The 51,573-nt window shown below is 70.5% G+C and carries 47 protein-coding genes (1 of these 47 only partly in view); 18 read left to right on the top strand and 29 right to left on the bottom strand.

Annotated elements, in window-relative coordinates; all coding sequences use genetic code 11:
* A protein-coding gene (locus OIU81_RS41525; protein ID WP_329156217.1) for an ATP/GTP-binding protein crosses the window boundary here: on the bottom strand, window positions 1-2,236 show its 5' portion. Its footprint begins 134 nt before the window's first position; the window shows 2,236 of its 2,370 coding nt (coding positions 1-2,236); it begins with the start codon at window positions 2,234-2,236; the stop codon falls past the left edge of the window.
* 20 nt (window positions 2,237-2,256) lie between these two features.
* Window positions 2,257-2,784, bottom strand: coding sequence for a hypothetical protein (locus tag OIU81_RS41530; RefSeq protein ID WP_329156218.1), 528 nt, complete (start codon window positions 2,782-2,784; stop codon window positions 2,257-2,259).
* Window positions 2,785-3,185: 401 nt separating this feature from the next.
* Here OIU81_RS41530 and OIU81_RS41535 point away from each other — a divergent pair, with 401 nt between their 5' ends.
* A complete protein-coding gene (locus OIU81_RS41535; RefSeq protein WP_329156219.1) occupies window positions 3,186-3,611 on the top strand; it encodes a hypothetical protein in 426 nt (141 codons plus the stop codon).
* A 99-nt stretch (window positions 3,612-3,710) separates the two neighbouring features.
* Here the strand turns inward: OIU81_RS41535 and OIU81_RS41540 are convergent, their stop codons facing one another.
* The 11 genes from OIU81_RS41540 to OIU81_RS41590 all read right to left on the bottom strand — a co-directional run bounded on the left by OIU81_RS41540 (window position 3,711) and on the right by OIU81_RS41590 (window position 18,708).
* Window positions 3,711-4,754: a bifunctional lytic transglycosylase/C40 family peptidase gene (locus OIU81_RS41540; protein WP_329156221.1), complete on the bottom strand. Its 1,044-nt coding sequence runs from the start codon at window positions 4,752-4,754 to the stop codon at window positions 3,711-3,713.
* 10 nt (window positions 4,755-4,764) lie between these two features.
* Entirely contained in the window at window positions 4,765-5,424 is a 660-nt protein-coding gene (locus tag OIU81_RS41545; protein WP_329156223.1) for a hypothetical protein, read from the bottom strand.
* An 85-nt stretch (window positions 5,425-5,509) separates the two neighbouring features.
* Window positions 5,510-8,137 (bottom strand): hypothetical protein, encoded by a 2,628-nt coding sequence (locus OIU81_RS41550; RefSeq protein WP_329156225.1) that lies wholly within the window; start codon window positions 8,135-8,137, stop codon window positions 5,510-5,512.
* The gene (locus tag OIU81_RS41555) at window positions 8,134-10,731 is read right to left on the bottom strand and encodes an ATP-binding protein (protein WP_329156227.1); all 2,598 of its coding nucleotides are present in this window, start codon (window positions 10,729-10,731) and stop codon (window positions 8,134-8,136) included. The genes OIU81_RS41550 and OIU81_RS41555 overlap by 4 nt, the downstream gene beginning before the upstream one ends.
* A gap of 36 nt (window positions 10,732-10,767) precedes the next feature.
* The gene (locus tag OIU81_RS41560; protein WP_329156229.1) at window positions 10,768-11,385 is read right to left on the bottom strand and encodes a hypothetical protein; all 618 of its coding nucleotides are present in this window, start codon (window positions 11,383-11,385) and stop codon (window positions 10,768-10,770) included.
* A complete protein-coding gene (locus tag OIU81_RS41565) occupies window positions 11,382-11,708 on the bottom strand; it encodes a hypothetical protein (protein ID WP_329156231.1) in 327 nt (108 codons plus the stop codon). Before OIU81_RS41565 ends, OIU81_RS41560 begins: the two co-directional genes overlap by 4 nt.
* A gap of 34 nt (window positions 11,709-11,742) precedes the next feature.
* Window positions 11,743-12,834, bottom strand: a complete 1,092-nt coding sequence (locus OIU81_RS41570) for a conjugal transfer protein (RefSeq protein ID WP_329156233.1) — start codon at window positions 12,832-12,834, stop codon at window positions 11,743-11,745.
* Window positions 12,831-13,115 carry a hypothetical protein gene (locus OIU81_RS41575; protein ID WP_329156235.1) on the bottom strand — a complete coding sequence of 95 codons (285 nt, stop codon included), beginning with the start codon at window positions 13,113-13,115 and terminating at the stop codon, window positions 12,831-12,833. The genes OIU81_RS41570 and OIU81_RS41575 overlap by 4 nt, the downstream gene beginning before the upstream one ends.
* 109 nt (window positions 13,116-13,224) lie before the next feature.
* A complete protein-coding gene (locus tag OIU81_RS41580) occupies window positions 13,225-14,148 on the bottom strand; it encodes a hypothetical protein (protein WP_329156237.1) in 924 nt (307 codons plus the stop codon).
* Between the two features lie 1,029 nt (window positions 14,149-15,177).
* Window positions 15,178-16,776 carry a hypothetical protein gene (locus OIU81_RS41585; protein WP_329156240.1) on the bottom strand — a complete coding sequence of 533 codons (1,599 nt, stop codon included), beginning with the start codon at window positions 16,774-16,776 and terminating at the stop codon, window positions 15,178-15,180.
* Between the two features lie 1,188 nt (window positions 16,777-17,964).
* Window positions 17,965-18,708, bottom strand: a complete 744-nt coding sequence (locus tag OIU81_RS41590) for a GntR family transcriptional regulator (protein WP_329156242.1) — start codon at window positions 18,706-18,708, stop codon at window positions 17,965-17,967.
* Between the two features lie 225 nt (window positions 18,709-18,933).
* Between OIU81_RS41590 and OIU81_RS41595 the strand changes: the two genes are divergently transcribed.
* The 13 genes from OIU81_RS41595 (at window position 18,934) to OIU81_RS41655 (ending at window position 30,807) form a co-directional block, all read left to right on the top strand.
* A complete protein-coding gene (locus OIU81_RS41595; RefSeq protein WP_329156244.1) occupies window positions 18,934-19,560 on the top strand; it encodes a WhiB family transcriptional regulator in 627 nt (208 codons plus the stop codon).
* On the top strand, window positions 19,557-19,943 hold the full coding sequence (locus OIU81_RS41600) for a hypothetical protein (RefSeq protein ID WP_329156246.1): 387 nt from the start codon (window positions 19,557-19,559) through the stop codon (window positions 19,941-19,943). Before OIU81_RS41595 ends, OIU81_RS41600 begins: the two co-directional genes overlap by 4 nt.
* 144 nt (window positions 19,944-20,087) lie before the next feature.
* Window positions 20,088-20,285: a hypothetical protein gene (locus tag OIU81_RS41605; protein WP_329156247.1), complete on the top strand. Its 198-nt coding sequence runs from the start codon at window positions 20,088-20,090 to the stop codon at window positions 20,283-20,285.
* A 260-nt stretch (window positions 20,286-20,545) separates the two neighbouring features.
* On the top strand, window positions 20,546-22,780 hold the full coding sequence (locus tag OIU81_RS41610) for a hypothetical protein (protein ID WP_329156249.1): 2,235 nt from the start codon (window positions 20,546-20,548) through the stop codon (window positions 22,778-22,780).
* Window positions 22,781-22,889: 109 nt separating this feature from the next.
* On the top strand, window positions 22,890-23,561 hold the full coding sequence (locus OIU81_RS41615) for a hypothetical protein (protein WP_329156251.1): 672 nt from the start codon (window positions 22,890-22,892) through the stop codon (window positions 23,559-23,561).
* Complete coding sequence (locus OIU81_RS41620; RefSeq protein ID WP_329156253.1) at window positions 23,558-24,265, top strand: hypothetical protein; 708 nt, start codon at window positions 23,558-23,560, stop codon at window positions 24,263-24,265. Before OIU81_RS41615 ends, OIU81_RS41620 begins: the two co-directional genes overlap by 4 nt.
* A gap of 2 nt (window positions 24,266-24,267) precedes the next feature.
* Complete coding sequence (locus tag OIU81_RS41625) at window positions 24,268-24,786, top strand: hypothetical protein (RefSeq protein ID WP_329156255.1); 519 nt, start codon at window positions 24,268-24,270, stop codon at window positions 24,784-24,786.
* Between the two features lie 91 nt (window positions 24,787-24,877).
* A complete protein-coding gene (locus OIU81_RS41630; protein ID WP_329156257.1) occupies window positions 24,878-27,190 on the top strand; it encodes a hypothetical protein in 2,313 nt (770 codons plus the stop codon).
* Between the two features lie 378 nt (window positions 27,191-27,568).
* A complete protein-coding gene (locus OIU81_RS41635) occupies window positions 27,569-27,949 on the top strand; it encodes an SsgA family sporulation/cell division regulator (RefSeq protein ID WP_329156259.1) in 381 nt (126 codons plus the stop codon).
* A gap of 135 nt (window positions 27,950-28,084) precedes the next feature.
* On the top strand, window positions 28,085-28,807 hold the full coding sequence (locus tag OIU81_RS41640) for a VWA domain-containing protein (protein WP_329156261.1): 723 nt from the start codon (window positions 28,085-28,087) through the stop codon (window positions 28,805-28,807).
* A 127-nt stretch (window positions 28,808-28,934) separates the two neighbouring features.
* Window positions 28,935-29,426, top strand: coding sequence for a hypothetical protein (locus OIU81_RS41645; RefSeq protein ID WP_329156263.1), 492 nt, complete (start codon window positions 28,935-28,937; stop codon window positions 29,424-29,426).
* 75 nt (window positions 29,427-29,501) lie between these two features.
* A complete protein-coding gene (locus OIU81_RS41650; RefSeq protein ID WP_329156265.1) occupies window positions 29,502-29,852 on the top strand; it encodes a hypothetical protein in 351 nt (116 codons plus the stop codon).
* The gene (locus OIU81_RS41655) at window positions 29,824-30,807 is read left to right on the top strand and encodes a hypothetical protein (protein ID WP_329156267.1); all 984 of its coding nucleotides are present in this window, start codon (window positions 29,824-29,826) and stop codon (window positions 30,805-30,807) included. The genes OIU81_RS41650 and OIU81_RS41655 overlap by 29 nt, the downstream gene beginning before the upstream one ends.
* 984 nt (window positions 30,808-31,791) lie before the next feature.
* On the opposite strand, the gene OIU81_RS41660 is transcribed toward OIU81_RS41655, so the two are convergent.
* From OIU81_RS41660 to OIU81_RS41680, 5 genes are all read right to left on the bottom strand, one after another.
* Window positions 31,792-32,013, bottom strand: a complete 222-nt coding sequence (locus OIU81_RS41660; protein ID WP_329156269.1) for a hypothetical protein — start codon at window positions 32,011-32,013, stop codon at window positions 31,792-31,794.
* A gap of 177 nt (window positions 32,014-32,190) precedes the next feature.
* Complete coding sequence (locus tag OIU81_RS41665; protein WP_329156270.1) at window positions 32,191-32,331, bottom strand: hypothetical protein; 141 nt, start codon at window positions 32,329-32,331, stop codon at window positions 32,191-32,193.
* Window positions 32,332-32,598: 267 nt separating this feature from the next.
* Window positions 32,599-33,294 (bottom strand): hypothetical protein, encoded by a 696-nt coding sequence (locus tag OIU81_RS41670; RefSeq protein WP_329156271.1) that lies wholly within the window; start codon window positions 33,292-33,294, stop codon window positions 32,599-32,601.
* On the bottom strand, window positions 33,291-33,725 hold the full coding sequence (locus OIU81_RS41675) for a hypothetical protein (protein WP_329156272.1): 435 nt from the start codon (window positions 33,723-33,725) through the stop codon (window positions 33,291-33,293). The genes OIU81_RS41670 and OIU81_RS41675 overlap by 4 nt, the downstream gene beginning before the upstream one ends.
* A gap of 107 nt (window positions 33,726-33,832) precedes the next feature.
* Window positions 33,833-34,048, bottom strand: coding sequence for a hypothetical protein (locus OIU81_RS41680; protein ID WP_329156275.1), 216 nt, complete (start codon window positions 34,046-34,048; stop codon window positions 33,833-33,835).
* 225 nt (window positions 34,049-34,273) lie between these two features.
* Here OIU81_RS41680 and OIU81_RS41685 point away from each other — a divergent pair, with 225 nt between their 5' ends.
* Window positions 34,274-36,256: a DnaB-like helicase C-terminal domain-containing protein gene (locus OIU81_RS41685; RefSeq protein WP_329156277.1), complete on the top strand. Its 1,983-nt coding sequence runs from the start codon at window positions 34,274-34,276 to the stop codon at window positions 36,254-36,256.
* A 274-nt stretch (window positions 36,257-36,530) separates the two neighbouring features.
* Here OIU81_RS41685 and OIU81_RS41690 read toward each other — a convergent pair whose 3' ends face one another.
* The 11 genes from OIU81_RS41690 to OIU81_RS41740 all read right to left on the bottom strand — a co-directional run bounded on the left by OIU81_RS41690 (window position 36,531) and on the right by OIU81_RS41740 (window position 43,226).
* The gene (locus tag OIU81_RS41690; protein WP_329156279.1) at window positions 36,531-36,950 is read right to left on the bottom strand and encodes a hypothetical protein; all 420 of its coding nucleotides are present in this window, start codon (window positions 36,948-36,950) and stop codon (window positions 36,531-36,533) included.
* 250 nt (window positions 36,951-37,200) lie between these two features.
* A complete protein-coding gene (locus OIU81_RS41695) occupies window positions 37,201-37,380 on the bottom strand; it encodes a hypothetical protein (RefSeq protein ID WP_329156280.1) in 180 nt (59 codons plus the stop codon).
* An 87-nt stretch (window positions 37,381-37,467) separates the two neighbouring features.
* A complete protein-coding gene (locus OIU81_RS41700) occupies window positions 37,468-37,815 on the bottom strand; it encodes a hypothetical protein (protein ID WP_329156281.1) in 348 nt (115 codons plus the stop codon).
* A gap of 80 nt (window positions 37,816-37,895) precedes the next feature.
* Window positions 37,896-38,669 carry a hypothetical protein gene (locus tag OIU81_RS41705; RefSeq protein WP_329156283.1) on the bottom strand — a complete coding sequence of 258 codons (774 nt, stop codon included), beginning with the start codon at window positions 38,667-38,669 and terminating at the stop codon, window positions 37,896-37,898.
* Window positions 38,670-38,716: 47 nt separating this feature from the next.
* The gene (locus OIU81_RS41710) at window positions 38,717-39,358 is read right to left on the bottom strand and encodes a hypothetical protein (RefSeq protein ID WP_329156285.1); all 642 of its coding nucleotides are present in this window, start codon (window positions 39,356-39,358) and stop codon (window positions 38,717-38,719) included.
* 98 nt (window positions 39,359-39,456) lie between these two features.
* The gene (locus OIU81_RS41715; protein WP_329156286.1) at window positions 39,457-39,786 is read right to left on the bottom strand and encodes a hypothetical protein; all 330 of its coding nucleotides are present in this window, start codon (window positions 39,784-39,786) and stop codon (window positions 39,457-39,459) included.
* 75 nt (window positions 39,787-39,861) lie between these two features.
* Window positions 39,862-40,284: a hypothetical protein gene (locus OIU81_RS41720; protein WP_329156288.1), complete on the bottom strand. Its 423-nt coding sequence runs from the start codon at window positions 40,282-40,284 to the stop codon at window positions 39,862-39,864.
* Between the two features lie 385 nt (window positions 40,285-40,669).
* Window positions 40,670-41,080 carry a hypothetical protein gene (locus OIU81_RS41725; RefSeq protein WP_329156290.1) on the bottom strand — a complete coding sequence of 137 codons (411 nt, stop codon included), beginning with the start codon at window positions 41,078-41,080 and terminating at the stop codon, window positions 40,670-40,672.
* Window positions 41,081-41,145: 65 nt separating this feature from the next.
* Complete coding sequence (locus OIU81_RS41730) at window positions 41,146-41,478, bottom strand: hypothetical protein (RefSeq protein WP_329156291.1); 333 nt, start codon at window positions 41,476-41,478, stop codon at window positions 41,146-41,148.
* A 149-nt stretch (window positions 41,479-41,627) separates the two neighbouring features.
* Complete coding sequence (locus tag OIU81_RS41735) at window positions 41,628-42,401, bottom strand: RNA ligase family protein (RefSeq protein WP_329156292.1); 774 nt, start codon at window positions 42,399-42,401, stop codon at window positions 41,628-41,630.
* A 423-nt stretch (window positions 42,402-42,824) separates the two neighbouring features.
* Window positions 42,825-43,226 carry a hypothetical protein gene (locus tag OIU81_RS41740; RefSeq protein WP_329156293.1) on the bottom strand — a complete coding sequence of 134 codons (402 nt, stop codon included), beginning with the start codon at window positions 43,224-43,226 and terminating at the stop codon, window positions 42,825-42,827.
* 439 nt (window positions 43,227-43,665) lie between these two features.
* On the opposite strand from OIU81_RS41740, the gene OIU81_RS41745 reads away from it, so the two are divergent.
* The 3 genes from OIU81_RS41745 (at window position 43,666) to OIU81_RS41755 (ending at window position 51,171) form a co-directional block, all read left to right on the top strand.
* Window positions 43,666-43,869, top strand: coding sequence for a hypothetical protein (locus OIU81_RS41745; protein WP_329156294.1), 204 nt, complete (start codon window positions 43,666-43,668; stop codon window positions 43,867-43,869).
* A gap of 1,876 nt (window positions 43,870-45,745) precedes the next feature.
* Window positions 45,746-50,551 carry a type II toxin-antitoxin system prevent-host-death family antitoxin gene (locus tag OIU81_RS41750; RefSeq protein ID WP_329332064.1) on the top strand — a complete coding sequence of 1,602 codons (4,806 nt, stop codon included), beginning with the start codon at window positions 45,746-45,748 and terminating at the stop codon, window positions 50,549-50,551.
* Window positions 50,551-51,171: a hypothetical protein gene (locus tag OIU81_RS41755; protein WP_329332062.1), complete on the top strand. Its 621-nt coding sequence runs from the start codon at window positions 50,551-50,553 to the stop codon at window positions 51,169-51,171. Before OIU81_RS41750 ends, OIU81_RS41755 begins: the two co-directional genes overlap by 1 nt.
* The last annotated feature ends 402 nt before the right edge of the window (window positions 51,172-51,573 follow it).

Consider the following 51,573-nt stretch of genomic DNA (forward strand, 5'->3'; position numbering starts at 1 on the left):
GGTCGTCGTCCGGCGGCGGGGGCGGCAGCGTGGCCAGGAACAGGCGCAGACGGGTATCGAGCTTGCCGAGGTCGTCGAGGATGTCCCGCACCCGGCGACGACGCAGGTTCGCGTTGACCGCGGTGTCCAGGTGGTGCACGTCGTCCTCGCGCAGGTAGTCGCCGTACAGCTCCTCGACGCTCGCGCCACGCACCCGGAAGGGATCGGACTGCCCGCCGTCGAGCGTGACGGACATGACGTAGTGGTAGCGCTGCAACTGCGAGATCGTGTCCGGCGCGACCTTCTTGCCCCACCTGCGCGTGACCAGCTGCGCCTCGTCGATGTCGCTGGCCGTCGTCGACAGGATCGACAGGTTCTGCAGGAGACCCTGCCTGGTCGTCGGCGAAAGGCGCTGCGACATCTGGGTCATCGCGAGGAGCTTGACCTTGTACTTACGGAGCTGTTCGGCGATCGCGGCGAGGGTGCCCTTGCTGGCGCCGTCCACCGCGGTGAGCTCGTCGATGAACGCGTAGAAGTCCTTGCGGTCGGCAACGGGCATGGTGCGCCGAGACAGGCCGGCCCGGAACAGGTCGTAGATCAGCAGGCACGAGACAATGCGGTCGGTGTCGCCGGTGCCCGACGGGCACACGAACACAATCCGCCCGGTGTCCATGGCGTGCCGGATGTCGTACGTGCTCAGCGACGAACCGAGGAAGCCCTTCAGGCTGTTGGAGCTGTCGAGTCGCTCGATGATGTTCGTGACGACAGGGGTGGCCTCGTTCGAGTACTTCGGGTAGGTCTGCACCCAGAAGTCGCGCAGCGTCTTGGGCAGGTATGGCACGATCGCGTCGCGCCACACCTCGTCATTGAGCAGGGTGCGGATCTGGAAGATCGTCGGTGCCAGATCGGGCCGGCCGGCCTGCGAGAGGATCCACGACAGGCGGGCGAGCGTCTCGACCGACCGCGTGAGGATCGTCTTGGCGCGGCCCGCGCTGTCGGACCAGTTCAGCGCACTCGCGAAGCCGGTGACGATCGCATTGACGATGTCGGGGATCTCCGACTCGCCGCGGTTCTCCATGGACAGCGGATTCCACGAACCGACCATCGCGTCCAGGTCCGGCGAGGTCAGGTCGATCTCCCACAGCCGCGGGGCGATCTGTGGATGCGCGAGGTACGGACGTGCGCGTTGCCAGCCGTCGCCGTGCGGGTCCAAGAACAGGATTCCGTGGCCGTTGTGGGCGAGCGCGATCGCCTGCACCAAGCTCATCTCGGTCTTGCCGTAACCGGCCTTTCCGAGGAAGAGCCCGAACAGGAGGTAGATCAAGGGCAGACCGGCGAGCCGTTCGCCGCCACCCGGCTTGGCCACCCATCCCAGCGGCAGCAGGTCCGGCTGCCCAGTCCAGGTCGGCAGACTCGGGGGCGGCGGGGGGACCACGCCACCGGATCGGGCCACGTTCGCCGCCATGTTGTGCTTTGTGGCGGGCTTGAGCAGGCCGGCGAGCTCCGCGCCCGTCACCCAGCTGGCTCGCCGCGGGGCGAACTCGCCCGTGGCGAAACGGCGGTCGAAGCTGCGCCGGTACAGCCGCGAGTCCGCGCGGAGCCGCGTGACGAGCAGGTTGAGGCCGACCGGGCGCAGGTGGTTGTCGCCGGCCCAACCTTCGAGCGTCGCCATGATCTGTTCGAGCAGCATGCGCGGTCGCGTCGGGTCGGAGGAGCAGGTCCGGATCAGCAGCTGCAGAGCGAACACCGGATCGGCCCCGGGCCCGAACTTGCCCATGGCCGCCTTGACGTCGGAGACGCTGGGCATGCGCTGCCTCTGCGCCGGCCGTTGGCCGCCGCGGCCCTGCTGGCCGCGCATCTCCGCGGCGATCTCGTTGCCCAGGGAGGCCAGGCCGCCGAAGTTGAGGCCGCCCGTGGCCTGCCTCGGAAGACCGGGGATCGCCGGCATGCTGCTCGGGTTGCGGCGCGCCTGCGCCAGCAGGCGGCTGCGCCGGCGACTGACCTTGGACGGTGATATCGGCACCAGATCCAGCACGATGTCCGCCCGCTCGCCCAGGTCCTCGCGCACGTCGGCGACGGCGGCCGCGAGCGCCTCCAACGGGTCGGGCTTGAGCGGCACCTCCCGCAAAGACAGGTAGTCGGGCAGGGCCAGAGCCAGTTCGGCGCGGGCGACGTGCTGCGTCGGCTTGTCCTTACGGGGCTTGGGCCGGCTCGGTCCGCGCCGCTTCGCGCCAGGGGACTTCGAGTTCTTGCTCACCACTGCCTCCTTTCGTTTCGTCACGCCGCGAGCGCGGTCTGGGAGTTGCTGTCGAGGTCTGCGCCGAGCCGGATCTCAGGACGGTCGGCGTCTATCGCGGCGGCGCCGACCGCGCGCATCTCGCACTGGCTGTAGCCCTGGTGGCGCAGGACTGCCGCCGCCCGAGCCGGACCCTCGACGCGCATCGTCAGAAGCCCGCCTTGGGACAGCAGCCGCACGCGCACCGCCGTCCCGCGCACCGGGGTAAAGGCCCAGCGCGACACGCTCCGCTGCGCCTGAGCCAGCTGCTTGGCGAAGCGCAGAACGTCCTCGAGTACGGGGTCGAAGCCGGTGGTCGGCAGGACCTCGAAGGCCTGCCGGTCCTTCAGTGGGCCCCGGCCGAAGCGCCGGCGCGCCACGGACACGGCCAGGACGAAGGGGGCGACCGCCACGGGCACGACGGCCAGCAGCCACACGTTGTCGGCCACCCAGGCGTAGACGGCCTCGCCGTACGCCGGCAGGTCCTGTCCGATGTCGATCAGACGGTCGATGACATCGTTCGTGGTCATCGGGTGGCTCCGGGACGCGAACCGGCGGGGAACAAGGTGAGAGACGGCATGTCGAAACTCCGGGGGCGAGGGGGAGTGCGGATGCCCATAGAGGTGTCGAAAGCGGTGACCGTGTGACATGGCTCCGCGGACTTTTTGATCGCGGAGCGGGAGCCGCTGACCTCCGATGTGCGCGGAAACGCAACTCAGCCCGCGCGCGTCCTTGCCATCCAGCCCAGTCTCCGCAGGTCAGCGCACCTAAGGCCCGACGCGCGGCCGCTGCTGGCCCTGGAACGTTGCCCAGCGGCGAACGGCGGTCGTTCCGCTACATGGCGGCCGGGATGTCTCACCGGCGTTGCGCTTCCTACAGCGCCTCGGCCTGTCAGAACGGGGTGCGGGCCTCTGAACGGTAGACATGGAGCGTGAGCGGAATCGACGAGGAGGGCGCGGCCGAGGCCCTGCCGGAGCTGTGCGACCTGTGCGGTGCCACAGTCGCCGACGACAGCGAGTGGTACGCGTCGGTCCGAGACTCGTCGGTGGTCCACGCTTTCGACCCGAAAGGCGACGGCAGGCGCCTGCTGGTGGGGTGCACCAGCGAACACCTCAAGCAGCTGATCGAGCAGTACAAACGTCGGCCGTTCGTCGACGCTGAGCTGTGGGCAGGCCAGATCGGCCGGGCGATCGGGCATCATCCCCAGGGGATCAGCGCCGACGAGCTGGCGGAGGAGACCGGCCTGAACCCGGCCCAGATCGAACTCGGCGTGCTGTGGCAGAACCTCGGCGCCCTGCGCTGGCAGCAACAGTTCGGAAGAGGTGAAGGGCCGACCCCCGACACGACCGACGAATGAGCGGATCGGGGCTATCCCACCGGCCTTGTGCCGTCGGGGGACATGAGCTCAAGGCCAGCGGGCGTCGCGAAGCGCAACGAGGAACGACAAAGACGCAGGTCAGCCGACACGCTTCATGACCAGAATCTGGGGCTTCCAGTACGAGAGCGGCTTCAGGCGCACCTTGAGGCCGGTCTTGGGGGCTTCGATGACCTGGCCGTTGCCCACGAACATGCCGACGTGCTCGGGGCGAGAGGCGCTGCCGCGGGCGAAGAGCAGATCACCAGGCTGGAGATCGTCAGTGGATCGCACCACGGTCCCTTGATTCACCTGGTCGTACGTGGTCCGCGGCAGGTTCACACCCACGCTGGCCCACGCCATTTTCACGAGGCTTGAGCAGTCACAGCCGTTGCCCTCGGTGTACGGCGCGCGGCAGTCCCCTCCGAACACGTAGTCGGTGTCCAGCGCCTTCTGCGCCGCGGCGACGACTTGTCCGGTCCGTCCGCTACCCGCAGGCACCGGGCCGCTCTGGGCCAGGGCGTCGGTCCACTTCTTGGCAAGGCTACGGATGATCTTGACGTAGTTCTGGGTCTCCGGATACGGCGGGATCCCCCCGTACTTCTTCACCGCGTACGGCCCGGCGTTGTAGGCGGCCAACATGTTGTCTGCCTTGTCACCGGGGACATTGCGGACGTCCTTGGCAATGTCGCAGTCGTAGTCGACGGCGGCCGGTACCGCGTCGGCAGGGTCGAAGACGTCCTTGTCGCCGTCACCGTCGCCGTCCTTGCCGTGCGTCGTCCACGTCCCGGGGATGAACTGCGCGATGCCACTGGCGACCGGCACCTTGACCTTCTTCCCGTCCTTCTCGACGGTCTTGAAGGACTGGATCTTCGGGTCGAATCCACTCTCCTGATACAGCTGAGCCGCCAGCAGGGCGGGCGTGACCTCGGGGCACCCGTACTGGCTGATGGCCTTGTCGATCAGTGTCCGCAGCCAATCCGGAACGTCAGCGCCTTGGGATATCCCACCGCCGAAGCCGGCGTTCTCGATGTCGTTGCCCGTGTTGTCGCTTCCGACCTTCGTTGCGACAGCCATCACGGCTGCGACGATGAGGGCGCAGCAGCACAGCCAGGTGATGCCGAGGCCGATGAGGATCTTCTTCACCGTGGTCTCCTCACGCGTTCACGAGCGCGCCGACCCGCCATGCGCCTGCGGAAGCGAGGTGCATCTCGAGCGCGAGCTGATCGGGGGAGCGGGTGGGCTGGTGGCCGGCTGAGTAGGTCGTGCAGGTGTAGAGGACTCGTACGAAGGCCCGGGTCGTGGTCGGCGCCGGCGCTCCGTCGGGTGCGGCTACGCGGTCGATGGCGCAGGTAACGCGGGTCTTGTCGGCAACCCACTGCTGCCACAGCCGCGTGGATCGGTCGCCCGGGTCCCGCAGTTGAGTAGCGAGGTCCGCGGTGGCGTAGGCCGCGGCACGTCGCCCGGCGTCGCTGAAGGAGGTGTCGTGTCCCGGGCTCGCATCGTGCGACGCCCAGGCGATGGCGAACTGGCGAGCCGTCTCCGCAGCCTTCGGCGGCACGGATGCCGACGCGGGCGCCTCATCCGGCGCTGCGGTGCCCTGCATGGAGGGAGCCGCGGAGCCGGCCGGCTCGGGCTGAGTCGGCTGCGCCTCGGAGGTGTCTGTCGAAGAGGCCGCCGGCGTGGGCGAAGCCGCGCGCGAGGCCGGACGGCCGCGGTCGACGACGAGAAGCAGGATCCCGCTGATCGCCAGGAGGGCGGCCGCGGCGAAGAGCGCGACAACCTTCACGGTGCTGGTGTTCACGGACTCGGGCATGGGGCACCTCCTGAGGGCAGAAAGACGGGTCAGGGATTTCGGGGCGCGGGGGTGAGCAGCAGGTGTCGCTCACCCCCGCAGCCAGTCAGGGGCGCCGGGGCGGGCCCGCCGGCCGCGTCGCCCGGCGGATGGGGCGGGGCGGCGGTGGTGATGCGGGTGGGGCGCCGCCGCTGGGCGAAGGCACGGGCAGCACCGGTGCGGGGATGGAGGCCGGTCCCGCCGCCGAGCGGCCGGACGGAGCGGTAGCCCCCGAGGACGGCGCAGGCCCTGGCACTGGCGGCGAACTGGCGGCCACGCGCACACCAGGAGGACTCGACGGGCGCGTTGGTCCGGAGATCGGTTGGGCCATGCCGAGCTGGGCATTGGCCGCGTGACGTCCCACGAACCGCCCTGCGGTCTGCACGTTGCGCCGGTACTCGTCGCCGAAGGCGCGGGCGCCGTCGACCTTTGCCGTGACCCGCGCGCCGGCCCGGTTCTTTGCTGCGGTCAGCTGCCCCTTGACGGCGTTGGCCCGGGCGGCTGCGGCCGTCCCGCCCCGCTTGGCAGCTGCGATGCCCCGGGGGACGCCGACCGGGGCACCCACTGTCGCGAGGGTGGCGAACTTCGTGGCCTTCCAGCCGAACCGCGCTGTCGCGGCGGCGCCCTTGCCGGCCGCCAGGGTGGCCCGGCCCCCGCGGGACTGCGCCATCTTGTTCGAAGCGGCAGTGGCGAGTCGGCGGCGCAGTGCCTGCTTGGCGGCTCCTTGCGCGGCGACCTTCGCGGCTGTCGCGGCGCCACCGGTGCCCACGGCGGCCGCGGCATTGGTGGCGAGGCGTGCGGCCGAGCGCAGGCGGCCACCGCGTTTGCCGCGCTGGGGCGGTCCCATCCACATCTGCTTGGCTGTGCGCCCAGCCTTGCCGATCGGCCTGCTGACCTTGCGGGCTTCACCGCGGGCCTCGCCGAACAGCTGCTTGATGCCCGGGGCGGTCTCGGCGTACCGGCCGAAGGAGTTGAAGACGCTCTGACGGCTGCCGCCGACGCGGGCGTTGGCCAGGCGCCGGTTCAAGTTGACGCTGACCTGCCGCGCGGTCTCCTTGATCTTCTTCTGGCCGACGATTCCCGCGACAGCGGCGAGGTCCAGGCAGATGAACTTGACGGCGAGGATCTCACCGGTGTCCGCGTCGATCAGCGCGACGATGATCACGATGAATACCGCGAGGAACAGGATCGCGAGGATGACGCCGAGGACGGCCTTGACGATGGCCGAGACCCAGCGCCACAGAACTCCGCGGCCGCCGCCGGGCAGGATGCCGGCGGCCAGGGCCCAGTGCCCCTTGATGCCTTCGAAGGCGAGCCAGCCCTGCGCGACCAGGAAGGTGCCGGTGACCAGGACCATGAGCACCGAGACGATGATCGCCGCGAGCGCGACGAAGGCCGCAGAGAACGTCATGTCGGCCGACGCCTTCTTCGCGTCGCCCTCTTTGACCTTGCACACCTTGGTGAAATGCTCGCCCGCGTTGGTGAGCTGAGCCGCGTACGTGGCCTCACCGGTGGGGTTGATCCTGTTGGCCTCGAAGAAGTCGATGCCCATCTGCTCGAAGTTGTACTTGACCAGCGACGCCTCGGCGAACGCCTTCGAGCACGCAGGGTCCTTGAACGTCTTGCCGTAGAGCATCAACTGGGTCGGCTTCACGATGAACGCGTCGACCAGAGCGTCGGTGATCGGTCTGGAGACGTTCTCCGGCTTGGCGTCACCCTCCGGGTTCTGGGACAGGACGACCGCACTGACCTCCAGCGAGAGGTCTTTCGCCTTCCCGATCAGGCCGTCGTCGCTCAGCAGCATCGTCGAACCGCCCGGCGAAGGCTGGTCGTGTGTGCCCAGCAGCACCTGCGCCGGTGAGAGCAGGACCGTGGTGGCGATGGCGGCGACGACCAGGGACGTGCCGGCTTCGGCGAAGCCCTTGCTGCGGTTCTTGAAGAGGATCTGCCAAGCCGCGTACAGGCCTGCGAACAGAAGGAACAGCCCGGGCAGACCGAGGCGGTTGATGACTTGGTCGCGCAAACTGGTGGCGATGTCATCGGCGGGCTTGACCAGGATCTTCGCCAGCCCGAAGTTGAGCGCCCAGTCGATCAGCCAGCACGCGAACCCCACGAACCACTTCGCGATCCCGAAGAAGAACTGCGCCAGCAGGTTCCAAATTTTCAAGTCGATGTCGGTCCAGCCGCCCGTGTCCGAGTCGACGCTGTACGCCGAGATCGGGACGCCGTCCTTGTCCTTGACGTTGAACGGCTGCAGTAGGCCGTCGGAGCCGTTCTTGGGCGATTTGCTCAGGTCCTCGACCGGCTTGTCCTCGTCCCCCGGCTGAGGCGCAGGCGGTGTCACCCCGGGGCGGGGCTCCATCGGGTTGTAGGTGTCCTCCGGCTTGGGCTTCGTCGTCGGCTTGTCGTCCTTGCCGTCGGCACCCCCGCCGCTGCCGCCCTCCTTGCAGTACTTGTACTGGGCACTGTCGTGGGGCAGTTGGTCGCAGGGATCGGGCTTGTCCTTGTCGTCGCCCGGCTTCGGAGTGGGCTTGGCGTCCGGAGCGGTGGGGGCCGGGCCGGGGCTGGGGGTGGGGACCGTGTCCGCGAAGGCGACCGCGGCGGTCAGACCCAGCAGCAGTGCCAGGGGCACGGCGATGAGCCAGATACGCAGGGCGCGGCGCCGGCGGGGTGCGGCACGGGAGGCGGATTTCATGCCAGCGCGCCTTCGAGGGGCACCGCGACGGCCGGCTCGTCCTCGCCCATCTGGCCCGGCGTCGTGTGAATGGCGTCCGCGGCGCCGTCGTCGGCGGGAATGAGGACCTTCATTCCCGCGATCCGCTTGCGCAGGTCCCGGTAGAGGCATTCGCCGGCGCGCAGTCCGCGCTCGGCGTCGGAGACGTTGAGCGGGCTCAGGTTCTCCGTGATCAGCTTGATCATTTCCTCGTCGTGGGGGTCGAGGTCGATGAACTCGAGGCACCGGGCGGCGAGGGTCTTGGAACGGTGGCGGAAAACGAAGATGTGGGAGAGCAGCGCCCTGATCTTGTCGCCAAGCTCGTTCTTAGGTCCGATGTCGTACGGGTCGTGGCTGCCCGCGAAGGCACCCGCACCGTGCTTGCGCCCGTCGGCGATGATCTCGAGCAGCAAGTTGGAACCCTCGGCGGACGAGGTCAGCCACCAGCACTCGTCCAGGAAAACGCCGGTGAACTCCGAGGAGTTGGCGAACGCGACCTCCCGGCACAGCGCGGTGATGAGGTACATCAGGCGCCAGCCGAACCGCTTCTCAACCTCCAGGCTGCGCAGGCGGTGCTCGCTGAGCTCCTCCTTGGTCGGCAGGCCGAGCCGGTCGACGGCGAAGACGATGGAGTCGGCGTTCGTGATGCGGACGACCGGCAGGGCCGGGTCGAAAATCGTGCGGCCGAGGTCCTTCTTCGACAAGGCCCGCATCTTGCGGACGAGCTCGGAGGCCGCGGCGCGCACGGCGGCGTCGTTCGGCTCCTCCGCGTCCGGCGTCTTCGCGCGTGCAGCGAGGTTGGCGATGAGCGCGTTCATGGACGGGGCCGGGCCACGCCGGGTGGCCTCGATGCTCTCGGCGAGCGTGACGCCCTCGATCGACATGCTGGCGATGTCCAGCAGGGGCGTGAGGAACGACTCGCAGTACCGCGCCGCGCGCGGTCCGCGGAAGATCCGCAGCGGGTCGAGCGAAACGCCGGCGGTCTCGTCGACCCGGATGATCTGCGTCTCGCCCGGGCAGGCCAGGGCGAACCTGGTCCATTCCTGCTGCGGCGTACGGTCGATGACAAGGGCGCGGCCGCGGCTGCGGGACTCACCGGAGCGGTGGCCGGTGGACAGAATCGAGTACATCGCCGTCTTGAGTGCGACGCTCTTGCCGGAGCCCAGCTCCCCCACGAAGGCCGCGCTCGCCGAGGCGTTGACCCGGGGCCCGTGACTGAAGTCGATCAGGACGGGACGGACACCGCCGCCGGACAACTGCAGGCCGTACAGAGAGCCGGTGTCGTCTCCGAGACTGGCGCCGCTGAACGGCATCGCCATGGCGAAGTCACGGGCGAGCAGGTACTGGTTGAAGTCGAGAAGGGGCCGCGGGGTCTTGGTGCCGGGCAGCATGGCGTGGAAGAGGGGGACCTGGTCGCCGACCGGCCTCACCAGGGTGTAGTCGTTGCCGCCGAAGTGGTGCTTGAGGGAGTTGGCCCGCTCGTTGGCCTCTTCCGAGGTGGCGCCCCACACGCACGTGACGACGGATGCGCGGATCTCGACCTCGGTGGAGGAGGAGGTCAGCCGGTCCCGGTATTCGTCCAGTGAGAACGATGCCTTGTCCAGGGAGGCCGGAACGCCGGCGGTCTCTCCGTCGTACTCACCGCGCTGGTGCGCGAGCTCGCGCTGCTGCCTGCGGGACTTGGGCTCGGCCTTCGAGCCGGCCTCGATGTTCAACCGGACCGCCCAGTCGACCGGGAAGCCGAAGTCATCCAAAGCGGCCAAGTACTCGGAGCCGGGGAAGCGGAAGGAGTCGGGCATCTCCGCCAGCACGCTGAAGGCCTGATAGCTGCTGCCGAACTCGGTGGTCACCTTGGCGAAGCGGCGGCCGAACGGGTTCGAGGGCCCCTTGCGGCTCTGCCCTGCGCGGCCGCCCTCGTCCATGACGACCTGGGTGTGAGCGGCGACGGTGCGCCCGCGGCCGCGCAGGCCGCGCGGTGCACCCTCTTCCGGGAGCAGCGGCTCGTCGAGACCTCGGCGCGCGGCGTGTCCGTAGATCCACAGGATTTCCGCCTCGGTGGCGGCCTTGAGCTGGATCCCGGCCGGCCAGGATGCGGCGATCCGGTTCGCCTGGAGAAGCCGCTCGGCCTCCTCGTCTGCGGTGATGGGCGGCACCGGCAGCCCGAGCGCGGACATCAACTCGGCCTGCGCCGAGGAGGCGACGGCCCTGGCGGTCTGCTTGAGGTCCAGGTGCGGCAGGGGTATCGCCAGGAAGTCGAGGCGGCCGGTCAGTTCGAGACCTTCCAGCTGGTCGAGGACCCTCAGCGACAGGTCGACGTATTCGGGACTCTTGTCCCAGTCCACCCCGGCCGTCATCCGCTGGACCACAGAGGCGGCGTCGACCTGCGGGCACAGGCTCAGCAGCAGGACCTCACCGCGAAGGCTCTTGAACAGCGCCTCCAGGGCGTCGAGCCTCTCCCTCTTCGTTGCCTTGGACGCGTGGGTGTAGTTCTCGGTGTCGACCTTCCATACGCCCCACGTGGCGGCGTTGGTCGTCCAGATGAGGTTGCCGCTGATGTGCCGGACGGGGAGACGCATGGCTGAAGTCCTTCGTGGATGAGGCGCAGGGCGCCGCTACGAGCGGGGGTGCTGGTCCTCGAGCGAGGCGAGGAGGCTCTGCAACTGGCTCCGGCCGCTCGAGCGGGGCGGCGTCGTCTGAGCGGGACCGGCGGGGCCGGCCGGCCGGGCGGAGGAGACGGCGGCCGAAGTCGGGCGGCGTGCCGGGCGTGACTGGGGCGCCGCGGCCACCTGCCGCCGTTGCGGCGCCGGGGCGAGCCCGTCGGAGTCAGGGCCCCCGACGGTCCGGACGGTTGCGGTCGTCCGCGACAGCTGGGGGCGCGGGTGCCGCTGGGGGCGGCCGGCAAGCCGGCCGCCTGCGGGCGCCGAGGCGTAGATGAGCAGGGAGCGCAGCGCGCGTGCCGGATCCCGGCCGTCGATGCGCGCGTAGCGCAGCACCCAGGCCAGCCCCCAGGGGAGCGCGATCATGATGAGGATGTTCGCGAGGCCGAAGTGCGCCCAGAGGGCCTGTGTGATGGCCAGAAGCCCGAAGACGACGACCATGGTGACGATCTGGGTGATCGTGTACGGGCCTCCCGGGAGCCGTCCGGCTCCCGGGAGTTTGCCGATGACGAGGGGATGCTTCCGGGCCCGGGTGTAGGAGTGCCCGACGAGGTCTTCCTCGGACGCGCTCACAGCAGCGCCTTGGAGTTGCCGGCGTCCGGCCCGGGCACCTGCGGGGCGACGCTGGAGGCCTGGTCGTCGATCTCCGAGCCGACCTTCGACTGCAGGGAAGGCAGGTTGGCGATGCCCCACAGGACGAGCGCGCCCAGGAGGAACGCGACGAGGGTGGCGACCCAGGACTTGGTCTTCCAGTACGCCATCGCGACGGCGGCCAGGACCATGACGCCGACGACCAGCTTGATGAGAGTGCCGATCTGGTTGGTCTTGAGCGTGGCCCAGTCGAGCAGGTCGCCGGCGAGGACGACGGTGTTCGGGTCTGCGGTCAGCGGGTGCATGAACGTTTCCTCTTTCGGTGGTGGGCGACGGTGATCAGCTGCCGGACGGTGATGCGGCGCCGCTGGGTGCGACCGGGGCCTGGGCGTTCGGGGCGCTGGACGGCTTGCTCTGGGCAGCGGTGGCCGGGGCGTCGTCGAGGGAGGAGATCTCCCACCGCCCGGCGCGCGCGGTCAGGCCGAGCGCGTACGTGAGCGGGAAGGTGTTGCCGTCCGCGTCGGTGGCGTCGACCGAGACCAGCAGGCGCCTGCGGACGCCGTCGCCGGGGACCTTGTTGTCGGCGCTGTCGGGGGAGTCGTCCTGAACGGCGGTGAGCTTGATGGAGGAGTAGGGGGTCGGCGTCACGGGAGAGATGTGGACGCCGGGAGCGGTGTAACGGTCCAACTCGCCCTGGCCGGCCACGTACGCCTTCAGAAATGAGGCGGCGGTGTCCGATGCGGGGTCGGCGGTCCCGCTGCCGCGAGAGGTCGGGTAGCCGAGGTCACCGGGCTTGAGTGAGCGCGGCGCGGCGACCTGCGCCGGCAGGGAGACGGCTGTGTATCCGGAGGTGGCATCGGCGGCGGAGCCGGTCGACTGCACGGCGACGCGGAAGTACTGGACCCCGGCGTCGGTGTAGCCGCCCTTCTTGGACTTCGCCGCAACGTTGACCGCGACAGTGACGGACCAGTAGCCGGAGGAGACCTCGCGGGCGTCCATCACCTGAGTGCGCAGGGCGCTGCGGGTGCCGGCAGGGTGCGTGAGCGCGATGCTGCCCGAGTAGTACGGCGCCAGGTTCTTCTCGGTGCCCTCCCCGGCTTCCAGGTAGGAGCCGACAAACAGCTGCGCGAAGCCCGCCGGCCCGGTCGCGGCGGTCGACTTGACCGCGGCCTGCGGCTTGGGCGCGCTCTGGGCCGGTGCGGAGGAGCTGAGCAGAGCCAGGACTCCGATGACCGGACCGGAGGCGATCAGCGCCCATGCCCCGACGCGCGCCAGGCGCGCGAGTCCGGTCAGGCCGGCCGTGCTCGTCTTCCAGCCGGCGGCCTCCTCCGTCTCGTTCTGTTCGGCCGGCCCCGGTTCGACGGTCTCGACAGCCGCGTCCTCGGGCCACGCCTCGTTCTCCCGACGAGCCTTTCGGCGTGAGCGCTTCACGACGCGCTCCGCTGGGCCTGCGCCGTCAGGAGTGCGGCGATGCGGGACTTCAGCTGCTCGGGGGTACGGGACTTCAGCGTCTCCCAGGACATGAGCGCGGGCTCGGAGTCGTGGTCGAGGAAGTGGCGCATCTGCTCGTGCACGGTGCGGTCGAGCGGGTCGCGCACCAGGGCGGTGCCCAGGCGGGTGGCGGTGATGCGGGCGGTGGCCACGCGGGTCTCGTCCTCGTCGGCCAGCGGGCCTGCAGCACGAGTGGGGCCGGAGGTGTGGGCGGCAGTCATGAAGGTGCTCCCGTGAAGTCGATGGTCAGAGCGGGGAAGGGGGCCGTGCGCGGATCACCCGTAGAGGTGTGGTTTTGGTCCGCCGTGTGACAGCCGGAGGGCAAAAAGTTCAGGCGGCGGTGCGGACGGCCTGGCGCAGCGGCCGGACCGCCCGACTGGCGCGCTGGCGCAGGCGCGCGCCTTCGTTGCCCATCGACCGGCGGGTGCGCGGGGCGCGGCCGGGGAGGGTGGAGGCTTCCAGGTAGTAGCTCGCGATCCGCTGGGCGTCGGAGATCGTGAGCGCCTGGATGTCGACGGCCCACATCACGAGGGAGAGAAGTTCGGCGCGGGGGTCATCGGCGCAGAGCTCGGGTTCGTCGCTGCTGACGATCTCGAGTTCGACGGCCCGCACGAGGCAGTCGGCCAGCTGCACCTGCGTCGCCGGGTCGGGGTCGCCGGCCGGCAGCAGTGCCGCGGACCGGTCGCCGGCGAGCGGCAGCAGCGAGTCCCCTATGTCGCGCAGGGCCGAGCGGTCGTCGTAGTCGGCCGCCATGGTCTTCTGCGCGAGGACGAGGGTGTCCATCGAGATGTTCGCGAAGACGCCCCGGGGGCGGCGCTCCAGCGGGTAGGTGCCCACGACCTCGAACAGCGCGCTGAACATCGCCGAGACGATGTCGTCCCAGCGGATTCCCTCGCGCTGCTGCGACTTGGCCATCGAGACGGTCTTCGGCAGCATGACGCGAGCCGCCGTCCGCCAGGCCAGATCCTGATCGGCGCCGGTGCCCTTGGCGCGCCGCAGCAGGATGGACATCGCCTGGTCGTGGTCCTCCCAGGCGCCGCGGCGGAACAGAGCGCTGATCTTGTCGACCACACCCTGCGGGTTCTGGGCGCCGGCGAACAGCGGGTGCTCGGCTGCCCAGTCGGCGACCAGGGCGCAGGCGCGGTGGTCGTTGGAGAGTGCCGCCCAGTCGCGGTTCAGGCTCCGAAGGGTGCTGGAGCCCTCGTCGGTGGCCGAGGCGGAAGAGGTGCTGAGGTGGCTTGTGCGGTGCGACATCCGAGACCGTCCTTAGTCATCCGGTGGGGATGCCGCTGACGATCTTTTGACCCCCCTTGTCCGCGGTCTGACCGCACAGGCCGAGGCAGGCGGCCAAGGAAGAACGCGCGTCGCACCGCGGTGGCGCGCGCACCGGACAAGGGGTGCGGTGGACGTGCGCGCACTGGTGCGCGAGCTGGACAAGGGGTGCGCGCACGGTGCGCATCGCGCGCGCGGGCCGGCGCACCAGCGCGGATCTGGTGCGGTGCGCGGTGCGCGCGGCCGGGCGCACCGGTGCGCGCCTTCGCTGGCAGGTTCGCAACGCGCGGCGCGCCATCGGGACCTTCGCCGGGCGCACCGTGCGCACCTCGCCCGGCGACAGTGCGCACCTGCCGATCGGAAGGCCGGCGCGCGCGGCGCGCCAGTCCCCTGTCTCCCGCCCCGCAGCGGCGGTGCGTCCACCGTCCTCTTCTGACACAGCGTGATGAACGTGAAGGGCGGAACCCTGAGCGATGTTTCCCCCGAGGCCCACCGCGGTCCGGCCGCGCCCTACCCGGACAAGGGCGCCAGCCAGCCGGTAGCGAACCTGGTCAAGGAAAGACGCGCCAGGCCGCAGCGGTGGACAAGGGGCGGAAGGAAGGCTTCCGCAAGCTGGACAAGGGGCGGCCGCCGAGCGGTCCTCAACCTGGACAAGGGGTAATCCGCTATGGGCACACCGGGATTGGGGAGTCCATCCGCATCACTGATGACTACAGCACGTCACAAGCCGGGCAGCTCCGTGAAGCCGCCGACCCGCCCCTTGGAGCCGCGTCCGATCAGTTGACCGACCGGTGCGCCTGGCACCGCGCGCGGGAGCCTGGTCGCCGCCGACCGGCTTGGCGGTGCGCCGTGTGGGTCGACCGCGTACGCGCCGCGCGCCTGCCGCAAGCGCACGTCGGTGAGCGCCACGCGCGCCGCGCGCGACGACGTCACCCGGCGGCGCACCGAGGAGGCAGGCCCGAACTCCAACGCGCGCTTCGGCGCGCGCACGAGTGCGGACGCGGCGGCTGGTCATCGTCCGGCCACCTCGGCGAGAAGTTCCTTCGTCCGATGCCGCGCGCACACCGGCCGGGTCGGCAGCGCCAACCGATCACAGGTCTCCCCGGGCCACCCGACGCACCGCGCCGAGGCGGGCTGGCGCTCCGGCGCCGTGGAGGCGGCCGGCGCACGCAGTTGCTCCCGGCACGGCTTGCAGAGCTGATCACCGAGCGCGGGGCCGAGCAGGTTGATCCGGCAGCCACAGTCCCGGCATACCGAGCGGGGCGGAGCCGGGAGCACATGTTCAGGAGCCGGACGGGACGGCGCCGACGGAACGCACTGCGTGCACGGTGTCCCTGGTCCGCCGAGGCCATGGTCGGGGCACTGGCCGAGCTCGATCTGGTGGAGCCGCAGGCGTTCCCAGCGTCGTGTGGCCACGACGTCGGAGCATGCCGCGCAGGCCTCGCCGCTCGGCCACATCACACCGGACTCACAGGTCTGGTGGCCACAGCCCCACCGGGGCAGCGCGACCCCCATCAGCCAGCGGGCGGGGTCCTTGATGTCCGACATCAGCACGCTCGCGAATCGCGTCGTCAGCCGCTGGCGGAGCCGGAGGACGTCGCAGCCGTGATCGAGCTGCCGGCCGACCTCGCGGGCAATTCGCCGTTGCATGAACGTGTTCGCCTGCCGGTACAGCGGCTGCACGGGCTCAAGGACCTCGACGATCCGCGGGTGCAGCGTCAGCGCAGGGCCGTCGTAGCGGGCCCGAGAGGCCTGGCCGTCCTGGGAGAGCGCTCGTTTGGCACCCGCGCGGAGCGCGAGATCTCCCTCGATCCCACCATCTCCCGCAGGGCGTGAGCCGGAGTTATCCACAGGCGAAGCGCCCTTCACCACCTGTACCTCGCCTACGGCGGGTGAGTCAGGGCGGCGCTCGTCATCAGGTCGGTCAGTTCTCTGGTCTTCCCTAGTCGCGAGCGAACCTTCACCGGGCGCCACACCCGATCCCTCATCAGGTTGCGAAGACGCCGAGTCGGCTTCCGCCGCCGTGGAGGGCGGCGATGTCTGCGGTGCCGGGGGGACATCGTGCGCGATGAACTGGTGCCGGCCCCGTACCCCGGCCCGCCGCAGCACCGTGATCCACCCGGTTGATTCGAGCGCGTCAACGACCTTTCCCGCGGCCGCCACCGACAGCGCTGTGCCCGCGCGCGCACCGGAGTGGTGGTGCAGGTGGCCGGCCAGCTCCCCCTCGGTGAGCGGGATGCGCTGGGCCTGGGCGAAGCAGAGCACCGCGAACGCACGAAGCTCCCGCGGACTGAGGTCTTCGCAGGCGGCGACGGGCAGCCAGATGAAGCGCTCGTCCCGCCGCATCGGACGCACGCGACGCCGGGCCGTGGTGCCGGATCCTCCCGGCAGAGACCGGCGCTGATTGAACGGCAGTTCGATGACGCCATCCGGACCCGGCCTGCGCAGCTGGGCGATGCCGCGTTCGACGGACGAGCGCGACAGCCCGAGGTATGAGGCGAGGACCACCGTCCCTGCGGTGCAGCCCTCCGGGCGCTGGCCGAGCGCCTTGATCTTCATGTAGACGGTCAGGGCGACGTCGGCGTAGTGCGCGGACTCCACCAGGCGCATCGGCACCTTGACGCGCTGGCGCCGTACGGGTCCCGGGTCACGGGATACGCGGGAAAAACCCGACGCCTGCTGTGGCAGGACCGGACTGGGCGGGTCGGTGGTAGCGAGGAGTACAGAACTGGACACACTTCTCCCGCACGCCGTCGGCGGGGTGACGAACCGTCGACGAGGTGCTCGAGTCGCCGTCCTCCCGGCTGTGCGGAGAGGACGGCCTTGCAGATGGGACCAGGCGCCCGGCTGCGGTCAGAGGGTGTCAACCCTGCGGCTGCATCCGTGCACAGTGATGTGCCGGACGCTCGCCTGCTGACGCACGGCGTGCCGTGCAGCTGAGCGCGGAAAGCCCTTGGCCAAGGTGTGGAGCGAGGGGCGGAGCCCCTTGTCCGGACCCTTGGCCGCGGGGGCGGATTCAGCGCGCGGTGCCTGGTGGACATGGCGCGGAAGACGCCGCCAGCAGGTCGCGTGAGCAGGCCGTCCCGGGGCCGCGCACAGAAGTGGATGACACTCCCGAAGCGGCCACATGGGGAGAAATTGCCATCACGTCATGTGACCTTGACGTGACAGTTGAGGGACGAATGGCTGAGAAGGCTGGTCCCGGACGGCTGCTGAGCTGACAAAAGCCATGGTGGTGCTGCAAGATGTACTCCGGTTCCTCCCTGGTGCTATCCAGGGACGACTGAGGCCCCTCGGGGCCGATGCTGCTGGGAGGCAGTGATCATCCAGACCTAGCGGTCTGGCTCTTCGCTCGACGGAGCTGGTAACTCCGTAGGAGCGGTGACGGCCGGCAGAGGAGCTGCTAACTCCGATCCGGCGCGGAAGGGCGAGGAGCGTTCCCTGCTAGGGGACGCCCGCCCGGCATCTCTACGACATCCCGCCCTCCTCGGTCAGGGCGATGAGCGATGAGCGGTGTCCGCACAGCAAAAAGCCCCGGTCCGTCGGCGTCTTGGACGCAGCGACGAGGCCGGGCTGACTGTGCATTTGTGTGTGGGTGCGGGTACGCTCCACCACGAGACACCGCCTTATTCGGTTTCTCGAACTCGATATACGCCCTCGGACTTGCTCAAGGTCCGGGGGCATCGTGTTGTCAGGGCTAGCAGTAGATCAATCGAGGGTCACCCTATCCCCAACGACAACGGAAGTGCACAGCCTGTCGATGGACCGGTACACGCTGCGCGTCGCGCTGATCAGGGATCATTTCGCGTCAGGTTCACCATAGTTAGGCACATTTCCAGACCAATCGGTCAAGCTGACTCTATCGGCACGGATGATCATAAACTCACAACTCCGCGCCTGTTCGCCGCTGTAGCTCACGCGCTGGACCGAAAGCGCCACGGCGGTCCGTGACTTGAGCAGCGCAGTCTCCTGGTCCGTCGCCGGCCGCGCCGAGATGGTGTGCAGGTGCCCGGTCTCCTTCAGGCCGGCCGCGTCCAGGATTCCGGCCTCGTCGACGAGGCCCGGATCCAGGAGCCGGGGGGCGGCGTCGGCGATGCCCCGCGGCACGTAAATCTCCCGCACTGCCCAGGGGGCGCCGGTTCGGCCGAGGACGCTCTGGCGCAGGACGACGCTCATCTCCGGCGGGCCGCCCAGCGCTGCCGCGACACCGTCGGGCGCCTTGCGCACCGCGGTGGTGACCGGCTCGGCCGTATCGCCGGTCTGCGCGACGGCAGGGCGGACGTGGCCGTGTTCGTCGACGCGTGCCTCGAAGGCGGCAGCAGGCGAAAGAATCATGTAGCCGACCTTGGGGACTGCCCTGATCAGGCCCTCCTGCTCAAGGATCTGCATGGCCCCGATCAGCGTCTTGCGCGCACATCCGAGATGCTCGGCGAGTTGGCGCCCGGACACGATGGCGCCGGGCGCACGGTCGGGTTCGCCGTTGAGGATCTCAGTACGCAGCTGGTCGGCGAGGCTGCGCCTGCTGGTCGGGGTCGTGGCCATGTGGCACATACTGCCGCACGCGCAAGGGCCGGGGCGTGCAGGGCCGCTGTCGCCGTAAGTGCTCTTGACGAGATCGGCAAACCGTTGCACCATCTGGACTACCTGGAGTACTCCAGGTAGTCCAGATGGTTTTGCGCTCATGCAAACGGCCCCCGAGGGATTGGAGCCCTCGGAGGCCGTGGTGACGCAAGCCGCCCCCTCCCGTCACGAAGGACAGACGACGCAATGACCAGCATGACAGCCGACTTCCCCGCGCAGTGCGCCACCGAGATCGGCCGCGCGCTCGCCGACACCTACTCGGTCGCCGTCCTCGCCGACGGCGGTTACCTGGCCGGCCCCGACGGGCAGGCCGTCGCCAGCCAGATGCGCGAACCCCAGCTGCGCGAGGCCCTTCTGCTGGGACTCTGCGGCGGCACGAACGACGTCAACGCCTTCTACCAGCGCGACGAAGAGCCGGCCGAAGAGTGGATGACGCGCCGCGAGCGCACCATCGCCCAGTACTGCGCACCGTGCCCGGTCGCCGCCGCCTGCCTTGAACTCGCCCTGCGCTACCCCGAGCATTCCCGCGACCTGGCGGTGCGCGGCGGCGCCACCGAGGAGATGCAGTTGACCCTCGGGAAAGCCGACCATGAGCGACTGGCGAAGGCCTGCGCCCTCGATGCCAGGCCGGCCGAACAGCGCGTCGAGCGGCTGCGCGCGGCCCGCGAGGTGTCGAGGCTGACCCAGTCCCACATCGGCCTCTCGGTCAAGCCGGACGTCCGGCAGACGAACCACACCGAGCTCAAGGCCGCGCTCGCCCACCGCGAGCGGCTCCAGGGCGAGTACCGGCGCGTGACGGGGTGGGCCGCATGACAGACCACACCACGTCGGCCCGCGACACATCCTCCGAGATGAGCGAGCTCCGCGCCCTCAACCACCGTCTTGTGCGGGCCCTGCAGGCGAAGGCCGAGACACCGGTCACCCTCCTGCCTCTGCCGCAGGACGGCACCGACCCGCAGCCGGCCGCCCTCGTCGGTGTCCTTCTGATCCTGTGGCACCGGGCCCGCCTGGAGGCCGACGCCTACCGAGCGTGGATCGAGCAGCCGGCGCCCCCGACGGACGCCGTCGTCCACGATGCCGCCGAGCCGGCGCGTGCGCACCTTGACCACCCGGCGCCGGCTCAACAGCCCGGGCCCCGCAGGGAGGAGGGCGACTCCGATGAACACAGTCGGCCCCGCCCGTGCGGCAACTGCTGACGGCCTGCAAGCGAGCCCAGGGCCCGCAGCGAAGGACATGCACCGTGCTCCTGCAGATCATTCTCGGCTACGAGCAGCAGCCTTTGTACTACTGCGCGTCGTGTGCCGGGTACTACCCGTTCCAGCACTTCTGCGAGTAACGACATGACACTCACGAAGAACGAGGACCGCCAGGGCAAGCGGGGCGTCCACAGCGGCCGGCTTCGCCGCCCGGCCACCTGCCAGCTCGCGATCGCCGCCAGTGTGCTGGCCCGCTACGGATTCAAGGACCAGGCCGACGCCCACAACAACGGGATGTGCGCTCGTCTTTACGCCCTCGGGCGCCGGACGGTCAGCTCATGAGCCGCGTGACGTACCCGCCGCTGGACGGTCCGATCGCCAACGAGGCCGACCTGGACCGCGCGCTGTTCGGTCCGTACGAAGCCGAGGACGCGCAGGGCGCGGGCGAGCCGGAGTAGGCCACGGCACAGCCGCGGGAAGGCCAGCCCGCCCGGGGGCGGAGGTGACCGCCGCGTTGCCGACCTCGCCCCCCAACTACTACCCCCGACGCTGCGCCCGCCAGATCAGGCCGATGGCGCACGCCACGAAGAAGGAGCACGACGGTGAGCAGCAAGGCCCGTCGCCGACGTCGCCAGCCCTCCAGGGCCTCGTCGCAGTCACAGAGTTCGCAGCCTGCGGACAACCCCAGCCAGGTGCTGGATGCCGGCGATGCCGTCGAGGTCCTGGCCTTCCTCGCCGATGCCCGCGACCGGTCGGCCGACATCGTCGACCTGTCGAAGGATGAGTGCGAGGCCTCCAGGATCGAGACGACGATGCAGGCCGAGGCCTGTCTCGCCGCGGCCCGGGCCCAGGCCACTCGTGTGTGCGAGGAGGCGGAACGCCGGGCCCGGGAGATCCAGGAGCGCGCTCGGGAAGCGAGTTCGGCCGTCGCGGCCGGTGCCGCTGACCAGGCCGCGGCGACCAAGGAAGCCGCGGACCGTGAAGCGTCCCAGGTCCTCACCGCCGCGGAAGCGGAAGGACAGCGCCTCGTCGAGGAGGCCACCACCCAGGCACTCGCTACCCACGAGACAGCGCAGGGGCACGCCGAGCAGGTGCTCGCCGACGCCCGAATGCAGGCCGACCAGCTCCGGCGTGCGGCCCGGCGCGACGCCGATGAGGCCAACAGCCGTCTGCGTAACGCCGAGGCCGAGGCCGCACGCATCCGCCAGGAAGCGGCCGATGCTGACACCGAGCGGCGCCGGCAGTCGGCACTGGACATCAAGGCGGACCGGGAACGGGCCGCCCGCGACGCCGAGGAACTGCGCAGCGCCGCGGACGCGACGGTCGCGTCCGCCGAGAAGCGGGCCGCTGACCTGATGGAGCAGGCCACCAACCGCCAGACCGAGGCGACGGAGAAGAACGAGGAGGCCGACCGGCTGCTCGCCGAGGCCAAGAAGGCGTGGGAGCGGGCGCGTTCGCGCCCCGCGCGCCGGCAGGAACGAAAGGGGGTGCGACAGCAGGGCCGTCACCAGCGGGCGACGGCTCGGCGTGAGCACAAGCAGGCCAAAGGGCGCCCCACGCTCACTCACCGGCTGGGACAGATCCGCCGTTGGGCACGTGAGCTTGTGCGCAACCAGGCCCGCCGTGTCCTGGTCACCGGCCCGATCCTTGCCCCGATGGCGGTGGCCTGGTGGTCCCAGACCGACTACGCCAAGGACGCGTTCGGCTGGTGGACCGTCTTCGCCCTCGGATTTGCCGCCGCGTGGGAGCTCACGACAGCCTTCACCGGCTGGATGTACCACCAGGCCCGGCAGCAGGGCGACTCCGGAGCCATCTACCGGATCATGACGTGGGTGTTCGCGTCCGGAGCGGCCGCGATGAACTACGCCCACCACTGTGGTCCCGGCGGGCGGCCGACGCAGGCCTCCGTCGCGTTTGCGACCATGAGTGTCGTCGGCATGGTGCTGTGGGAGCTGTACGCCTCCCTGGTCCACCGCCAGTACCTGCGCGAGCAGGGGCTGGTCTCCCGGGCACGACCGAAGATCGGGCTGATCCGCTGGATCCGCTTCCCGGTCCGGTCCTGGACGGCCTGGTCGCTGACGATCGAAAACGCTTCGCTCTCCACCCTGGAACGAGCCTGGAACGCGGCGAGCATCGAGCTGGCGGACCGGAACGCGCTCCGTTCCGGAACGGCCTTGCACCGCATCGTGATCCCTCACGTTCCACTCACCGGTCTCTACGACGGCGCCGGTCCGGCGGCGGTCCCCCTGTTCCGCCAGATCGGGAACGCACCGAACGGAACAGGCGGCGGTGCGTGGGCGCACTGGAATGGAACGCTCCGGACACCGCTCCCGCCGACCGGGGCGCACGTCGGCGGAGCGGACCGGAACGACAGCCTCGTTCCGCTCGGCCATTCCTCAGCTGACCAGGACTCTTCCAGCGTCTCGTTCCGTTCCGCCCCACCGGCCGGCGCCCCGGACGGTGCGAGCGGCACGGGAACGGAACGCGCACCGGGCGCGGCGACGCCTGGGGACCGCACCGCGGAACGGGGCGGAACGGAGCCAGCGGCGAAACGGCGCACGCCGGGCGGAACGGAGAACGCGGAACGCAACGACCGGAACGGACGCGAGCGCACCAGCGGTGCGGAACGAGAGGGGGAGGAAGTGGTGCTCGAGGACAAGGAACGCGCCGCGGTGGAACGCCTCGTCGCCAGGAACCAGCCGCTGAGCAAGCGCAGCATCTCGGACGAGGTCCGATCAAACGGAGACACGATCGCCGACGAGCGCGCGCTGAAGATCGCGAACTACCTCAACGCCAAGGCGAAGAGCCAGCTCGGCCAGCACCTCGCAGGCGTCTGACATCCGCTCCGGCCGACTGCCGGCTCGAGCGCCAAAACCGGGAGACCCGGCCCGCTTTCCTAGGGCCCGGCCGGGTCTCCCCACTCCATGAATCGGGAGCCCGCACATCATGACCCACCACCCCGGCCAGGGACGGCCGTTCCGTCGCCGACGGCCGATCAGCCTGCAGTGGCTGCTTGTCGGCGACGACCACCTGCTTGCCCGGGCCCGCTACGGAGCCGGGGAGTCCGCCACCGAGCGCGCCGACCGCCTGGAGGCGGCCGGAGACCGGGCACGCCGCGCACGGCGTCATGAGCAGGTACGGCGCGCCGCCCGTAAGGGCCAGCAGTGGGAGGACTCGATCTACATGTCCTCCTCTTCAGGGGACCAGCGTGCTGCTCGCAGCCGCTACCGGGCCTGGGCACGCCGCCTGCTCCGGGCCGGCGGCGCCACGCCGCCGGCCGAAGCGCTCCGCGCGACCAGCACGGTAAGCGAGGCCCGCTGGCCGTACAGCAGCTGCCTGCCCGCGTTGCCCCCGGGCTTCGCCCCGGCCACCGAGGACGCGACCGCGTCCCCGCAGGCGCATGCGAACGAGAGATCCGACTGGGCCTTCGTGCCTGAAGGCGCACCGACCGGACGACCGGAGCCCGCGGTGAGCGTCGCCGGCACCCCGTACGGCGGATCCCGCAGGCCGGGGCTGTACCTGGTCGGCGGCGCCTCGACGGTGCCGAGGACGGCCGCGTCCCGTCACGCCGCCGCGGGCCCCGCTCCCGCGGCAGCCAAGGCGGGAGGCCACCGATGACCTCACCGCACATCAACGTGTCGAAGGAGCAGGGGGAGACCGTCCCCGCCGCCGCCCCGAACGGCTGCTGCCCGGGCTGTCCGCTCAGCGACACCTGCACTCTGGCCGACCCCGGGCTGACCCGCTGCGCCGTTACCGGGACAGTCCCTCCGCCCGAGCCACCGGACCACACCCTTACCGCGGCCGCAGGCTCCGGCCTCGACATCACGGAGGTAGTCAGCCGCGGCGTCGAAAAGGCCGTCGGCGCCGCATTCGGGCTGGGCTGGACAGACCTGCTCGCTGCCGTCATCGAACGCACGCATAGCACCGATTCCGAGGGCAACGAGGTCGACTGGAGCCGACTGCAGCTCGGCCGCAACCTCCTGTGCCTCGCGGTCGCCAACGTCGTGCCCATCCACGGGGCCCCCGCCTCGCGATGGGTGGCCGACGCCTTCACGGCTCACGGCCCCGCGGCACCACTGGTCTCCGCAGGCGCCGTCCTGGGCTTCGCCGGCGCGGTCTGCATCGGAACCATCGTCGGCGGCGCTGTCGGGCTGCTGTGCCGTGCCGCTCTGACCGCGGCCAAGTCCGCAGGGCGGCTGGCCTGGCGCTTCGCGTGCTCCCGCCTCGGCTGGATCATCACCCGCCCCGTGATCTGGGCCGGCGTCTCGGGCCTGGCGATTCTCACCTGGCGCGCCCTCGTACACCTTCTTGCCGGAGCCTGATCATGTATCTCGCCATTGACCTCTTCAACAACTCGACCGCCAACGCCTCTTTCGGGGCCCTGCTGTTCGGCGCCATGGCCACCACGGCCGTCGTCGCCGGCTTCAAGTACAAGGTGCTCAGGAAATGGAAGACGTTCGTCCTGGTCTTCTTCTTCGTCCTGCTGGTCACGGTGAACTCCGGCGGCCTCTTCGGCGAGGTCGCCGGAGCTCTGCGACAGGTCATGAACGTGGCAGGTGAGACAGCGGTGGAGAAGGCCGCCGGTGCCACCGCCAACGCGAACCCGCCCCGCTCCGCAGTAACCCCTGTGTCCGCGGGCGGCGCCGCGATCGGACTGTGCGGCCTGGTCTGGTATGGCGTCCGCCTGTACGCGGCGAAGGGGAAGCCCGCGGACTGGAAGGAGATGGCCGGAGGGGCCGTCGTGGCCATCTGCTACGGCACCTCGCTCGGCTTCATGGGCGTGATCGTCAGCGCCACCACCCTGACCGGCAACAACGTCGGGCTCTGGATCTTCGGCGGCTGACCGGCCGTAGACGGTCGTCCACGCATTGCCCGGTGCGTGGACGGCCGCCCGCGCCCGGCCCGTCACCAGTGCCCCAAGGAGCCCCGCACCCATGCACCACCGCCCCCACGATCCGCCGGACGGCACGGAACTCGCCCCGTACGGCGAGCTCGTGTTCGCCGAGCTCGTCGACGATGACGACCCCGGCCCCCAACAGGAGTCGCAGGCACAGCCGGCCGACCCTGGCACCCGCCGGCGGCCCTGGGTCACTGCCCGGCGCGTAGCCCACTGCGCGCGCACTGCCGCGGGCGCCATCGCCGGACAGATCCTCCCCGGCCTGCGCCATGCCCTGACCGCGGCCCGGTACTGGCTGCGCGTCGGCTACATGTCCGACGACGAGATCCGACGCCGGATCATCAACAAGCCGCTGGAAGCCGACCTGGCTCGCCGGGAAGAGGCCCGCAGTGCGATCCGCCGAGCCGAGAAGAAGCTCAAGCGCCTGCTCGAAGACGCCGCGGCGTACGGCCTCGAGGCCTCCGAGAAGCAGAGGATCCGCGACCTGAGCCTGGAGATCCGCCGCCGCCGCAACGGTCTCACCGCACTCCAGTCGGTCCCCTTCGCCGCCGAGCAGCCCACGGAGGAGCAGATCCGCAGGGCCCGCTCCCTGATGGCACTCGGCCGCTTCAGCGCACTCGTTCCCGCCCTCGGCGCCGCGGGCACCGCAGCCGCCAGCGTCCCCGCGAGTCTGCTCGCCGCTGTCCCGATGCTCGCCGCAGGCGGGTGGTGGCTGACCCACCATCCCGTTGAACTCGTCGAACGGCCCATCCCCGAGGACCTGCTGCTGCCCGAACTGGCCCCTCCTGCGCCGGAGGACGCCACGGCGGCCGGCGCACCAGGCGGCGACGGCCCGGAGGAGGACCACACCCCCTTCCCGATCGCCCAGGCATCCACCACCGAAGAGGCCGGCGAAGCCCTGCTCCGCGCCCTGCTGCACGAAGGCCAGGACGTCGACCAGGTCACCGACGTCACCGGGGAGCCCTGGGGATGGTCTGCTCGTGTCACGTTCAACACCGGCACCCCCGACGACCTCAACAAGGACGACACCTACAAGGGCCTGATCACCCTGCTCAAGCTGCGCCGCAACGGCCTGCTCATCGAAGGTGATCCTGACGCGGGAGACGCCTGCACCGTCCGCATGATGCAGCGCTCTCCCTTCAGCCCGGAGCTCGTCGGCGACGTCCCGTACCGCGCCCCGCTGTCCATGTCGATCACCGAGCCGGCCGACTACGGCGTCTCCATGGACGCCCGGCAGCTCACCTTCGCCCTCGCAGGGCTGATGCTGCTGATGGTCGCCGACTCCGGCGCCGGCAAGAGCGGCGTCATGCTGGCGCTGGCCGAAGTGGTCACCGCCTGCCACGATGCCGTCGCCTTCAACCTCGACCCGGTCGGAACCGGCGTCGGGGACCTCGGCGATGCGATCACCCTCGACGCCTGCATGGATGACGACAAGATCGTCGCCACCCTGCAGTTCCTGCTCGCGCTGTGCTCCGCCCGAGCCCGGCTGCGTGCCCGCTACGGCTGGGGCAACAAGTGGCGCGTCTCGCCCGAGCACCCCGCCATCGTCGTCTTCGTCGACGAGTGGGCCCAGCTCTCCGCCCAGGCGAAGAGCCTGCTCATCCGGCTGCTCCTGGTCGGCCGCAAGGAAGCGATCTGGGTGGTCGGCGGAAGCCAGTTCGGCACCAAGGACTGGCTCGGCGAGGCGGTCGGCCCGAAACTGTCCGGCAAGCTCCTCGGCTCCTGCCGCCGCGTCGACGTCACCGAACTCCTGGGCGGCGGCGCGATCGCCGAGGGCTACCGCGCCGACCTTCTGCGTGCGGCCACGCACACCGAGGTCAACGACGCCGGCCAGATCTACGCGCAGGGCCTGCCCGGCATGCCCGACCGCCCGGTGCGCTACAAGGTCCGCGAGGTCACTGCGGAGTACGCGGCCAAGGTCGGCGCCGAACGCGCTGCCGCAGGTCGGCCCGACCTCACCTTCACCCTGTCCGAGGCCGGCCTCGACGCCGAATGGCGCGCGCTCTTGGACCTCCTGGCCGCCGACGTACCCGCTGCACACCAGGAGAGGCCCGAGGAACTGCCAGCGATTGTCCAGGTCCTGCGCGGAGCCTTCATGCTTGAGAAGGACCCGGCCTATCTCACCTACGACCAGCTCCACCCGCACCTGCGGGCCCTCGACGCCGAGCGGTGGGGCCGCTGGGACGAGAAGAGCGACATCCACCGTCTCCGGGAGCTCGGCAAGGCCGTACGGCGTGAACTGGACGCCGCGCAGGTTGAACTGACCTCCGAGCGGATCAGGGAGATCGACGGCGCGCCCCGCGGCTTCTACTTGGCCGCACTGGAGGAGGCCATCGAGTCCCTGCGGTGAATGGCCGGCTGATCGGCGCCCATCGGATCCTGATTGGCCGTGATCAGCGGCCCCAGCCGAACAAGGCCAATGCCCGACGTGATCAAGGACCGATGGTGGCCTGCGAGAACCGATCCCGCCGTTCAAGATCCACCACCCCGGCCTGCGTGCCCTTTCAGCGCTTCGCCGGCGAAGCGGCTCCCGGGCCCGGGCCCGGGAGGGCGGGGAGAGGCATCAACCTCGTTCGTGTGTTGCTTAATTGGAAATATTGCTGTACTCTTTGAATATCGCAGGGCGTTGCCACCTCCGCCGCCCCACCCCCGTCGTCACCGACGGGCTCTCAACGCCGAAGAACAGGAATCATCCATGGGCTTTCCCGGTCTGGAAAAGAAGATCCGCATGACGCTCGTGACCGAGCACGACGTGCGAGTCCCGGTGCCCGTGAGGCTCTACTACCTGAGCGCCGACCCCTACGCCGTCCAGCTCTCCTTCGACATCTCGCCCGACGAGGTGGTCCGGTGGACGTTCGCCCGCGAACTGCTGGCGCAGGGTATGACGGCACCCGCCGGAATCGGGGACGTGAAGATCACCCCGATCGGGACCACCCAGGACCCCAGCTTCAGCATCGAGCTGGAGACCCCCGAGGGATTCGCGCGCCTCGAAGGCCTGGTGGCCCCCGTCAAGTCCTGGCTCGACAAGACCTATGAGGCGGTCCCCGCAGGCAGCGAGTCCGACGCGCTCGACATCGACAGCATCCTCGAAGAACTCCTGGCCCACTGACCGCACGGAAACACGGGGCCGACGCCACGGGTGACGGCCCCTCCACCCCAGAAACTTCACGCCGCGATGTCACACGGACGCCGCGAAGCACACCTCTAGTAGTGACCAACCACCATCCCCAGCCAGGAGTCCGCCATGCCCACCACCCACTCCCTTGAGAAGACGTCGGCCATCAGCCTCGACAAGGTCGCCGGAACCGCGCCCGACCTCATCGACATGTACAAGGACGCCGAGACCAGTCTCCGAGACCGCGACCTCATCGGCAGGCGCGCCGCCGTCTACCTGGTGATCGACCGCTCCCTCTCCATGAAGCCGTACTTCGGCAACGGAACCGTCCAGCGACTGAGCGACCAGATCCTCAGCCTCTCCGCGCACCTCGACGACGACGGCACGGTCCCGGTCGGATTCTTTTCCGACGAGATGCACACACTCGCACGGAGCCGTCTGCTCCGACGCCCGCAGGCCTTCGAGGAAGTGGCCCTGGGAGCCCACCAGGGCCGCATCGCCCAACTCCACAACTCCCTGGGCCGCATGGGCGGCACCCACTACCGCCCGGCCATGGAGGCGGTCCTCGACCACTACCGTGGATCCAAGGCCTTCAAGGCATCGATCCCCGCCTTCGTCGTGTTCCAGACCGACGGAGGACCGCAGGACGAATCAGCTACCCGCGACTTCCTCCATGCCACCGCCCACGAGAATGTGCGCTGGCAGTTCGTCCCGTTCGGCATGGAGCGCCAGTTCGACCTCCTCAGGCGACTTCCCGGAAACACCGGCATCAGCGCCGTCGGCACCAACCCGCTGGCCCTGTCCAACGCCGAGCTCTACAACCGCCTTGTCACGGGGCTTCCCCGCACCTGAGACGTGCAGGGCGGCCGTGCATCGCCGCACGGCCGCCCACCGGCCTGACCACAACAGCCACAGACCTCAAGGACCTACGTTGCACCGCACCACCTTGCGCCCGATGACCGCGGCAGGAGCACTTTCCGTGGCCCTGATCCTCACCGGATGCGGCGCCACCGACCTGGACCACGGAAAGGTCGTCGAAAAGCGCGCCAGGGCCGCCACGGGCCCGATCTACGAGAACGTCGAACGGCCGGCCGCGTGCCGCTCCGCGCGCACGCAGACCCTCCGCACCAGCCTCTCCCGGCCGAACCCTCCGAAGCCCCGGCCGCGTACCGACACCTCCAACGACCAGCCCGACGCGCAGAAGCCGCCGCGCACCGACACCTCGAAGCCGAAGTCGAACCCGCCCCGCAGCGACGCCTCCAAACAGAAGCCGACCCACTCCGCCCCGAGCCCGAGCACACCGGGGAAGAGCAACCCCTCCGCGCCCTGCGGGACGACCTCGGTCCCCGTCTTCAAGGGATACCGGACCCCCGCGAAGTGGGAGCTGAAGCTGCAGGACGGCAACGAGACCGACTGGGAGACCGTCACCCGCGACGAATACGACAGCGTCGAAGTCGGCGACCACTTCTGAACCTGGATCGGCGAAGGGCCCGGTACTGCCGGGCCCTTCGCCGATCCACGGCACCCGCCAGATACCGGAGGTCAGATGACTAGCCCGCGGACACCGACCGATCCCAGCCCCGCTGGGCTCCTCGTGCACCTGGCGCGCGCGGACAGCGCCCCCACACAGGACAGGCCCGTCGTCCTGGTCCTCGGCCGCAGGGACATCCGCCAACTCGCCGCGCACAGTGCCGGCAACTTCGCCCACAGCACCTGCGGCCTCTGCCGGCGCCCGCACGCGGACCACCAAAGGCTCGAACTCGAGCTGTCCTACGACGACCAGGGGCGGCTCGACAGCATCACCACAACCACCTGCACCGCGATCACGCCTGCGCGCCACTCCCTCCGACCGAACAGGAACGACACCTGTGGCCACCTCGTCGACACATCTGCCTGAACACGCCATCGCCGCCTACGCCCAGGAACGCGCCTCCGTCCAGCGCATGATCCTCGAAGCCCGCTGGGCCAACCTGCAGCGCGACGACACCTACGAACACCCCGACACCTACCGCGACGACCAGCTCCACTGGATCAGGCGAGCCCACCTCGTCCACCTCGGCGCCCTCTACGACGTCCTCGCCCTGCGAGGAGCACGCGACACCGAAGTCCACGACACCGCCCGCGGGCTGGGGACCGAACTCCTCGCCCATGACGGCTTCCACCTGCCGACCACCCGCCGCTCCGGCATCAACCATCTGCGCACCACCTACGCCGACCTGCACCACGGCCCCCGTCCCCGAGCCGCCCTCCCGCCTCCCGCCGCGGACCAGCAGGCCGAGCCCGCCGCCCTGCCCGGGCGCTACCCGACCGAGTCCCGGCTCGTGCGCGACACGCTCCGGTCGTACGCCGTGGCCAAGGCATGCCAGAACGACGGCCTGACCACGGACGCGTACGCCCAGATGCGCCGACACCACATGGCGCGCGGGCTCCTGCTCTGGAACGCGGCCGCACTCGCACCCGCCGACCGCGCTGCGGCGCAGGCAGCAGCTCAGGCCGGCCACCACGTGCGAAAACTCGACGGGCACCCCCGCACGACCGAAGAGAACGCCCGCCAGTACCTGCTGGAGGCGTATCTCGAAGCACTCGGCGACGAGGACGAGGGCGACCAACCGCACGAGCCGGACTGCCCCGGCGGCTGTGGCGGAGACGGCATCGTCATGGCTACCCTCACCTGGGACGACCAGGGCGACGGCATTTTCGTGCCCGTCTGGGCCGAACCGATCGACTGCACGGCCGGTGTCCCGCAGGAACACGACCCGGACTGCCCGGAGTGCCACGGCCACGGCTACACGTACAGCCGCGGCGAACGTCACCTCTGCTGCTGCCTCCAGCCGGTCGACCTCACCGCATAATCCGGATCCCCGGAGCACCGCCCTTGGGACCGCCACGGCCGTGTGCCAGGGAGGAATCACCCCCCGGACCGTGGAGCCGCCGACAGGACGCCGGAGGTGATTCCGCCCTCCTCCAGGAGGGGCGAATTCACCCTCCAACGTCGGAGCATGGCAGGGAGGAGAGATCACCCCGGCAAGACGGACCGTCCTTACTGACGAGGGAGGCGGAATCGCCCCGGTGGCCGCACGACGGCAGCGGGGCGATCTCACCCTCACCTCCTGCGCCCAGCGATCCAGGGAGGCAAATTCACCCTCTGGCGGGCGGAACACCGCGCACCTTGGGTGAACCGGGCCTCCAGCCCGCCCGAGACAAGCAGCCGGCGCCGGGCACCAACGGCGGTGGATCGTCCGTATGCGGCGGGCCGGACGAGGTCGCACCTCTGGTCGCGCCTCTGGTCGCGCCTCTCGTCGCGCTCCTGGTCGCGCCTCTGGTCGCGCCTCTGGTCGCACCGGGACCGACCTCTGCAGGTGATAAAAGGCCAGGTCAAACCCTGTATTCGAAGGACTGTGGAACGCCGACTACTTCCCTACAGGGCTAGTTGGCCAGGAACAGCATGCGAGAACGGGTGGGCGATGCCGGCGAGTTGAGGAGGAGGAATAAGAGGAGCAGAGGAGTAGAGCAGAGGAGCAGAGCAGAGCAGAGCAGAGCGACGCAGGAATGGAACTGGACACAGATACGAGAGAGGACGGTTGGCACGAGATCGCGGAGAGGGTGAGGCAGTGGGTTGGGGTTCGGGGTGGCGGTTGAAGGCTCTGGCTGACGTCTCGACGGAGGCCGGGGCAGTTCGGTGGGGCTCGGCGGATGCCGGGGAGTCCGGCCGACCGGGGGTGCGGGCGGCGGCCCGCAGAGGGGCGCGATTGCATAATTGGAAATACCGATGGCCGCTCAGAAGTGAGCGGCCATCGGTAGGGGTGGAGCGCGGGGAGGGCGGGGAGGGGGCAGAATCACCCCTCCCCGCGCTCGCTGCTGCGTCGGGGCATGGTGAGTACGAAAGCGAAGAGGGCCCCGACGGCCGCGACGATCACGAACGCGGTGCCCAGGGTGGAATTCACCCCCATTGCCAGCGCGAGCCCGATCACTCCCAGTGCGACGGCGGCGCACGGTCCGCCCCGGAGGAGGGCCCAGCGGGGCCACGGGGCGGTTGGGACGGCGCCGAACCTCTTCATGCTGCGTACCTCCTAGTCGGGGGAGGCGAATTCGCCGCCCCGCACAGAATGCCCACTGGAGATGTTCTCAGGGGGCGGTCTCACCGCCCGGCTGCGGGCCGAGCGTCGGCGTTCGCCATGGACTGTCCGAACGGACCGTCCGGGGGCGCCGCGCCCGGACGGCGGGGCGCGTCCGGATCACCCGGCTTGAGCACCCCGCGACCTCTTGCGCCCGGTGAGGTTGATGCGAACGCGGGACGCGGGCAGCGGCGAGTCACAGACCATGCAGATCTTGTCCTGCGGACCGTTGTTGGTGTCGCACTGGCTGCACTTCCTCATGATCCGAGCTCCTGAACGTGGCTTCTCCGGGGAGGGCCGGCCTTGCTGCCCCTGGACTCACACCATACGGCGGTAATTCCAATTAAGCAATTATCGGGAAGGTGAATCCGCCCCCTCTCGGCGAGCAGCATGAACGCCCGCGCTCTCCAGAGCCTGCGCGAGCGCAGGAGGACACTGGGCCGGCACGGTCGGCTGCTCCCGTGTGCACGCGGGAGCAGGGGCCCTATAGCCGGGGAGGCGATTTCGCCGCCCCGGGTGGCAGGTATCTCAGGCGATCCGTTCGACGTGGGCGAAGATGACCGTGCCGGAGGCATCGCCGACGAACGAGCGTTCCCCGGAGTGGTGGGTGAACTCGTACACACCCGGCGCCACGTCCACGATGGCGTCGAAGCTGTCGAGGCTGGCGGGATCGCCACCTCGGGCCTTCCAGTGCTCGAAGTCGGCGATGGAGTAAGTCCACACATCGGCGCTGATGTTCGCCAGGCGTGTGGCCCCCGGGATCGACGGGTCGTCGTTCTCGTCGAGATCCGTGTTGGCGATGATGTAGCTGTCCGGGCCCGTGCGGTACAGGCCTGCGCCGTGGAGGATCGGGCCGAAGGCGCAGCCGAGTGCGGCCATGGCCTCCACGGCCTGGGCCTGCCCGAGGGTCGAGTTGTAGTCGGCGGCGACTGCGTGGCGGTCCCACCAGTAGACGGGGCGCAGAGTGTCGGTGACGATGAGCTTTCCGGACGGGACGCTGAGGGCGATCTTGGTGGTGATGCCGTTCGGGTATGGGCAGGGGTCCAGCACCTCTACGACGTTTCCCGCGACCTGGAATCGTGGGTGGCTGTCGCAGACGGTGCAGGTGGCCGTGGGGGCGGAGACCCAGGCTTCCATGTCGTCGAAGCGGTGTACCTCCGCCTCGTCGTATCGGGGGATGACGTGTCCGTTGGTGTCCCGCAAGGGCAGTTTCTCGGTGATCATCGGGTGCGCGGGCCCCTGTGGCGCGCGGCGTGCTCCTCGGCGTTGCGCCGGTCGCGGTCTGCTTGTACCTCCGCCTCGGACGCCCACACGAAGTTGCCGGGGCTCACGTACAGGCTGAGGAGCCTGCCGCTGCGGATCGCCTCCAGCTCGGCGAGTTCGTCGGCGGCGAACTCGCGGATCTTCCACCGGTCGTCCGGAAGTCCGTTCGTCCCGCCAGTGTTTCCGTAGATGATGTCCGAGGCGTCAGCCGCTGCGACCTCCGCAGCCGGCCGGACCTGCTTGCCCAGGCAGGGGAGGCAGTACGCGCCCGAGCGCCAGACACCCCTGTCGGTGTGGTGTTCCAGGACGCGAGTGGCCGCGTTGAAGCACATTCCGGTGCTGCACTGTCCTCCGGGGCCGATCCCCAGTCCGCACGGCATCTTGATCTGCATGGTCTTGTATCTCCCTTCCGACCGGGGCGCAATGGCGGTTCGTGCGCGCCCCGGTGAGGCGATCAGGTGGCGGGGCGTCGGGCGCCTGCCGCCGGTTGTGTGGGCGGTCAGCTGTTGCTGCCGGACAGACGCGCGGCCACGCGCGGCCCGAGCCTGCCGCCGATGATTCCAGCGACGAATCCGATGATGAATTGGGCGACGGGCCCGTCGAAGGGGAGCACGATCAGCGCGATGACGGCGAGTCCTATCGCCCCGGCGATGTGGGGGCCGTGGGTAGCGAGGGCGGCGGCGACCGAGCGGCGAACAGATGCGGTGTGGTCCATACGGAAAACTCTACAGCTGTATTTCCAATTAAGCAATATGTGGGATGGGTGTTACGGGTTCGCGGCGCCGCTCATGCCGCCGCTTTCCGGTAATTGTTACGAGTTCGGGGCGTGCGGGGGCAGGCAAGGGGCTAGTGTTACGAGTGTCGCCCACCCTCTTGTTACGGGTTGATGTGCCATAGCGGCGTGCGCCGAGTGTCGGTGCCTCGTCTTCTGGAGTCCTCCATGTCTGATCGTTCTGTCCTGTCTGATGCTGTGCCGGCCGACCGGGGGGCGGTGTGGGTGGGCGCTGGCCTGGACGGTGCCCCTGATGTGTTGCAGGTGTCGGTGGCGCGGGGGCGGCTCTTCGAGCTTGTGACCCAGGCACGGCCTCAGGGCGGCAAGCCGGGTGTGGTGACGGTCGTGACGAAGGGGAGAGGGAAGAAGGAGGCCCGGGCGGCCCTGGTGCCCCTGGGGTGTCTGGACGAGAGCGCACGGTCTCGGCTGAGCGAGTGGCCGTCGTGGGCCCAGACGGCAGCACGGCCCAAGCTGGGGGACTTGGTCGTCGCGGCGGCGGGAGATCCGGAGCAGGGCGTGCTGGCGACACCGCAGGTGCTGCTGGACCGCACGACGCCGGCCGCGGTCCTGGTGAACGCCGCCCTGCTCCCGGACGACGGCGGGCCGGTGAAGGTTCCGGTGAGCGGGTGGCGTCATCTGACGTTGTCGGCGCGCGAAGTGGCCCGGGACTGGGCGGCGCTGCTGGGCGAGATGGCATCCGGCGAAGTGTGGGTGGAGGTGTATCGGTCGAAGGCGTCGACGTCGTCCCGCGCAGCGCTGGTCCCAGTGGTGGCGCTGAACGCCGAGCACGCAGGCCTGCCCGAGACATGGCCGGTCCGGGATGAAGCATCGGTGCTCGGCGAACTCGATGCCCTGGTCGAGGAGATGACCGGCAAGGCGACGGCGCAGCACGATGCGCACGGCGTCGTCGTAGCGCGCGAGGGGGCTCCGGTCGCGGTGCTGATGGACGCGGGCCAGGCGGCCCTGGCCACGGTCCGCCCGGCGGGCCGTCCCAGCGTGGCACAGCCCGCGCGGGCGCGGCCCGCCCCCGGTGGGGTGCAGGGCCCGGCGGCGGGGGACGTCGAGTTGCGAGTCGCTTCGGTCGCTGCGCCGGATGAGGCCCACGACGCTGCCGCGCCCGGTGAGCTGGACACCGTGGATCCCCAGCCGGCGGGGGAGTCGGCGGAGTCAGTACCCGGGGCGGGTCTGGCCGGGGCGAGCCGCCGGTCCGTGTCGGCGTTGGGGGATGTGCTCCGGGAAGTGCTGGCGCTCCAGGGCTCGGACGGCCCGCCGACGGAGGCGGCGCGGTTCGGGCTGCGCGCGCTGGATGAGGTCGTGGGCGGCCTGCTGCCGGGGAAGCTGACTCTGGTGGCCGGCGCCCCCGGCGCGGGCCCGTCACTGCTGGTGGCGGCGGTAGCTTCGGACACGGCGCTGCGCCGGCGGCTGCCGGTGCTGTACGCGGCATCCGGGTTGACGCGGACGGACGTGGCGATGCGGGTTATCGCAGCGCAGGCCGCGGTGAACTACCGTGCTCTGCGCACAGGCCAGCTCACCGACGAGGAGCAGGAAAGGGCGGCCACTGTAGGCGCGCAGCTGTCGGGCCTAGCGGGTTCGGTGTGGCACATCGACGACGGGGCCGGGCTGACGGCGTCGGACATCGCCGAGGTGGCGCGGGACATCGAAGGGTTGGCGCTGGTCGTCGTGGACCGGTTGCAGCGGGCTCACGATCCGGCCGTACCGCTGTCCGGCCGGGCCCTGCCGGCGGCGGCGCAGGCCCTGACTCACGTTGCGCGACTGCTGAAGGTGCCGGTCGTGGCCGCGGTGGACACCGACGAGGCGGAGCTTGTGGCGGCCTTGGATGCTGACGTCACCCTGACCGTGCGGCGGCGGGACGATCGGGCCGAAGTCGATTACGCAGAGCGGGACTTCGGGACGCTGGCGTCTGCCGTCCTCCGCGCGGATCTGGCGTGTGCCCGCTTCACCGATGCGCCCGACTCGGTCGGTACCACGACCCTGGTCAAGGCGCCGCAGGCCACCGAAACGAGTGCCCCCAGCAGCGTGACCGGCCCTCAGAACGCGCCGGCCGGCGACGTAACGGTCGAGGAGGGGGAGCCCGAGCTCCTGGCCCGCCAATCGGATCCTGAACAGGCGGGGCCGCGGCACGTCCATTGAGATCCACCCCGTCAACCGGGACCTCGTCGAGGAGAACGCGCGTGGCCGGAACCTCATGGGACAGCAGGCCACTTCCTGCCCAACGTCCGCTGCATCTGGGACGACGTCATCGCTGGCCTGACAGCGACTGGGGGTGCATGCACGCACGTCGCCTACATCGGCCTGGGCGCCTGAGCAGTCCCGCGCTCGCGAGATGCAGGTTCGCCGGCCGAGCCGAACGACAAGGCGGGGCGGGAGGCTATGCCTCCCGCCCCGCTTCAACTTTCTCCGGCGGTCAGTAGTCCGGTCGCTGTTCGGCGCAGCACGTGGAGCGCCAGCACACGCATCGGTGGCAGTCCTGGCAGTTCTGGGTTCGCGGGCAGCCGCATCGGCAGTCGTGCGGGCGGCACTGCGGGCGGTGTCCGGGCGTGGTGACGTGGCAGCGGACCGCTTCGAGATTCCGCGCGGCCTGCGCCCGCGTCTCCGCGTCCTCGCCGCGCTCCACGGCATGGACCAGCTGCCAGGTGGAGATCGGCGCCGTCTCAGCTTCCGTGCTGGTGGGGAACGTGGCCTCGTCGACGAACCGGGAGGTGTCGTAATCGCGATAGTCGAAGTCCTGCACGCACACGACGTGAATCGTCCCGTCCGGCCGGAGGTATCGGCGGTAGTGGGGATCGGGGTTGCAGTTGCCGGGTGAGGTCAGGTCGAGCGGCATGTCTGTTCCTTGGATGTGCTGCGGCGCGTACCGAGTGTGTGCGGGCAGTGCCCGGCGCGAGGGGTAGCCGCCAGCGGGGCCTAGCCGGACGGCTGCTGCGCCCGCCTGGAAGGAGGCTGGGGCGGCGCGTGCCCTGGCCATAACCGGTCCCGGGGCAACGGGTCGCCCGTTCGGCGGCCCGGAGCTCGCAAGACGGGGAATGCACACCGGATGCTGGACACCTCTCCCAGGCTCTTCGGCCTGCTGCCAGTCAGCATTCGATCACTCCGTCCTGTCCGAGGTAATAGCGGTGACCGGTGGGGCGATTGGTGGGGCAGGAGCTGGTCTCGACGTCTACGTCGTTCGGGCCCTCGTGCTCGGCGTCGATCTTCCGGGAGGGGCGGCGCGCCAGCGTCGATGCGAGCTGTCGGATGCGCTGCTGCATGTCCATGAGGGGCTCCCGAGATGTGGGTGCGGGCCGGGCCGGAGTGGCCGACTGATGAAGCTAACTCTACATCAGTAAAGCCAATTATGCAATTTACTTGGGAAGTTTGTCGTAAGGGTCGAGGATGACGTCGCCGCAACGGAGGTAGCGGACGAGGTCGTGGCCGCCCTGCGCCGCGATGCCGCCCAGGCCCTGCCCGCGCAGGGCGTCGGTGCCGACGACGAAGTGAGGCCGGACGATCAGCTCGCCCACGACAAGCTGGTGGGTGCGGGTACTGCCGTAGTGGAGCGGGTGGGCGGGGGCGCTGACTCGGCTGGAGCCGACGAAGGAGACTGTTCCGTCGCCGACCCGCTGTACGTACATCCACGCGGGCACATGACGGGCGTGAGGGTCCAGGCGCAGGCCGGCCAGGGCGGCGTCGGTGGGGCGGAAGTCTTTCATGGTGTCCTGTCGATCAGTGAGGAATGGCTGCGCCCGCCGGGCTGTGGGCCGCCGCGGACGCTAGTCGGCCGCGAACGCGGTCACGGGCGCCGGTACCGGTTGCACTCACGGTCGTGGCGCCGCCCGTAGCGCTCCTGTGAGTAGCAGTCGCAGTGTCGCGAGACGGGGGCGCTCAGGAAGTCGGCGATCACCGCCGCGACGGCGGCCGAGTCGCCGGCGCAGTCCACGAGCCCGCCGCTGCCTGCGATGTACAGCGGATCGCCAATCGGTTCGCCCTGGTCGTCGTGTACGAACACGGTCCATCCCGTGTGCGAGGCGGGAACGTGGTCCACGGAGGGGTCCCGGTCACCCACGGACAGGTGGAAGCCGGAGCGGACGTTCCACGACGGAGTCTCGGGGTCGAAGGCAACGGCGTAGCTCATGCCGACGTCGTCGGAGTCGGCACGGATGCCGTACTCGGCGAGCGCGCCCAGCAGCAGCGCGCCTGCGGTGGGGCGCGGACTGCTGAACCACTCGTCGACGGCGCGTGCGCACTGCTCAGCCTCGGCCGTAAGGGCGCGCCGCACGGGTGTCGTGTAGACGGTGCCGACCTGGTGGAAGTCCGGCCGCCCGTCGGGAATCCACGCGGTGGCCTCGAACCGCGCTCGGTCCTGGTGGGGACTGTCCGGGCCGAATGCCGACCACCTGAGCATGATGTGTTCGCCGTGAAGGACGCTGTCCTGCGCAACGGCGGCCGGGTGCGCGAAGATCACGCGTTCCTCGGGGTCGAAGTACGCGCCGACGCCGGCCGCCGTCAGGGCGGAAAGGACGGCGTCGGCCGAGGCCGAGACGGGCGCTGCGGTGATGCTGGGCATGAGGGCCTTTCGAGGTGCTTCAAGGGGAGCAGACGGAGGTTCGAGGGTCACCCGCCCACCTCGTTCCCGGCGTTCAGGTCGATGGTGACGCGCTCACCCTGCTCGTCCTCGACCTCCAGCACGGGCGGCCACGCGTCCGTGGCGTAGCTCCGCAGCTGTTCGTACGCGAGCCGCGCCGCCTCCTGCGGGCTGGACGCCTCGAAGTCGTTGTGCCACGTGACGGAGTAGACGGACTCGGACTCCGGCGCCTTCTCGGCGGCGGCTTCAGCGCGCGCCACGACGTCGGCACGGATGACGGCCACGGGCCGGTTGCGCAACACGAGGGTGCACGGCTCGTCGTCCTCAGCGGGGGCCAGGCAGATGAAGCGCAAGGCGACGTCGGCGACGCGGCCGGGTTCGGCGAGCGTCCAGGTGTCGAGGTCCTCGCACTCCTCGCACCCCTGACACGGGCAGTCGCGGACCGCGTGCGGATGGGCGGGGTACGGGGCGGGGACGTGCTCGGTCGGGCGGACGCCGGTTCCGTCGGAGAACTCGGCGACCAGTAGGTCACCGGCGCGCACCTCGTGGGCGCGGACGGCCACGGCGTCGTCCAGGGTGAGCCCATGAGGGAGGGGCAGGAAGTCGTCGTCGGTCGGCCGGTCGGTGAGGGAGAGTACGCCGGAGCCGTCGGGAAGGGTCAGAGTGCGCATGGCCGGATTCTTCTTACGGTGTCGGGGTGTTCATGGAGTGACGGGCTCGGGGCCGGGCGGGCGGGCCTCATCGGAGCGCCCGCCCTGCTACGTCGGGCCTAGCAGCGTGCCCATCCGAAGAACAGCGATCCGCAGTGCTGCGGCGCTCCACCCGGCGAGGGCGTCTCGTGCGCCGGGATGGCTCCCGCCGGATCCCACGACTCCGGGTAGAGACCGTCTTCCATCTGTTGGTAGGCGTAGGTCTCGGCCCGGCCCTGCGACATGCTGGTGTCAGTGACGACCTTGTACTCGTCTTTCTCGGCGATGGTGCCGGTATACCCCCTGTTCGAGGGGCTCCCGAACTCCTCTTCTGCCTCTTCGCGAGCTGTGCGGAACGCCTGGTCCACGTCCGTTCCGTCTTGGTATGTGGTGATGAACTCTCGGCCCATGATCTCAGTCCTCTTCTCGGGTCGGTGCGAGGCGAGCCGGGGTCCAGCCGTGCGACTGAACCCCGGCGGCGGGGGTCAGCTGACCCGGCGGAAGGAGTCGGCGGCGTCCCGGGCGAAGTCGCGGTTGGCTTCGAGCCACAGATGACGGCGGGCGTCGGCAACGGGGTTTCCCATGCCGCCCCCCGGGCGCTCCGCTGCCAACTCCGCCTTCGCCATCTGCTCGTGCCAGGTGGTCACGGCATCGCGGCTCGACTGGAGGGCGTCGAGGAGGTCCTGCCACAACCCGGTCTCGTACTGGGCGCGCGTGATGGTTTCGAAGAACCCGTCCATGCGGACGTTCTCGGCCGTCAGCTGCGGCTCCCGCAGACGCTCCAACGAGGTGGTGCCCCGCCGCTGCGCGTTGGACCTACCCGCACGTGCAGCGGTCGCGAGCCTCCCCGCGTGCATCCGGCGGTCACGCTCGGCACGGGTGGCGTCGCTCATGCGGGTGCTGCTCATGGGGGAGTCCTTCCTATGGGCGGTCGGGAGGCTGCCGGGGCGCGCCCCGCCGGGGAGGTGGGCGGACTGGCCGCTCCAACAAGCCCAACTCTACATTGATAAATCCAATTAAGCAACTAACAATTAGAGGGGCCAAGGCGCGAGGATTCGCGGAACCGGGCCGCATCCGGAGGCGCCCCCGCAGGACTCGCCCGTGCCGGCCCAGACTTCCCACAGAGGCTGCCGAACTACGCGCGCCCACAGTCGGACAAATCAAGCCAGGAGTGTGCCGATCCGCCATGAACCCTGGAGATCCACGGCGCGATGAGGCCGCCGGCACGGAGCCGGCCTGCACACCGTGGGGAACGACCCCGCCGGGACTGCTTGCCCCAGCAGCCGCAGGGCATTAGGGCGTGATGTAGCCGGCGCTCAGGAGCCAGTAAGGACCACCGTTCGGCCCGAATCGGCGGCCGATGTCCGTCGCTGTACTCGACGGCATGTCCGGCAGCGCCAGCACGCCCACCGTGCCGCCCGCCGCCAGCGCGAACGCCACCCAGGCCCGGATGCTCACGCTGTCGGGGATCTCGAACCGCGCGCTGCCCTCCTCAACGTGAAAGGAGAACACCACCCGCCCGTCGTACTCCACCGTCCACCGGGCCCGCGAGTCCTGCGCCCTGGCCGTCATCCCGCGCGGTACGAACCGATGGCGCGTCACAAAGGCGTCCAACTCGCCAGGGGCGGCTCCGGGCACGGGCACCAGGGCCACTACGGGGGTAAGGCCGTCGGCCAGAGGAAGCCCGATGGGCACCGCCTCCACGGATGGCATCCCTTCCCCGCCCCCCACTACCAACACCCTGCGCGAACCGCCGGATCCGCCCGGCATCACGCGTCACCGTCCTGGATCCGCCGCTCGCACTCAGCGGCGAGCGCAGCGATAGCGCGGTCCATCTCCGGCATGGTGGGCCAGACGTTGGACCTGCACACCGTGTGTGAGGGCAGCCCAGTCAGGTACTCCTGATAGAAGGCCTGACCCGCGTCGGTAGCCCGTACGAAGCTCTCGTTCTCCGGCTCCTCGTCATCGGCGAGCCAGGCCACCAGTCCTGCGTTGACCAGCGGTCGGACGTGCAACCTGTAGCCCCCGAGCGTGTGGCTGTACTTCGAATCGTTGCCCTCGGCCGCACCCCGCAGAAGGCCCAGAGTGTGTGTCCAACTCACGTGACCCAGATTCGCCTTACTGTCCATGATGATCTTTCGTGTTCGGTGAGGAGGAGGTCGGGCACCGAACCCGGCGGCTGGCCAACGTTTCGCCTGAACGATCGGCCTGCCGCCGGGAACGCATCTGGAGGGGTGCCCGGGGGAAGGGGTCAGCGCTGCTTGGCGCGGAGTTGAAGCGTGCGCTCGTAGTTCTGGTACCGGGCTTTGGCGATTGCGGTGCGGTCCGAGCTGCGCAGAACGATGCCCTCGGGGCGGCCGCCCGCACCCGCGTCCAGGGCGACCAGCGTGGTGGAGAGGTGGTGTGTGAGGAAGGCGTGCATCCCCTCGATGTCGGTCGGCAGCTCGCTGGCCGCAACGGTGGCCAGGCGCGGCACCGTCTCGATGTCCGCCGCCGCAGCGATCTCGGTGAGATCGTCCTCCGTGTAGAAGAACTGGCCGCCGCCGTCGCGCCAGCTCGCGATGCCGGAGAGCGGCAGATCCAGGACCGAGGGCTCGACGGTCGCCACGTCGAAGAGGCGGTATCCGAGTGTCGTCCCGCCGGTGTACTGCTTACTCGCGGCACTGATCTTGTTGCCGCCGTAGACCTCCAGGTAGTACACGCGGATCCCGTAGTGGGGTGAGGTGATCCGATCGGCCAACGGACGGAGGGCTTCGACGATCCCGAGCCTGGAGTTCCAGACCCTGTCTCCGCGCGCGTAGAACAGTTCCTCGCGGCTGCCGAGGAGGTAGTCGCCCCCCGGAAGAGCGATGATCCGGGCGTTCGTGCCGTCGACCTTCTCGGTCAGGATGACATCGCCGCTGAACGGGGTGGCTGTGTCGAGCAGTCCGCCGTTCCTTGGGTCGAGCTCGTGGTAGGTGAGGATCGACGGGTACTTGGTCGCCGAGTTGAGGGCTTCGAGGTCGAGGTCCGCGACAGCGGGCATGGGCGCTCCAGGTGTGCGTGATCAGAGGTGAGTTGCGGCGCTCCCGCGCTCCAACAACTCTAACTCTACCGAAGTAAAACCAATTAAGCAATATCTAGCACCGATGGTCACCCCTGGCGAGGTGCCCGCGTCTCCCGGCGCGCAAGGGGCGAGAACTGGGTGCCGACCGCCGCCGCGCAAGGCCGGCGGTGTAGCCGGATCGGCGGTGAACGTGACGGTCCACCAACCGAAGTCGTCTGCACTGATCTCCGGCCCGCCCACGGCATGGGCGTCTTTGTCGGGGAGTGCGGATGCCGCGCGCAGGGCGCCGCTGGGATCGCAGATCAGGCCGAACACGATGAACGCGCGGTGGTGGCCTGGAACATCGAGCTTGCCCTGGGGGTCGCGCCGTCCCGCGCTGCCGCACCTGTGGGTGGTGTGGCGTTACCCCGCTACGTCGTAGCGGCGAACTTCGCTCAGCGGATGAACCTCATGATGGAAAGTGAATCCACGCTCGTTGCGGACGCTGATGAAGCAGGGAGCCTTGTATCCGTCCTGCGACGGGTGGAATGAGACAACCTCGCCTTCAACGCGATGTTCTTCGTCATCCTCATCGACACCAGGAGGAGCAAAGCTGACCATGAAACCCTCCTGGACCTCATGAGCCTCAAGATCTGTGTACGCTCGGGCAGCTTTGGCCTTGAGGACCGTGACCTTCTTCGCCAACCCGTTGATTTTCGTGACAAGCCCAGCGAGGCCTGCGAACTCCTCGGCATGCGCGCTCAGGAGAGAATGTAGATCTTCAACCTCGCGGGCAGTAAGGCTGACGTTGGCCTTGAACTTCATTAGAACTTCCTTGCGTTGAGATGAAGTGGCTTGACTTCGGGCCGTGTTCTGGATCCCGACCCGTCGCGCCCGCTGTTCGCATGCAGTCGCGAGGAGGTTGCCACCAGGCAGCCGGTGTCTCACCCGCGCCACCTCTGACCCTACGTCAATAAATCCAATTAAACAATTCCGTCCCTGCCGCGCCCGCGCCGCCCGTGCTCCCCGCGCCGCCGCCGTGCTCCCGTGGCGCCGTGCTCCCGGGCCGCCGCGGCCCCGTTCTCGTCCGCCCGCCCGCCGTCCCGCGCGTCCCGCGCCCGTTCCCTGCCGCCCGGCGCGCCTGCGCGGCCTGCGGCCCACGGCTGCGTCCGGCCGCCCGTCCCCGTCCCCGCGCCCCGGTCCGTTGCCCGTCGCGCAGCCGGCCGCGCCGGGCGTCCTGCGGTGGAGGCCGGCGGTGCGGTGGGTGGCGCCGGCCCCGGGCCTGGCCGGGCCCGGCATCAGCCTCTCGGCCTTCGCGCCCGGCGACCGCATCCGCGGCCTGGGCCGGCCGGCCGCCCGCCCTCCGTCCCTGCGGCCGCCCCAGCGCCGCCCCGCGCCCCGGCTGCCGTTGCCTTCCCGTCCCTGCCGCGCCCGCGCCGCCCGTTCCCCCGCCGCCGTGCTCCCGTGACGCCGTGATCCCGGCCCGCCGCGGCCCCGTTCTCGTCCGCCCGTACGGCATCCGCGGAAGCCGCCCGTTCCCTGCCGCCCGCCGTCCCGCTGCCGTTCCGGCCGGCCGTCCGCGCCGCCCGCCAACCTGCCGCCCCAGCGCCGCGCGCCTCCGCGTCCGCCCCGGCCGCGCTGTCCGCCCGCCCGCCGTCGCCGTGCCGCCGGGCTCCCGGCCCGCTGCGCTCCCGCGCCGCCGCCGTGCCCCCGCCGTCCCGCCGCCGTCCTGCGGTCGCCGTGCCGGCCGCGTGCGCCCGCTGCCGGGTGGGCGGTGCCGGGCTGCCGGGTGGTGGGTTGTTCGGCGTTGTTCGGGGTTGTTCGGTGAACATCGGTGAACAGTCCCGTCCGTGCTTGCCGCCGGGCCCCGCGCCGGCCGCCGCCGCACCCTGCCGTGCCGCCCGTCGTCGGCCTGCCGGGCTCCCGGCCGTTCCCACCCGCGGCTCCGCCGCGCCGTCCGTCGTCCGGCTCGTCGCGGCACCCGCTCCCGCCCGTCCGCCGGCCGCCCGCGCCCCGGCCCGTTGTCCGTTGTCCGTTGTCCGTTGTCCGGTCCCGCCGGGCCGTCGAGCTCTCAGCCCGCCGGCCGTCGCCGCCGGGCTCCCCGCCGGCCGTCTCCGGTCGGTGCCGCGCCGGGCGTCCTGCGGTCGGTACCGAGGTCACTGGCCCCCTGCCGCGCTGCCGCCGTGCCGCGCGTCGTCCGTTCCCGCTCTCGCCCGGCCGCTGGGTTCCACCGGCCCAGCAGGCCCGCGCGCGGGAACACGCCGAGACGACGGCCTCCGGTGCCGGGTCACCGACACCTCGCCCCAGCCGGTAGCCGGGCGGAGCAGGCCACAGATAACCCCATCGGTTCAACGACCAACCGCGGACACGGTCACGGAGCCGTACGGGTGTACCGCTGCCCGTCCCCGCCCGGCCCGGCCCGGTGCGCCGCCCGGCGTCGCGCGCAGGGCCGGCCCCGCCCTGTGTCGTCGTGGCCGCCCCGTCGCCAAGCCGGCGCCGTGCACCGCCGGCCGCCGCGCTGTCGGCCTGGGGGCTCGGGCTCTGCCGTGTCGGGTGCTCGCGGCTGTACGAAGTTGTTCGGCGAACGTCGGTGAACAACTCCCACCACCCCGCCCTGTGCCGCAGTACCGCCCGGCGCCCGCTTCGGCCCGCCCCTGTTCCTCGGCAGGTACGAACTCAGGTGCCCGCCCGCGAGTTCCGGCGCCCGCTCGCATGCGCGCGCCTCGCCGTGCCGTCGCGTCGGCCCCGCTCCCGCCGGCCGCCACCGGAACGCGGACACCGAGCCGCCCCGGCATGATGCCGCTCCTGCGGTCGGGCATCCGCAGCCCGGTGAACGTGTCCGCCCGGCTCGACCGCGCTGGCGTCCGGACCCGGTGAACCCGGCCCCACCCGGGGCACGTTCAGGCAGGGACCACGTTCTCGTGCACCGCGCCCACCCCCTACCGCCCCGACCCGCAGCGGCTGTACTGCTCCCGCCCGCCCGCCCGCCCGCCCGCCCGCCGCTCCCGCCCGCCGCGCCGCGCCCGTTGCCCGTCGCCGCAGCTGCGCCCACCCACGCCCCGCTCCGCTCCACAGCCCCGGCCCGCCGACCCCCGGCACGAGCTCCGACTCACCCTCCGCCCGTGCCCGGCCGTCTCGCAGTCGGCGTCACTGTGCCGACCACCTCATCCACCCTCACGCGTTACACAAACCGGCCCCGATTATGTACCGGAGGGCTAGACTCGTCCTCAAGGCGTTACACCCCTTGTGCGGCGTGTGGCCGACCGCTGCGCGCCTGTCCTCCGCCGGCCCCGGCCGCCGCCCGCGACGCGGCCCACCCCGTCCTGCTTCTGCTGGAGTTGCCCGTGTCCTCCTCGCGTTCCGTCTCCGCCGCCAACACCGGGGCAGCTACGGGCCTGCTGCTGCCGCCCGCCGACGACCCGGTGTGGGGGAGTGTGCCGCTCGCGCTGCGTCAGAACCTGTCCGTGCCCGCTCATGGTCTGGTGAACCCGGCGCGCGGGGGGCTGGCGGAGAAGTCCGGCCGCCCGCTGCGCCTGGCGCTGAGTGCCGCCGCGAATATGCGCACGACCGGCGCTCACTGGCACGTGCTGCTCATTGCCCCCCGTTCCGCGTTCGGCGGTCCCACCAGCGACCGCGCCGGGCGGGCCTACGCGCTGCTGCAGCAGGTCGTCGACGACTACCTGCGCCCCGCCCTGGCCGCGCCGGCCAAAGCGAGCGGGAAGGCCCCCGCCGAGCAGCCCCCCACAGCCCCGGCCCCCGCCTCCACCCCGGCTGCTCCCGCAGCCGTCCCGGCCGAGCCGCCCGCCGCGCCGGAGTCCGCCGACGGCTTCCTCCCCGATCCCGCTGCCGCTCCCGACACGGTCTCGGCCGCCGGGCCCGAGGGCGGCGCCGTCGAGGAGGCACCCAACCCCCTTCCGGCCGCCGACGAGCCGGCCGCCGCCGAACTGGCCGGCGACGAGCTGGCCGGCGCCCTGCACGAGATCACCGAACGCCGCACCGTCCTGGTCCTCAACAGCCCCCACCCGGACGTCGCCCACACCGCCCTCGCCCAGCACCTGCCCGCAGGCCAGCCGGCCGTGTCCGTGGCCGGCGACGACCGCGCCTCCATGGTCCGCGCTCTCTACACGCAGCTGGGCCTCGGCCGCCGACAGCGACGACCCCACGCCCTGGGGGACACCGAAGACCTGATCGTCGCCGAACTCAAGCGAGCCCCCCGCCTCATCATCGCCACCACCGCCCCCGGCCTGCGCGCCTCCGCCCTCCAACTGCTCTACAGCCTGTGGGCGCGCGAGAACTTCGCGCTGGTCCTGATCGGCGACACCAACCTCACCACTCTCCTGTCGCGTTCGGACATGGCGAGCCTGAACTCCCGCGTGACCCTCCGGCACCACGTAGCGCCGACCTCCCCGGACACCCCCGCGCCGAGCGGTACAACTCCGGCCGAGCAGCAGGACCCCCGCCCCGCCGAGCCCGCCACCACCCCGGCACCGCCCGACACCTCCCCGCCCGCCGACCCCGCAGCCCTTGCCGCGCCCGCCGACGACGCGGCCGCCGACCCCGCGGTCACCGGCGACCCGCGGACCGCCCCAGAACCTGCCAGCACCGCCCACGGCGAAGAACTGGCCGACCACGTACGGGAGATCGCCCAGGCCCGCGCCATCCTGACCGTCACCGGCCCCGACGCCACCACCGTGCACACCGCCCTCACCCGCACTCCCAGCCTCCCGAACCTTCCAGCCGTGCACACGGGCGGCAAGGACCGTACCTCCCTGGTACGCGACCTGTTCGTACAGCTCGGCCTCGACCAGCGCGTGCCACAGCCCGGCACGCTGTGGGCCACCGAGGACCTGATCGCCGCCGAACTGCGCCGCGCCTCCCGGCTGGTCATCGTGCCAAAGGCCCACGAACTGCCCACCGCGGCCCTGCGCATGCTGTACGACCTGTGGTCGGCCGACAACTTCCCGCTGGTCCTGGGCGGCGACGACCGCCTCGACGACGTCCTTCAGCGTCGTGCCCTGGCGTCCTTGAGCTCGTGCGTGCTCCTGCACCACCACCTGGACCCGGCCGGCGAAGACGCCCCCATCTCCACCCCGGCCGCCGCCCTCGTGCCGCCCGCTCCCGAGCCCGGGGCGACCGCCGCACCGTCCGCAGCCGGCCCGGAACCTGCCACCGCGCCCCCCACCCCGACCACACCCTCCGCCCCAGACAGGGCCGCCGGACCGCTCCCCGCCACCGACGCACTCACAGCGCCACAAGAACAACCCGCCCCCCGGGCCGCCGACACCGCCCCGGCCCCCAGCCGGCCCGCCGTCCCGCCCTCCCACGGCGCCGCGGAGCCGCCGGCCCCCGCCACGCTGGCCCCCGCCGCCGACTCCGACCAGCCTGCGACCACCACAACCGAACCGGCCCCGCCGCCCGGCAAGACCAAGGCCGTCCCGGGCAAGACCCCCGCCACGCTCCACCAGGCCCGCGCCGCGCTGCCCGACCTGATCCGCGCCGCCGCCGACGGCACCCCCACCCCCCTCACCCGCGAAGACACCGACCACGCCCTCCTGACCACCCCCGACGCCGCCACCGCACTCGGCTGGGACCTCGAGCAAGCGCCCGCCCACGGGATCGCCGACGCCCGCAAGAAGCTCGGCGACCTCATCCACGAAGCCGCCCAGGGCCACCCCCAGGTCCTGCGCCGCCACACCACCCCCGTCGCCGTGCTGCTCCCGGCCACCCCCACCGGCACCCCCCACCCGCCGACGACCCCCGCACCCACCACCGCGGCGCCCCCGGCCACCGCTGCCGTCCCGCCCACCGGGCCCACGCCCGTCGCGGAGCCCACCGGTCCCGCCCCGACCGGCGCCGAACCAGCACCGTCGCCCCAGCCCGCCCGTACGACCGCGGCCGACGCCGCCCCGGCGCCGGCCGAACCGAACGACCCGACCCCGGCCGAACAGCACCCCCACCCGGCCCCCGTCCCCCCGGCCACCGACCCGAAGACCGCGCCCGACACCACCGATGACACCCCCGCGGCCGCCGCCCTGCACCACGCGCCCACCGACACCGCCCCCGCCCACACCGGCGTCCCGGCCGCGCCACGCGCCTCACGCCGCCTCGCCCCCCTCGGCGAGGCCTTCACCACCGTCCTGGCCCCCACCACCCCGGACACCGAACCCACCACCGACACAGTCACGTCCCCGCGCGGCCTGTCCACCGGCATCCCCAGCCTCGACCACGCCCTCGGCGGCCTCCAGCCCGGCCGCTTCTACCTCGTCGCCGCAGCCCCCGGCACCGGCGGCAGCCTCCTCGCCACCACCGCAGCCCGCACCACCGCCCTCGACCACCACCAGCCCGTCCTCTACGCCGCCTCCGGCCTCACCCGCGCCGACATCGCCGCCCGCATCGTCGCCGCCCACCTCCCCGTCGACTACCGCCGCCTGCGCGCCGGCCAGCTCACCGACACCGAACAGGCCGACGTCGCCGCCCTCCACCACGACCTGGCCACAGCTCCCCTCTACATCGACGACGGCACCGACCTCACCGCAGCTGCCATCGCCGAGACCCTCACCGACCTCACCGGCACGGCCCTCCTCGTCGTCGACCGCCTCCAGGCCGCCGACGACCCCCACCTGCCCCTGTCCGGCCCCCGCCTCCGCGACGCCGCCCAGACCCTCGCCCACCTCGCCCGCACCCACCACCTCCCGGTCCTCGCCGCCCTCGACACCGACCACCCCGACCTGATCAACACCCTCGGCCTCGACACCGTCCTGCACCTCACCCCCGACCCCGACCACCCCCACCACCGCGTCCAACTCGCCATCACCGAACGCGACCTCGGCCTCCAGACCACCCTCACCCTCCACGCCGACCGCGCCCACGCCCGCCTCACCGACCCCACCGACTTCGACCCCTACGCCCACGCCCCCGAACCCCCCGAGCAGACCGCCCCCGAGCCCACCCCCCAGGCCCCCGCCGCGCCCGGAGCCTCCGCCTGGCCGCCCGTAGCCGTCCCCGGCCGCTCCACACCCGTCGCAACCAGCGAGCCGACCAGCAATCCGCACACACCCGCGCCAGAGCCCACTCCAGACCCTGGAGCCACCACCACCGACCCGACGCCGCACCACACCCAGCCGCCACGCACCACCGCCAGCAGCGGCACCTACGCCGGCCGCGACTACTCCCACTACACCGGCCAGATCACCCGCGCGGTCGACCAGGCCCTCCAGGAGCACGGCGGCGACGTCGAAGCCGCCACCGCCGCCCTGGTGAAAAAGGCCGTGCCCGACGCCATGGCCCTATTCAAAGAAACCCGCGTCGGCTCGAATTACGACCACACCGTCTATCCGGAACTCCTCGAAATCCTCCGCAAAAAGACCAAGGACGGCTCAGACGAAATCTGGGAAGGACGCCACAACTGGACCAACACCCACCTCACCGACCAACTCAACACCGGCGCCCTGGACCCCGTCACCGTCGACGCCCTCGACACCAACGCCTCCTTCATGGCCGCCTTCAAGACACACCTGCCCATCGGCGCCCTCAGGCACAACCCCCACGGCGGCTTCGACCCCAAACTCTCCGGCGTCCACCTCCTCACCCAACGCCCCACCTGGCACCACCCCCACCTCCCCGACCCCATCGGCAACCGCCGCGAGACCGGCCCCGTCGTCCTCACCGACGCCACCATCCGCCTCCTCATCCGCTGCGCCCGCTACGACCTGTGCGACCAGCCGGTGATCGCCGAGAGCTGGACCAGCGGCGCCAGCGAAGGCCTGCTGGAGAAATTCCGCCGCGTCCTCACCGAAGCCCGCCACACCGCCCTGGAACGCGAAGCCGCCGGATACGCCGACGGAACCGTGGCCGTCGAATACGTGAAAGCCATGTACTCGAAATTCACCTCCACCCTCGGCGAATCAAACGCCAACCTCGAAATCCGCCGACCCGAGTGGATGCACACCATCCGCTCCCAGGCATTCGCCAACCTCTGGTACAAAGCCCACCGCGCCCACAAAGAAGGCCTCACCGTCGTCCGCGTCCGCGGCACGGACGAACTCCACGTCACCGGCGGAGACTGGCGTACCGTATTCACCGAAGGCCGCAGCCCCGCCGAAATGAAACTCAAGAACCAGTACACCCTGCCGAGGAAGACCACCGCCTGATGTCCACCGACGGATGGAAGAACTTCGGAAAATACGGGGCCAACCGCGACCCCGGAAACATCCACGGCAAATACGCCCTCGGCCGCGCCCTCGAAGACGCCCTGGAACGCATGATCATCCACGGCGGCATCAGATCCCCCGCCAGCACCCGCCGCGGCCTCATGGCCCGCATGAACTACCTCACCACCACCGGCGGCGGCGCCCAGGCCATGGCCGAAGCCGGCATCACCGCCACCCGCCCCACCATCCGCGCCTGGACCAGAGGCACCCAACACCCCCGCCCCGAGAACCAGGAAGCGATCGACACCGCCTACTGGAACCTGCGCGCCACCAACATCCTCAACAACCCCGGCGCCCTGAAACAGCACCTCAACCGTGGCGGCCACGGCACCGAACTGGAGATCCACCCCATCAACCAGGACGTCGTCGAGGCACCGCGGCGCCGCAGCAACCTGCGCGTACGCCGCTTCCAAGTCCGTTACATCTGGGATGACGCGGTCGACGCCTTCGTCGCCGGCGACGTCGCCGGGCTCGAAGAGATCTGGGACGACATCATCGGCGAGCTCGACTCCGACTGGGGCGCCTACACCTACGTCTCCCACATCGGCCTCGGCGCCTGACCGGCCGGGCCGGCCGCCTCCAACCGGCCGGCCCGCAAATCCCCACCCCCGGCGCCCTCCTCACGCTCTGCCTCGCACTGCAGAAAGACCTCACCACCGGAAAGCACGAAAGACAGACCTAGCAATTCTCCACGCTCCGGGATGAGAATTCAGACGGCAGAGAAGGCCGGTACATAACATATCCCCCCCGGCAACAGCGTGAGAATGTAACGCCATTCGCAAACCCAGGTACATAATCAACGCCCACCCCCGATAGCCCGTTGTTCCAATTGCTAGAATTACCAAGAGGTCTAGACCTCTACGAGAGAGGGACTGTAACGACGAGTTACCGTTACAGAACTTGCGCGGTACACAACGGCGTGACATAATCGGGTACACAAGACGCCGACACCGGGAGCCCGA

Source organism: Streptomyces sp. NBC_01454, from assembly GCF_036227565.1.
GTDB lineage: Bacteria > Actinomycetota > Actinomycetes > Streptomycetales > Streptomycetaceae > Streptomyces.

Excerpts from the sequence above, each read along its gene's own strand:
- OIU81_RS41530 (WP_329156218.1), bottom strand. The coding sequence starts at position 2,784 with ATGACCACGAACGATGTCATCGACCGTCTGATCGACATCGGACAGGAC.
- OIU81_RS41545 (WP_329156223.1), bottom strand. The coding sequence starts at position 5,424 with ATGCCCGAGTCCGTGAACACCAGCACCGTGAAGGTTGTCGCGCTCTTC.
- OIU81_RS41550 (WP_329156225.1), bottom strand. The coding sequence starts at position 8,137 with ATGAAATCCGCCTCCCGTGCCGCACCCCGCCGGCGCCGCGCCCTGCGT.
- OIU81_RS41555 (WP_329156227.1), bottom strand. The coding sequence starts at position 10,731 with ATGCGTCTCCCCGTCCGGCACATCAGCGGCAACCTCATCTGGACGACC.
- OIU81_RS41565 (WP_329156231.1), bottom strand. The coding sequence starts at position 11,708 with ATGCACCCGCTGACCGCAGACCCGAACACCGTCGTCCTCGCCGGCGAC.
- OIU81_RS41575 (WP_329156235.1), bottom strand. The coding sequence starts at position 13,115 with ATGACTGCCGCCCACACCTCCGGCCCCACTCGTGCTGCAGGCCCGCTG.
- OIU81_RS41580 (WP_329156237.1), bottom strand. The coding sequence starts at position 14,148 with ATGTCGCACCGCACAAGCCACCTCAGCACCTCTTCCGCCTCGGCCACC.
- OIU81_RS41585 (WP_329156240.1), bottom strand. The coding sequence starts at position 16,776 with ATGCGCCTGGTGGAGTCCGCGCACTACGCCGACGTCGCCCTGACCGTC.
- OIU81_RS41590 (WP_329156242.1), bottom strand. The coding sequence starts at position 18,708 with ATGGCCACGACCCCGACCAGCAGGCGCAGCCTCGCCGACCAGCTGCGT.
- OIU81_RS41595 (WP_329156244.1), top strand. The coding sequence starts at position 18,934 with ATGACCAGCATGACAGCCGACTTCCCCGCGCAGTGCGCCACCGAGATC.
- OIU81_RS41600 (WP_329156246.1), top strand. The coding sequence starts at position 19,557 with ATGACAGACCACACCACGTCGGCCCGCGACACATCCTCCGAGATGAGC.
- OIU81_RS41605 (WP_329156247.1), top strand. The coding sequence starts at position 20,088 with ATGACACTCACGAAGAACGAGGACCGCCAGGGCAAGCGGGGCGTCCAC.
- OIU81_RS41615 (WP_329156251.1), top strand. The coding sequence starts at position 22,890 with ATGACCCACCACCCCGGCCAGGGACGGCCGTTCCGTCGCCGACGGCCG.
- OIU81_RS41620 (WP_329156253.1), top strand. The coding sequence starts at position 23,558 with ATGACCTCACCGCACATCAACGTGTCGAAGGAGCAGGGGGAGACCGTC.
- OIU81_RS41625 (WP_329156255.1), top strand. The coding sequence starts at position 24,268 with ATGTATCTCGCCATTGACCTCTTCAACAACTCGACCGCCAACGCCTCT.
- OIU81_RS41630 (WP_329156257.1), top strand. The coding sequence starts at position 24,878 with ATGCACCACCGCCCCCACGATCCGCCGGACGGCACGGAACTCGCCCCG.
- OIU81_RS41635 (WP_329156259.1), top strand. The coding sequence starts at position 27,569 with ATGACGCTCGTGACCGAGCACGACGTGCGAGTCCCGGTGCCCGTGAGG.
- OIU81_RS41640 (WP_329156261.1), top strand. The coding sequence starts at position 28,085 with ATGCCCACCACCCACTCCCTTGAGAAGACGTCGGCCATCAGCCTCGAC.
- OIU81_RS41650 (WP_329156265.1), top strand. The coding sequence starts at position 29,502 with ATGACTAGCCCGCGGACACCGACCGATCCCAGCCCCGCTGGGCTCCTC.
- OIU81_RS41660 (WP_329156269.1), bottom strand. The coding sequence starts at position 32,013 with ATGAAGAGGTTCGGCGCCGTCCCAACCGCCCCGTGGCCCCGCTGGGCC.
- OIU81_RS41665 (WP_329156270.1), bottom strand. The coding sequence starts at position 32,331 with ATGAGGAAGTGCAGCCAGTGCGACACCAACAACGGTCCGCAGGACAAG.
- OIU81_RS41670 (WP_329156271.1), bottom strand. The coding sequence starts at position 33,294 with ATGATCACCGAGAAACTGCCCTTGCGGGACACCAACGGACACGTCATC.
- OIU81_RS41675 (WP_329156272.1), bottom strand. The coding sequence starts at position 33,725 with ATGCAGATCAAGATGCCGTGCGGACTGGGGATCGGCCCCGGAGGACAG.
- OIU81_RS41680 (WP_329156275.1), bottom strand. The coding sequence starts at position 34,048 with ATGGACCACACCGCATCTGTTCGCCGCTCGGTCGCCGCCGCCCTCGCT.
- OIU81_RS41685 (WP_329156277.1), top strand. The coding sequence starts at position 34,274 with ATGTCTGATCGTTCTGTCCTGTCTGATGCTGTGCCGGCCGACCGGGGG.
- OIU81_RS41690 (WP_329156279.1), bottom strand. The coding sequence starts at position 36,950 with ATGCCGCTCGACCTGACCTCACCCGGCAACTGCAACCCCGATCCCCAC.
- OIU81_RS41695 (WP_329156280.1), bottom strand. The coding sequence starts at position 37,380 with ATGGACATGCAGCAGCGCATCCGACAGCTCGCATCGACGCTGGCGCGC.
- OIU81_RS41700 (WP_329156281.1), bottom strand. The coding sequence starts at position 37,815 with ATGAAAGACTTCCGCCCCACCGACGCCGCCCTGGCCGGCCTGCGCCTG.
- OIU81_RS41705 (WP_329156283.1), bottom strand. The coding sequence starts at position 38,669 with ATGCCCAGCATCACCGCAGCGCCCGTCTCGGCCTCGGCCGACGCCGTC.
- OIU81_RS41710 (WP_329156285.1), bottom strand. The coding sequence starts at position 39,358 with ATGCGCACTCTGACCCTTCCCGACGGCTCCGGCGTACTCTCCCTCACC.
- OIU81_RS41715 (WP_329156286.1), bottom strand. The coding sequence starts at position 39,786 with ATGGGCCGAGAGTTCATCACCACATACCAAGACGGAACGGACGTGGAC.
- OIU81_RS41720 (WP_329156288.1), bottom strand. The coding sequence starts at position 40,284 with ATGAGCAGCACCCGCATGAGCGACGCCACCCGTGCCGAGCGTGACCGC.
- OIU81_RS41735 (WP_329156292.1), bottom strand. The coding sequence starts at position 42,401 with ATGCCCGCTGTCGCGGACCTCGACCTCGAAGCCCTCAACTCGGCGACC.
- OIU81_RS41740 (WP_329156293.1), bottom strand. The coding sequence starts at position 43,226 with ATGAAGTTCAAGGCCAACGTCAGCCTTACTGCCCGCGAGGTTGAAGAT.
- OIU81_RS41755 (WP_329332062.1), top strand. The coding sequence starts at position 50,551 with ATGTCCACCGACGGATGGAAGAACTTCGGAAAATACGGGGCCAACCGC.